This is a genomic window from Klugiella xanthotipulae, assembly GCF_006716695.1.
GTDB lineage: Bacteria > Actinomycetota > Actinomycetes > Actinomycetales > Microbacteriaceae > Klugiella > Klugiella xanthotipulae.
Genome location: NZ_VFPN01000001.1, coordinates 632050 through 687149, shown reverse-complemented (window position 1 = coordinate 687149; position 55100 = coordinate 632050). Strand labels below are relative to the sequence as shown.

The window sequence follows — 55100 nt, the reverse complement described above, 5'->3', positions numbered from 1 at the left end:
GAAGGGGACGGATATCTGTTAACCCGGATTCCCAAATATCAACGCTATCCGGGAGATCCCACAATGAGCCGGGCGCATAGGGTAGTCGCTCGGACCAGTCGATATCGTTGCCGTCTTCGTCCTCCTGGGGGAGGCCCTTAATGCCGCGCTGCTTGAAGGCTTGCATTGCCGTGATGACGAGACGCTGTAGCTTGCCCAGGTTAATGCGGTCAATAACGTCGGTGTCATCCTCGAAGTACCCCTTACCATCGGGGCGTTCCAGGATGACGACCGGGGGGCGCCCAGTGTATACATCCGGCGCGCCAACCGCTTGCCAGCCTCCTGCAATACGGGAAATGAGCTTGCCCGAGTCGTCCGTTGATTCTCGCTCGAATCGCTGGCGCTGCCCGTCGGCCCACACGAGAGCATGGTCCGTGCCGAGATCTAGGTCGCGCCAGGTTTTCAGGAACGCCCGCGCTTTCCACGGGCGAAGGGGGTCAATCGAGGCAATGGCTTGCTCTGGCTTCTCGACGGTGATCGCGGCTTTGCCGTCCTCGTCCGTTCCCGTGACAATGAAGGTTACGCCGCACGTGAGGTAGTCCCGCACGGCGTCACCGACCAGGATCGACCAGCGGTTGTCTCGTAGGATCTTCCGCGCATGGATGGCCTCGGGGCTGTCGATGCTGCCACCGACAGATACCCCGTTAGTCACCATGCGGGAGGCCATACTCTTCACGGCGAGTCCGCCGTAGTTGGTGCATGCCTTTCGCTGGAACGCCACCCAGGACGCGCGTAAGTGGTGGCCCATCTCGGGTAACGGCGGGTTTTTGGTGGTGTAGCTGCGTAGAAGCTGGATGCGGGGGAGTCCCGCATCCAGCTTTTTAGCGAGTACGGGCAGCCACTCGGTGGGGGTTGTAGCCACTCGATCCTCCTAATAAAGCGCACGGGCCATGCGAGATTTCGTTTGTGCTCCGACGCCCTTGCCAATGGCGTCCTCGCCCGCGGCGCGAGCAAACATTGCGCCCCAGACCAGATCCACCTTGGAGAAGTCCTGATCGTCGTCCGGCTTCTTCACGACATAGCCGCCGCGGCGGGGGTCACGACGACCGTTCTTGAAATGCATGAGCATTTCAAGGCCGCCGTCGAACGTGATGTCTTCGCCGATAATGGCGGAGTACAGGTTCGCGAATTCTTCAACGGTGCGTGACACAAGTCGCTGGTTCCATCGGATCGGTTGCTCTTTGGATATCCCGACCTTCAGCCGCTTGCGGTACTTCGTTTCCCATGCCTTCACGTCGCCAGATCATCCGGCAGACGCGTCGGCGTAGAACCCCACCACGTTGTAATCCTTGAATGCTTGGTGCAACGCGGCGTTGACTTCGTTCTTGTCCGGCTTCCAACCGACCCCGGTGGGGCCTTCTGGCTGGGACCAGCATCCAATCTTGAAAAGGTGCTTCTGGGTAACCGAGTACCCCACGAGCACCGTGGCATCGGCGATCCCGCGCTTGCGGCCCTCGGACCCGTCAAACCCCAGCGTGACCGGCTCAGTCTTGGACACGACTTTGTCGGGCTTGCTGATGAGTTCCATTTCCAAGGCTGAGACGAATGCTGTCCGCTCGGGACTGGTCTGGTTAAGGAAGTCTGCCCGCATGGTCATGGGGTCATTCGAGGTGTCCCAGAAGTCGCTGGCGATGCCGCCAATGGGCGACCAGCCTGGCGGGCAGGGCGGGTTATGGATAACGCACCCGTCAGGATGGTTTGACGAGTCACCATAGGCCACTCGGAGGCCAGCGATGAGCGATTCCGCATCGTCAATGTCAGTGTCGGCAGGAGCTTCACGGTCGTCGTACACGAGGGTGGAAACGTCTTCCGACTCCACGCCGCGAACCTTGCCGGCCTTGATGGAGAGATAGAACTTGTGGCTGGCCTCTGCCACGCTGCGCTCACCCTCGGTGTAGGCGTTAGGCGTCTCGATTGTGATGCCGCCCAGCTTCGTGGCGTTGTTGCGAAGCGTCTGGGCGAACCGGACGCCGCCATTGCCGCGCACCCATTCCTCGGTCTGGTCGAGGGATGCGGCGACGGTAGGCGCACCCTTTACTGATTACTGAACGGGCGGCGGATGTGCGAGGTTCGATCCGCCCGCCGCTGGACAGCGCCACGAACGAGTCCATTGGATCGCAGTCGAAGTAATCCGCCGCGCTGCCCCCACGAAGCATTTCGAGTAGAGGGTGCCACGTGTTCGTTGTCTGCTCTTCTGTGGTTGCTGTGACAAGAACAAGGGGCGTGCGTACCGCGGACCACGGCTTGGCGACGGGCTGCCCGTCGGCGTCCCAGCCATCTGGAACTACCTCGAACAGAGCCTCCGAGATCATGACGCCGCCCACAAACGGGCTCTTACCCCACCCTCGCGGCCGCTTCAACACGCCCCGGTGCTTGACCCGTGCGCCCGTGATGGGGTCGAGCTGGTACAGGCGGACAAGAAATTCAAGCTGTTCGCGCGTGGGCATGAAGGGCGTCGGTTCTCCATCGCCCGCGTTTGGGGTCACAAGGAACTCGGTCATCTGGTCGGCCACGTGAAACCCCAGGGTGGGGAACTTGTCGCCGTCGAGGGGCTTCCAGGGCATTTAGGTTGCGCTCATTCCGTACCGGTCCCGAGATGACGGGGGTTTGTCGGACTTCGTTCGGGCCTCGGCTTCTGAGGTTGTTGCTTGCGCGAAACTGATTCGAAGGCGAGCGCGGTCTTCGGGGGTGAAACCGTATTTCGCCATTCGTAGCCTCAGCTCGCCGGCCTGCTTGAGATTCCCTTGCCAGTAGTCGGCATGGAGACGCGCCGTGTCGAGAAGATATTCCCAATCAAGGTTGGTGAAGCTTGGGGCGAGCGGGTGGTCTCCCATGACGTTCCACCACCGACGGGTTGCCTCGGGCCACACGAACTTGGTGCTTTGCAAGTCGCCGTCGATAGTTACCTGCACCTCGAACTCGGGAAGTTCGGGTTGTGGGTCAGGCTCGACGGTCACGACGTGCAGCGGCGCGACATCCTTGTTTCGGCGGGCGCGCTTATTGGGGTCTTTGGGTGGGGGTCCGACGCCGGCCATTTCACTCTCCCGTTTCGGGATCTGCGCTCTTGCCGTTCCGGCGCGATGCTTGGAATTATGAGGCTAAAACCGTTACAATTGGTAAATGAGGACGTGCGAGCAATGCGGGAAATCCATCGTGGCGAAGAACGCGCAGGCGAGGTTTTGTAGCTCGAAGTGCCGCGTGTATCACCACCGGCGGCCACAGCTCCCGGCCGAACTGCGGGAGCGGGCGCGGTGGGTGCGCCGCGACGCACGCAAGCGACCGCTCGATGCGATCACGGGGAAGAGTGCGAGCTCCACGAATCCGAGCACGTGGGCTGAGTACGTCGAGGCGAAGCATGCCACGTTTGGTGTCGGCCTCGGGTTCGTCTTAGGCGACGGGATTGGCTGTATCGACCTCGACCACTGCTTGGACGACGGCGTGCCTACGGCTGAGTGCGCTCGGTACCTGGCCGACTATCCAAGGCATTATGTCGAGGTCTCGCCATCCGGTGATGGGCTGCATATCTGGGGCACACTGCCCGAGGGCAAGGGCACCCGGCAGATTATCCGCGGCCTGTCTGTCGAGCGCTACAGCATTGGTCGGTACATCACGATCACTGGCCGCGTGTATCAGGCCGGACGAATCCTCCCGCTGTAACGCTTATTTGCCGTAGCGGCGTTCTGAGTCGTCGGGGTTCGCTAGTGCGAATCAAGTTACGGCGAGGGTGCTAGGCACTCAGGCGGGCACGTGCGCGAGCAATGCGGGGGTAAAGGCCCAGACCCGTACACAGCGAAACCAACAGCACCTCTCCGCGCTGGAAACGCCCGGGGGGAGGGGGTGCCAGGATGGTTCCTGTGAAGTTTCTGAGGAATGTTCGCATTGGGTTTTTTCCTTTTGCATGTGTGGCCCGTGACGTGCGTCTGCGATGCGTTTGGTTCGTTGTGCGCTACTCGTGGAGTAGTCCAGGGTGACGCTCCTCAGCTCGGAGGTAGGACTGTCGAGGACCACGTGCGGCGGCGGCTTGCGCTTGGGTCTCGCGGTTGTGGTGCCAATGGCACTTGGTTACGACCATCGCTACTGTCGTGGTCTCACCCCACACCCATTGGTCGATGTGGGCGGCTTCAAGGTTGGCGGTCTCGGGGCAGCGGGTGCCGTTGCGCTGGGTAACGGTGCACCGGTGGTTGTCTCGTGCAAGGCAGGCGTCACGGACTGCTGTTGGCACGTGGCTTGGTCGGCTATTCTCCCAGGCCATGGGGTACCTCCGGGTGGGTGGGGTGGTTGTCTGGTGGGGGTGTTCCCGCCTACAGGGGGTGGTTGTCTTCGGAGGGGGTGGTGGGAATTGAATCTGCTGCCGCCTGGATGGCTCCCTCGATCATTTTGATGAGGGCATCACGGTCGAGTTCAAGGGGCCACACGCCGCGTTCCTGCACGGGCTGGCCGTTGAGCGGCACGGGCAGGGTAAGCGGGTCTGAGGCGAGGGTGTTGCCGTCTACCTGAATAAGGATCGTGGCGGCGATGTTGATGACTGTGGGCTTATCGGCCATGGCTATTTGACTCCTTGGGCGAACGATTGAAGGTGGAGGCGATTCGTGTCAGTACACGGCGGAGGTATGCGGAGCTCCAACGCAGACGATAGAGTTGAGTTGGTTTGCTAGTCGGCAGCCGTCAGGAGAAAGAGGTCACATGAAAAAGTTCACGAAAGCCGCTATTGCGTCACTTCTAGGTCTGGGCCTGGTGTTCGGTCCGACTGCTCCAGCAAACGCCGTCACCGCAAGAGTTTTCTTTTCTACAAGCCAGGCGGAGGCGCGGACCGCATGTCTCCTTGGATATCAGGTCGCGCAGGTGATTGCGATCGTGACAGTAATCAGCAAATGCTCATACGAGGGAAAGATGAAAACCGGGCAGCACATGTACGCCTTCTATATCAAGTAGATGGCAAGTTCTTGTGCCCCGGTACGCTCGGCGGGTGGTAGCAGTTCCGCACGGTCTTGACGAGGGGAATTAGTATTCGTTTGCTGCCGGGGGTCGCGGTTCAAACGCGACCCCCGGCAGATGCTCGTTGTCAGCGTCTCCCGGTGAGCTACCGGTCATAACAGGTGAGGAACCAACCCGCGCCTTAAAAGGGAAATGCCCCCCGTTCCTGGAGGGCATAAACCTTGATAAGTAAATCTTAACAGATTAGCTGGGGTTTTGTGTCAAGTCTTTTGTCGGGTCCAGGATTTCTCCTTCGTCTCAGCGTCGGGCGGCTTGTCGAGGATGTCCCGTCTCTCCGACTGGCACTGCTGGGCGCTGCACATCCTCACCGGTCGCCACTCTGGCCGTCCTCTCCGAGTGCCGCAGGAGCCTCGGCTCTCTCTAGGGCGTCCAGATCAGAGCGCAAGGGGCGAACCCACGCTGCGTTTGACAGCACAAACCCGACATACCCAGACAGTGCGGCGAGAGCCGCCAGCAAGGCGAAAAACTTTGCCCTACCCACGGTCGCCACCCCCTGCCATATCCAGCGCTCTACCAGCTCGCGGAAACCGCTGACAGTAGTCCCCCCAGGCATCCAGGGCGTCAGCCAGCCCGCCGCCGCCGTAGTACGGGACCAGCGCGAAAAGCACGTCCGCCAGCCTGGGCAGGCGCTCCTCAGTCTCCTTTGCGCGGCGGATTAGCTCTGACTGGTGCATTGGATTTGTCGGAGTAATCACCGACAGATATGTCATCTCCTTGTAGATAGCCGCGATCAGGTTGTTTTTCGTGATATGCCCACCCACAGTCACCACCCCCCTCTACGCCACCGGTCACCACGCACATCCACATGACTCCACCCGTGACCAGCAGGGCGGATGCACTGGTAGGCATACCCCCCGTGCCCCTGATGCCTATGGGCACACTGAAAAAACGGTTTACTCACGATCCGGGCCGCGCTCTCCATGTCTATCCGCTCACTCACCGCTACTCACCCCCAGACAGGCCAGATGTCCCGTACTTAGTCCAGAGGTGCGCGGCGATCTTGATGCCCTCGGCCTTTGCGAGGTCGTGCAGGTACGTGGACACCAGCTCGTCGTACTCATCATCACTGAACGGCGTCCCGCACTTCTCGCAGACGATGTGCGGGATCTCGTCGGAGGGCTGCGGCGGGTAGATGGCGATTTGACCGCCGCATATCGCGAGCTGGTAATGCGGCATGTCCGAGTACCGTGCTCGCATCTCTCTGGGCCAGGCGGCAGACTTGGCGGCGAGCGCTGTGGTTTCGTCGGTGAGGTAGTCGATGGTGTCTGGGTCGAGGGTGAGGATGGTGTCGAGGTGGATGATGATCCAGGCGGACATGACGCCTGTTTCGTAGTGGGCGGTTTGGGGTGTGGTGTTGGCGGGGAGGCCTTGGATGGTGTTTTGGGTGTTGCGCCAGGCTTTGCGGGCTGGGGTGGGTGGGTGTATGGCGAGTGCGGTGGCGAGTGTGACGGTTTGTTGGACGAGTGATCGGTAGATGTCGTTGGCGTCGTCGAAGGCGTGTTCGTTGAAGGGTGCGGATGATTGGGTGAGTGCGGTGGTTTGGACTTGGATTTCTTTGGGTTGGGCGGTGAGGCGGGGTTCGTTGGTGGAGATGATGTGTTCGACGAGGTCGGGGAGGGTGTGGAGTGCTCGGGTGATGCGTCCGTGGCAGCGGGCGCAGTAGTTGCCGTGGGTGGCGGGGAGTAGGGCGGGTTGGTCGTTGGTTTCGGTTCCTCGGCGGATGCAGCGGCGAGCGCAGGGGGAGTGGGCAGCGGATAGGGCGGTTTCGGGTGTCATTTGCTTTCCTTCTTTGCAGAGGCGCGGCGTTTGGCGTTGCGGTATGCGTTGTATGCGGCGTTGAGCGCGTTTCCGGTTGCGCCGAGATTATCGAGGGCGTCGAGGTGGTCGTCGGTCGCGTCGAGGTATGCGGCGCGGGCTTCGTCGAGGTCGGGCGGTGTGTGTGTCATGAGGTGGCCTTTCGTGTGTTGGTGCGGAGTTCCCGGGCTTCGCGGTTGTAGCAGGGTGTGCAGAGTGTTCGGCGGTCGGGGGTGGGTGCTTGGAGCCACCACCTGTTCGTTGAGGTGAGCATCTTCTGGGGGCAGTCGGAGCACTTCTGTCGGTGTGCGGGTGTGGCGGCCATGGTTACGTGTCCTTCGGCGTGTTGGTCGGTGGGTGCGTGGCGGCATGGGTGACCGCGTGGGTGCGTAGCGATTCGATGTTCTGGTCGTAGGCGGTGGCACCACATCGGGGGCAGGACCACCGGTAGTGGGTGCCGTCAGCGGGTGAGGGGTAGGTGTAGGCGTTTTCGCTGGCGGGTAGACGTGGCGGGCGGGGCTTAGACCGTCCGAGGAACATGAGAACCAGAGCTAGGCCCACGATGAGCGGTATGGCGGCAGTCGCGATCATGTTCCCCCAGTCGTTGGCGGTCATCGGGTGGCCCGCTCGGTGTAGATGTCCGCTGCGGGGCCAAACTCGGTGGCCCGCTGGAACTCGCCCTCCCAGTGCAGCTCGACGACGGGTGTCTCTCCGTGGCGGTTCTTCGCGACATCGAGGGTAATGACCTCCCCGGCCATGGAGTCGCGGCGGGTCAGGAGGATGATGCAGTCCGCGTCTTGCTCGATAGCTCCTGACTCTCGGAGATCTGCGAGCTTTGGCGTGCCATCGAGACGGGACTCGGAATCGCGGTTGAGCTGCGAGAGCGCGATCACGGGAACACCGAGGTCCTTTGCCATGATCTTCAGATCGCGCGAGAACTCCGATACGACCTCTTGCCGACTCCGACGAGCGGTGTTCGCGACACTCATGAGCTGCATGTAATCCACAACCACGCCGGCGAGCTTCCCGTGGCGCTCCACAGTCCGCGCAAACGCCCTGACCGTCGCCGGGGCCACCTTCGCCCGGTCGTCAATGGCGATGGGCAGGTCAACGACTCCCATGTTGTTGGCGATGCGCTCGCGGTCTCGGTCTGTGATGCGGTTCTCTTTGAATCGGCCCACGGGGATGTTGAGGCGCTCGGACACGAGGCGGGCCACGAGCTCGCGGTCGCTCATTTCCAGCGATGAGAACGCGACGGTGCCGCGTGCGGCGAGCGCAATGGCAAGCTGTCCGGCGATGACGGTCTTGCCGACGCCGGGGCGTGCTCCGATGACGTAGAGGCAGCCGGGGCGGAGGCCACCGATGGCGGTGTTGAGCGCTTCCCAGGGTGTCGGGACGAATAGGTCGTTGCTTTCGGCGGGGGCCAGGAGGTCGGGGAGTATGTCACGGATGAATCGCACGCGGGCTTGTTGCTTGCCGAGGGCGTCGTCGATGGTCTTGCGGGCGTATTCGGTCATTTCAGCGGAGGACATGCCGGGGTCGAGGTTCTGTAGGCCGTATCCGACATCGGTGAGGCGCTGGTGGAGGGCGTTTTTGGCGACGATGGACGCGTTGAAGGGTGCGGATGATGTTGCTCGGCCGTGTTCGGTGAGGGCGGTGATGTGGGCGGCGAGGGTGGGGAGGCGGTCGGCGAGGGTGGTGGGCTCGACGGGTTCTCCGGCGGCGCGGAGGGTGAGCATGGTGTCGTAGATGCGGCCGTTGTGGGTACCGGTGAAGTCGCTACCGGTGAGGGTGAGTTCGTCTAGGATTTCGCCTGCGGAGTGGAGGGCCGCTCCGAGGACGGCGAGTTCGGCGTTGGTGACATCGTTCATGATGTCGAGTGCGTTGGTCATCGGATGATCTTTCTTCCTGCGTAGGGGTTGATGGCGGGTTGTGTCTGGGTGGGGAGTGGTTCGTCTTCCCACTGGCCTCCGTTGAGCCAGGTGGCCGGGTAAGGGATGAATTTCATTTCGCTGAGGTTCGGGTCTCGTGCGAAGCGTTCAGCTCCGGAGACGATGGCTTCCAGATTGGTGTTCTTCTTGGCTGCTAGCTGCTCGAACTTTTTCCTCGCTGCACCCTTGGCAACCTTCCTCGGATAGGCCGTCCAGAATGACTCGAAATGAGCGTTAACTACGTCTATACGTTTAAGAGAGGAATGAGAGGCCACTGTGTCCGGTAGTTCGGTCGCTGTTGGCCGGTCAGTGAGGTCACTGTGGCCTGTCTGTGGTGCCAATTTGGCCTCTCGGTCTGTGGCTGGCACATTCCCTGCCTCAGACGCCGCTGGACACATGATCTTGTACTCATTTGCTGACCACTGATCGGCCCGTTTGACAGACAGAAGGCCGAGGGTTTGAAGGTCTTGGATGACCCGTCGGAATGTCCGCACTGAAACCCTGCTTTTTGCCGCTAATGCCTCTTGGGTTGTCGGCTCGTCGTCGGCGAAGTACACGCATCGTCCGCGGTCGTCGGCTACGTCGGCGAGCGCGAGTAGGACGAGCATCTGTGAGGCTGTCAGGGTGGGTGGTGTTTCGTGCCATACCCAGGTGGATACTTTGACGCTCACTTCATCACCGCCCGACCATGTCCGCGTTCCCACGATGTGACCAGGAGGCCCGCAAATAGCCGCTGTGGGGCCGGGGAGAGCTTCATGTACTCCTGTGTCACATTCACGCTGCATCACCGCCCTGGGGGCCGTGTGGCTCGTCTGGGGTGGGGAATTGCAACAGTGCGGTGAAGCGTTGCGCCTCGGACTCGGTGATCGGTCCCGCGGCCTTGGGCTGATGCTCCTTGATGAACTCGTCCCGGTCGCCGTGGTAGCGCGGATAGTAGTCCGTGATGGACTTTCCAAAGTCGATGGTCTCGAAAACGGGCGTGCCATCGTCGTAAGTGCGTGCCGCTTGCAGACCGGCCTCGGTGTACTCGACACGGAACTCGTTCCAGCGCACGCCCTCGACGTGTTCGGCGAGCGCTTCAACAAGAACCTGTTGCATATAGTCGAGCTGTCGAATTGCCCAGTGCTCTTCGTCAACGGCCTCCGTTCCGGTGAGGCCACTGATGGCGAGGCCGATGCCTTCGCGGATGACCCAGAAGGTGTATTTCAGGGTGTCGAGTGGGGTGGACGGGGGAGTGGTGTGGTTAGTCATGGTGACCTCCTACGAGGGATGTGGGAACGGATGGGGTGCTAGCGGTCCAGTCGTCGGGCCACCCAGCACGGCACAGGGGGAAGCGGGCTGGCTCCACGGTGAGGTGCTGGAACCCGAGGGCGGTGGCCTTCTCCAAGAACGCTTGGAACTCCAGATCGGTGCCGAGGACGGTGAACGCTGATCCGTCAGGGTCGATGCACAACAGGGCCGCATGTGACACTGCCGGCAGACCAACGGCGAGCGAAACGGACGGGCTGATCTTGGTGCTACTCTTCACAGTCAGCATCACTCGCCCACCTCGAACAGGGGGGGGATTATGGCAGTGTCGGGCACCTGCACATACCCCGCGTCGGCGAGCATGTCAGAGATCGCGGCAGCCCGGCTACGTGCTTCGCCGTACCACCCTTCGCTCCACCATTCCCAGACGACACGAGCCCCACCCCGGTCGCCCCTCTTCGCCACCTTGTTGATGCGGCCGAGGCGAGTCATGAGGCTCCCGGGACCGAGGGTAATCCCCTCAGTGGTGCGCACGAGTTCTTGAATGTAGAGCTCATCGCCGTCTGAGTTGAGAAGAACCGGAATTGGCTCTGGCTTGGCACCGTTTTGGGGTGCACTGATAGTGTGATTCACGATCAATTCCTTTTGCTAGAAACTTGGTCACTGCCCCCGGACCGGGTCTAAGTCGGTCCGGGGGTGTCTTATAGGTGCGGGGGCTATCCCGCTTTGTGGTCGGTGCGGGTGAACGTGTTCGCGGCCACCCACTCCACAACTGCGGCATCCGTGTATCGGACCAATCGGCCCATCTTCACGAACGCTGGGCCGCCTCCACGTGACCGCCAGTCGGCCAGCGTTGCCACCGGCACATCCAGGTACGCTGCGATGGCGGCTGGGGAGTTCACGGCCGCGAGAGCTCCCTGTGGTTGGCTATCGTGGGACATGCCAGGTCACCGCTCGGAGCTGGCCTGGTTGAGGAAGTCGGTCAGCATCGGACAGATCGACACTGGTCGGCTCCGTGTAAAGCGCCGACAGCTCGGCTTCCAGTTCTTCGATTCGGCGAGCGCGGATAACCTTTCCCGTTTCCCATACGACGGGAAGGGTTCGGAGAATCTTCGCGGTTGCGCCGTAGCTCTCAATCAGGCGAGCCCGGGATCGGGCTCCCGACTTGGAGAGGTAGAGTTTTGTAGTGTCAGGCCAGCTGAATCTGGCGGTGTTGTAGCGGCTGACCCACCTCTCGTACTCTTCGGGGTTTTGGAGCCACCCTGGGGGATACCAACTTGGAATGATTTGCAGATGGTTGTTGCTATAGTCAATCGATCCTTCGGGGTACGACGTAATTCTGACGGAGTAGAGACGGGTCTCCTTCTGCGTTGTCATTAGTTGATGCCCTTCGTGTTGGTGTTGGTCAGTTCAAAGAGTTCGTTGGTTCCGCGGTTGGACTTGAATCCGCGCTTCTCAAACCACTCGACAAGTTCCATCGCTCGATTCACCCGGACCGCGAGCCCGAGGTGGGCAACGCCCGTTTTGTCCAGGGAGCGCGCGAGGGTGAAGAAGTGGCTACCCAGTCCGGCGTAAGGATGGTGATGGTCCTTCGACGGAACCCACTGGCCCGTCCTGGGGTGGCGACCGCGGCCTCGCGGGTTGTTGATAACCAGGCGGGCCGAGTGCAGGGCATTCCACATCCGTGTCTCTGGCTCGTCAGAGAAGTACAAGCGGCGGAACTCGCGGAACGGATATTCGGGGTTGGCCTCGAAGGCTGCAACGGCCTTCTCCGCGGTATCCGCTCGCTCAGTCTCGGCGAGCGCTCGACGTTCAGAATCCATCGCCAGTTCGAGGATCTGCATGCGGGAAAGGTCAATAGTCGGTTGGCTGTCTGCGATCTCCTGCCGCCGTGTCTGTACTGCAAAGTATTGCTGTGCGGCAGCTACCTCAGGCTTTGATCCGTCCGCGTTCTGGAACAGGACATAGCAACCGTGGCGCGAGATGTCCACGTCTTCGATTCCACGCTGCGCTCCTGACCCCAGGGCGACCATCTTGTTGACTCCAACGAAATGGTCTGCGGCATTCAGCCCGCTGGCGTTTACCGAAGCAATGGCCCTGTCGATTGCCTTGGACCAATTCCGCCAGTCCGTATAGCCTGCATAGGGCATCAGGTCTCGTGCCGACCATACCTCACGGTGTTGATCTTCAACAATTTTCAGATGGTCTAGCTGAGCAGTGAACCCAACCTGTACAATGTCGTTAGACATTTGATCTCATTTCTTGTCGTCGCCCCGTGTTCGTGCACGGGGCATTTTTGTTGGGTGGTCATGAAGCGCCCGCTTGTATGCTGGGCGGATGGATAACCAGGCACCGGAGTGGGTTAATGTCGGCATCAACGCGGCCCTGATGGTGATTACGGTTGTCACCGCAATCATCGGCATCCAACAAACGCGTAAGAACCGAATCGCCGCCGGGAAGTCGGAAACAAACGCCTCGACGTATGCCGACCAATCGCTACAGGCAAGTGAACGTCTGGCCGCCGCCACAGAGGCGCAAGCACGCCTCGCAGATGCCCAACGTCCTCCCGTATGGAGCGAAGTGACCAAAGTGAGCAAAGCCACGTACTCAATACGAAACAACTCAACGGACCGGCTGATCCTCGACAGCATCACGCTGAATCCCGAACTGCTCAGTAGATGGGCCGCCATTGAGGTGCCCGCCTGCGTCGAACATGGAGATTTCTTTACCTTCGTAGCGCCGGGAGTCAACGGGAGGCGCTTGCGCTCCATTACGCTTACCTGGCGAACTAGCGAAGGTTCCGAACTGATGAATGTCTCAAGAAATATCCCGTTCATCTGAACAACTCCGCTGATATCTGACTCAGTTCATTGTCTGAAACCTCTCGCAGCTCAACCTTGGTTATCAGCAAGGTCACCGTCACTGACATGGCATGGCCTATCGGGCAAATCTCAAGAACACTGTCGCTCAGCATTGGTAGGAGCTTCCCGCCCAGCTCGATACACGACCCACTAGCGGCCTGATAAATCACGAGAGTTTGATTCATATCTTTGGCAAAGTGGCCGAGAACGCTTCCGATTTCTTCGCGACTATTACTGGATAGCTGATGGCTTCCAGCGGGACGCCGAGAGCCTGCGCTATCTTGCTGATCGTTGCGGGCGACACTTGACGCGCGCCTTGCTCGATGTGGGTTAGCGTGCTCCGTGTGAATCCCACGCGGGCCGCCAGGTCGCTGTTACGAATCCCCAGAGCCTCGCGAATAACACGCACAGCAGCTCCGTTTACGTGTCGTTTCTGTGTTGCTGTCATATAGGAAACTCTACGCAACTACGAAGGTATGCGCAATATTAGGCAACGAATTATTTCCTACATTGCGTACTCACGGGCGAAAATGGTTGCACTAGTTGCCCAGTGTTGCCTATACTGAGTGCATGGTGATTACATGGGAGCAATTGAGGAGCGCTCGCGAGATGGCCGACTTAACTCAGAGCGAGCTTGCGCGCATTCTCGGCGTGTCCACGCGAACTATCGTTAATTGGGAAAGCGAGGGTGCTACTGTTCCACGCAAACGAGAGGATCGAGTAGCTCGTGCGCTCGACCGTGCCTTTGAGTTGATCGATTCCCTCAGGTATGACAATGATGAGGCCACGCCGGGCAATGTTCGTATCATTCCTAAAGAGCGCGACGAGCCAATAATCTCAACCAAGGACGGCTATGTCAGGTATCTTGCAAACCAGGAACGGCTGGCAGGGCGGACCGAACCTCACCCCGAGCGCGTCGCGAGGCGACGCGCTGCGTTGTCCCCTTTCACGGAATCCGATCTGCTAACCGAACTTCTTGACAGAGCGAGTAATAGAGGAGTGCGCTTGTCCGACTGGTCTGACGATGGCGCGGGGGTGAAACCAGCGCCAACCAATGTCACACCCATCGGGCAGACTGAGAACTTCACCGCATTTGATGAGGACTTCGACCCCGAATCCCTTCCACATGCGGCCTACGCGGATACCGAGGAACCCGGTTACCCCGAGGACGGAGAATGAATCATGCACCTGTACGACCCGTGGGAGCACGCCGCTTCCCTTGGCATCACGGTTGTCTACTATCCACTCCGCACCAGTAAGGGCATGTGGGTGCCCGAGCGTAGAATGATCTTCCTTCGCTCACAGCAACGCGCCTTTGTTGAGCGGTGCGTGCTCGCGCATGAACTTGCCCACGCAGAGAACGGTGACCCCACTGGACATCACCCTCGCTACGAGGCCCGCGCCAACCGGATCGCCGCCGAGCGCCTCATTAACCCCCGGGATCTCTCGGAGCTCGTGCGCGTCTACTCCGACGGCGACCAGATCTGTCGGGAGCTCGGCGTTACCCGTGAACTCTTTACTGCCTACTGGGACGAATATGGCGGGTGCAATAATCGCCACATCGCATAACCAACCTTCTGATATGGTCAGCGAGTCCGATCAACACAAGGAGTACCAATGAAACGACGTAGCCCAGCCGCACCCCTTCTTCTGCCCCTCATCACCTTCGGGATCTACACCCTCGTGTGGTTCGTGAAAACCAAGAACGAGATGAACGAAGCCAACGCCTCGAACCCCGAGGTTCGCATCCCGACCGCATGGCTGTTCATCGTTCCGTTCGTGAACATCTGGTGGATGTGGCGCTACGCCGTCGGCGTCGAAGCATTCACCAACCGCCGCATCGGCACCGTGGGGGCCTTCCTGCTTATGTTCCTGCTCGGTGTCATCGGTGACGCCATCGTGCAGAGCAAATTCAACGCGACCATCGACGGCCGCTAACGATAGAGTCCACCCACTCGCATTTGAAATGCGAGTGGGTGGACCTCAACCGTGGCGTTTATCACCACAGTTACCCAGGCTGGACGGCTGTAACAACCGTCCAGACTCCAGAGAGGGTATGCAAAGCTTGCATGCCCTCTCGTAGCGAATGAGAGGACCCCATGGCGAAGGCCTGGATAGTTGACCTGTGGGTAAAAGATGCCACCGAGATCGGTCCGGCGGGCGAACGCATCAAGACACCACCGGCGAGCGCACAGCTTCGCGCGATCACCAAGCTACCCGCACAGTTCCGCACGGCAAAGTATGGCACCGGGAAGCGCTGGAAGGTCACGTGGCACGAGGATACCGACGGCACGCAACGCCAGCGCTCACGACTCTTTGACCTCCGCCGAGACGCCGACGAGTATGCCGCCAGCATGGAAGATGACATCCGCGCAGGCAAGTACCAAGCACCCGAACATGCACAGCAAAAGTTCTCGGCCGTGGCCGACGCGTGGATCTCATCGAAGAAGAAACCGAAGCCGACGACCATCCGCCGCTACATGCGCGAGTTGCGCATGTACGTCAACCCACAGTGGGGCAATCAGCCCATCGGAACGATCACTCGGCAACAGATCGACGCGTGGGTCACCGCGCTACAAGATGGCACCGCGCCGCGTGTGCTCATTCGAAACGTTGCATGGAGGCCGCTCGGACCGTCGAGCATCGAGCACATCGCAGGCGTCGTGTTTGGCGGTGTCCTGCGTTACGCTCACGGTTCAGGGTGGCTATCAGGTAACGCAATGTCCGGCGTGGAGTTACCCCGTGTAATCGACGATGGTGAAGACCTCCTAATACTCAACCACATTGAGGTTCACGCTCTCGCCGAGGCCGCTAAGGCTGTTGATGGCAGCGCGGTGGACGAGACTCTAGTCTGCTTTCTCGCGTACACGGGCCTCCGAATCAATGAGGCGTTGGCGCTCCGTGTCGGCGATCTGGACCTCAGCAAACGACGCGTCCGGGTGCTGCGCACCTGGACCCAAGACATCGACGGCAAACGCATCCTGGGGCCACCCAAGACATGGGAGAAACGCACCGTACCCCTAGCGCCATTCCTGGCGAACCTCCTGCGTCTGCTCGTCACGAACCAGGAGAAAGACGCATGGCTATTCTCAGCCAAACGCGGCGGCTCCATCCACGATCACAACTGGCGCAACCGCGTCTGGTCGAAGGCCGTGCTCGGCGCGGGCCTCGACGGCATTGGGCTCAACATCCACAAGCTACGCCACACCGCCGCCTCATCCGCCATCGCCGCAGGAGCCGACGTAAAAGTTGTCCAGCTCATGCTCGGGCACAAAGACGTCACCGAGACCCTGAACACCTACGGGCATCTGTGGCCTGATCGTCTAGATGAAGTTTCGCTTGCCGTTGACAAGGAACGGAGCGCCGCCCTCCAGCTCGCTAGAGCTCAATCCAGCCAAGAATCCATTCACTAATCAAGTCCAATGTGTAGAGATCCTTAGCAACACCGTCCACGAAGCCCACGACTGTTGTAACTGGAATCTCCATAAAATTAACCTCGTTCAGAGATAGAAACGTGGTGGTTGCAAGCCAGGCCGTCCGCTTATTTCCGTTTAGGAATGCGTGCCCTTTACATAATCCGTGCAGCAGTATCGCCGCTTTTTGAGTGAGGGCGGGATACAGCTGGGCTCCATTCCACGTAGCAGACGGTTGAGCCACGGCAGCAGAGAGTCGCCCGGGATCTCGGACCCCGGGCGACTCCTCTGAATCATGAAGCGCTGTTACTTCAGCAACCGATAAATACGTGATCACTGGACAGCGAGCACGTCCAAAGCCTCACGCCAACGTATCCGCTGGCGACGTCCAACCTCTGCCACGCTGGCAGCATTTGCAGTAACCCCGAGGGACGGGCACAGCGGAGTCTCCTTGTCTACGGTCGCGCGTGTGTAGTAAGTAAGCATGGTCCTACGAGAGATTGGCGATTGACTCTGGGCCGCGCTTGGTAGGCCGCCTCTTGCTTCAACCCATGGGTCTTCTGAATGCGTCAAGCTGCTCAACTCGGCACCACTCTTGTTCGAGTAGAAAGCCACAACGGAGTTGACTATCTTCATCTGGTCATCTGTAAGTGAAGCATCCGTGGGAATCTGGCCGTGGGTCCCTTCGCGGTAGACAGCCCTAACGACAGGTCCATCTTTCCACGCCTCAATGGGGTCGCTAAAGAGGGGGCGGCCCGTCCAAACAAGCGACCAGGCCTGGCAGTAATACACGAGCTTGTTGAGCTGCGTGTTTCCGTTAGTTCCGGCTGTTTTCATAATGTAGCCAGCAACTTCAAGTGCGTTAGTCATCCGATACCCCTCCTTTCGGGTATGCCCCCAGGGTATAGCAGACCGGCTGGTTTTTTGTAAACACACATGACACTTTAGGCAGGCGTCCCGCAACCATCCTCGGTCGAGCGTGTCAGGTTGGGCAATTGCCGGGGACAGGTTCCACGACACGAAGTTCAACGTGTCTTAGCCGTGTCTGAAAAGTCATCGTGTCTGAAACGTGTCTGTGCCCAAATCTGCAACATTAGGTTAAACGAAAAACTCCCCCCGATCCCTTTACTTGAAAGGAATCGAGGGGAGTAATTTGTCGGGGTAGCGGGATTTGAACCCACGACCTCTTCGTCCCGAACGAAGCGCGCTACCAAACTGCGCCACACCCCGATTGGCCGCTAGGGCCTCGTCCAGTGTAGTCCATAAAAGTGGTGGGACGGAAACCGGCTCGTGCACGGGTTCTTCAGGCAGCCTCCGCCCGGAAGTGGAATAATGATCCGAATGATCGCACACTCTTTGCTCGTTGCCTTCGACCTGGATGATACCCTCGCCCCCTCGAAGTCCCCCATCGACCCTACTGTTCTCCAGCTCTTGGAGCGCCTGCTCGACACCCACGAGGTGTGCGTCATTTCCGGCGGAAACTACACGCAGTTCCAGAACCAGCTCATCACCGGGCTGGGCGGCGTGGGCGAGGCCCGCCTGGAGCGTCTGCACCTGATGCCCACATGCGGTACCCAGTATTACCGGCGTGAGGCCGGTGAGTGGACCCAAATCTACGCTGAGCACCTCAGTGGAGAAGAAACCTCCGCGGCGATGACGGCCGTCGAGCAGAGCGCGCGCGACCTGGGTCTCTGGGAGACCGAAACCTGGGGTCCCGTGTTGGAGGATCGCGGCTCCCAGGTCACCTTCTCCGCGCTGGGCCAGCAAGCTCCCGTTGAGCACAAGAAGGTCTGGGACGCTGACGGCAGCAAGAAGGCTGCCCTCCGCGACCGGGTGGCGGCCCTGCTGCCCCACCTGGAGGTCCGCTCGGGCGGCTCCACCTCGATTGACATCACGCGCAAGGGAATCGACAAGGCGTACGGCATCCGGCGCCTGGCGGAGCACACCGGAATTGACCTTGACCGCATGTTCTTTGTGGGTGACCGACTGGATGAGGGGGGCAACGACTACCCTGTGCTCGCCCTCGGCGTCGCCTGTCAGGCGGTTGAGGGCTGGCAGGATACCGCCGCGTTCCTCACCGCCGAGCTGGCTGACCAGCCCGCGGTGTAGACCGGAAAAACGTGCAGGTGGGGTCGCTAACCGGCGACCCCGCTACTCCGAATCGCTATGCTGAAAGAAGCTCTGCCGAGCCTCGTTGAGGTCGCGCAGGGTACGGTCGCTCAGTTTGGGCCGTTCGGTTGCTCGGGTCGTCGTGGGCACCACAACCGAGCTCTGCTCAAACTTCTTGACCTCATCGTGCAGGCGCTCCATCGTGAGGTCAAGTTGGTTGGCGGTATCGGCGGCGGCCCGCAACTCGCCCACCAGGTTAGCGGGAACATCCTTGTTGTACTTGTAGTAGATCTTGTGCTCCAGGCTGGCCCAGAAGTCCATGGCGACCGTGCGGATCTGCACCTCGACCATCACCGGAACAACGCCCGTGGACATAAAAACGGGCACCTCCAGGATGGCGTGCAGGCTTTTGTACCCGTTGGGCTTGGGATTCTTGATATAGTCCTTCACCTCGACCACGCGAATGTCCTGCTGCCCCGTCAGCATGTCGAAGACCCGATAGGTGTCGGAGACGAAGCTACACGTGATACGCACCCCGGCGATATCCATCACGGAGGCGCGAATCGAGTCAAATGAGGGGTTGCACTGCTTACGCTTGACCTTGTGGATGATGCTCTCGGGGGTTTTGAGCCGTGAGGTGAGGTGCTCGATGGGGTTGTAGTCGTGCACCAGGCTGAACTCCTCCTGTAGAATGGAGAGCTTGGTGGTGACCTCGTCGATACCAAATTTGTAGAGCATCATGAACCGGGTGAACTCTTCCCGCAGCTGCTTCATATCGTTCAGCTGGGCCTCGCCCGCGAGATCCAAGTCAAAACCGTGTTCGCGCAGAACCTGTGTGCTGTCCATGCTGTGAACTCTATCGCGCGCTTCACGAAAGAATCCGGTGAAAGCCTGAGCGCGCGGTGACGGAATGCTGATGACCGGTAAACCAGACCGCAACCGACGGGTAACGCGTCGGTGAACTATGCCCTGACGGCGTGACCGTGAGCGACCCGGGCCGTGGCGGGGGTGGAGTATCTCTCCACGAAGAGGCGCAGCACGCGGTGTGAGGCGGTGACATCCGCCCGGCGAACCGTGGAGATGAGCTCGGTGATGCTGTCCGGGCTGAAGTAGCCGTGGTCGCGATAGACCTGGATGCGCGTCACCAGCCCATCGTTGGTGAGGTCCGGGTGAAACTGGGTGGCGTACAGGTTCTGGCCAATCCGGAACGCCTGCACGGGGCAGCGCGGGGAGGTGGCGAGTAGCACAGCGTGCGCCGGCAGCTGGAACACGGCCTCTTTGTGGCCGACAAACGCGTCGAAGACGCTCGGGAGGCGACCGAAGAGCGCGTCCTCCTGGCCGTGGTCGGTGAGAGCGATGGTGGTGCTTGACGTGTTCTCGCCGTAGGTCCGGTTGATGACAGCCCCCTGGTGGCGGCCGAGCGTGCCCACGCCGTAGCAGGCGCCGAAGAAGGGAAAATCGCGGGCAACGATGTCGTCGAGTAGGTCGTCCAGTTGGCTCTCGGCGCGGCGCTGGGTGGCCGACTTGACGTCCTCCGGGTCGGTGGCGTTGTAGGGGCTACCGGCGAGGATCACGCCCGAGTAGTCGTTCAGATCGACCCGGCCGAGTGGTGTGCGCTCCAGGCGGTGCCAGATGAGGTGCTGGGGGGCGAGGCCGGTCAGCGCGAGGTAGTCGCGGTGTTCCTCGTGGGCAGCGTTGTCCTCGGATCGTGTCGTGATCAGGAGGAACGGCTTCATAGGATTCAGACTAACTGCCTTCCCCGGTGTCCGCCAAGGTGTGTGACGGGGGATGACGGGGTTGCCCCTACTCCCGCGCATAGCGTTGCACGAACGCCGTCAGGATCGCCTGGGGCTCCGTGACCGTGGCGTCAGAAATATCCGCGATCATCGCGTCGAGCTCGGCCGGGGCAAAGTAGCCAAACGTCTGGTAGGTGCGGATTCGCGTGATGATACCGGCCAGCGTCAACTCCGGATGAAACTGCGTGGCATAGACGTTGTTGCCCACCCGGAACATCTGCACCGGGCAGGTGGGTGAGGACGCGAGCAGCACCGCGTGATCCGGCAGGCTACTGGCGGCCTCTTTGTGGCCCACAAACGCGTCGAAACTGTCGGGCAGGGTGGTGAGCAGGGCATCCGCCCGGCCCGCCGCGGTGAGGGTGACCCGCACGCTGCTGATGGGCTCGGTGAACCGGCGGTCGATCACCGCCCCCTGATGCGCCCCCAGCGCGCCGATGCCGTAGCAGGCTCCGAGGAACGGGAAATCGCGGGCCACTACCTCGTCGAGGAGGGCCGCGAGTTCTGCCTCCACTCGTTTCTGCGTGGGGCTCTTGCTCTCCTCGGGGTCGCTCGAATTGTAGGGGCTACCGCCAACAAACACTCCCGAGTAGTCGTCAAGCCGGATGGCGGGCAGCGGCCCGGCCTCCATCCGCACCCGGTGGAGCTGGTCGGGAGAGAGCCCGGCGAGCCGCCAAAAGAGCTCATACTCTTCGTCTGCGGCGAGATCTTCGGCGCGGGTGGCCAGCAGAAGGAAAGGCTTCATCCGGGGTTACCGCTCACTCTCGGGGGTGGCCTTCGCGGGGACGGTCTCGGCCAGGAACGCGCTGATATCGCCCAGCTCTTCCCGCGAGATTGAGTGCTGGATGCCGGGGTACAGCCGGGTGGTCAGGGTCGAGTGCGTGGGCAACCACTCCGCGGTGCGCCGGATGGCCTCCCCCGTGACGATCGGGTCACCCACATCGCGCCCCCAGAAAACGGGTGGCTGGCGGCGGGCGAGTTCGACATCCCCGGGCTTGTCACCGGACAGGATGAAACCCGAGCAGTTGACGCCCGCGAGGAAGCGGGCAGGCAGCGTGCGCAACAGGTGCGTGACCATTGCGCCGCCCTGCGAAAAGCCCATCAGGGCCACCCGGGGCAGGCCGCCGGGGATGTGCGCGGCGAGAGCGTCCAGCCAGGCGAGCACCGCGGCCACCGAGGCATCGCCCTCGGCGAGGGAGGGATTGCCGGGATCACCGATCTGAAACCACGCGTATCCGTTCTCCACCGGGGCGGGGGCCACGAGCGGGGCCCGTGGCGAGGCGCACACAAAATAGTCGGGGAGGAGCGGGGCCAGCTCAATCAGGTCGCCCTCGAATGAGCCATAGCCGTGCATCAGGAGTAGCAGCGGCCGGGTGGCGAGGGCATCCGCAACCCGATCGACGGGAACGGACCAGCGGACAAGTGAATCGTCAATCAGCACGTCAGTCATCATCTCAGCTTAGGGCTAGCCGGGGAGGCCGGGCACCGGGCAATCGCACAGCAAGAAACGGGAATACGCGCGGGAAAACGCTCGTTACTTTTCTGCGGAGCCACCGGCCCCCGCACACGCCTATACAGAGGAGCACGACCACACCATGACCACCACCACGCCACAGGACACCGTTGTTTCCCCGCTGATCACGGAGCTCTCCACCCGCTGGAGCCCCCGCAGCTTCGACCCCGAGTACCTGCTCGCCGCCGAGGAAACTGCCGCCCTGCTGGAAGCTGCCCGCTGGGCACCCTCTGCCTCCAACACGCAGCCCTGGCGATTCATCATCACCCACCGCGGCACCGCGGCCTTCGACTCGGTGGTGGAGGGCCTGATGGGCTTCAACAAGGAGTGGGCCGTCAACGCCTCCCTGCTGGTCGTATCGGTCGCCGCCACTCAGGATGATGAGGGCAAGCCCTACCGCTGGGCGGAGTACGACCTGGGCCAGTCGGTCGCCCACCTGAGCATTCAGGCGCAGGCCCTCGGTTTGCACACCCACCAGATGGGCGGCTTCGTGCCCGAAACCATCCGTTCTGAGTTCAGCCTTGATGAGGCACTTGTGCCGGTCTCTGTCGTGGCCGTCGGCCGCCTCGGTGACCCCGCGGCGCTCAACGACGTTCTGCGCGAGCGTGAGCTGGCTCCCCGCGCTCGCCGCGATCTGGGCACCATCATCCTGCGCAGCGAGTAACCGCGGAGGTCGCACACGCAACAGGCTATTCCGGTGAGACTCACCCGTCTCGTCCGGAATAGCCTGCGTGTAGTGCAGAATGAGACCTATGGACCTGCGCACCCCCGATCCCAATCCCGGCTGGCTGAGCGATGATGAGCTGTCGCAGGTACGCCGACGAATGCCGATCCTTTGTGTGGAGGCGATCCCCGTGCGGGTCGATGGCCTCGGCAAGATTAGTGAGGTCGGCCTGCTGCTACGGGCCAGCCCGGAGGGTGCGATGAGTCGGATGCTCGTCACCGGCCGCGTGATGTATGGCGAGACGGTACGCGAGGCACTTTTTCGCCACCTTGAAAAAGACCTCGGCCCGATGGCTTTCCCCCTGCTGCCAACGACCCCACTCCCGGCTCAGGTGGCCGAGTACTTCCCGCTGCCCGGCATGAGCCCGTTCACCGATGAGCGACAACACGCCGTATCCCTGGTGTTTATTGTGCCCGTGACCGGGAGTTGCGACCCCCGGCAGGATGCCCTTGAGATCACCTGGCTCACCCCTGAGGATGCGGTCAGCGACGCAAATATGGCCGAGATGGAGGGCGGCCGCGGCACGCTCTTGCGCTCGGCGCTCTACGGGACCGGCGCGTTGTAGCTGCCGGCCCCGCTCGGTGGCTACACCTTCGTGAGCACCTCGGCAAACGGCGCGCGCTCGTATTGTCTGGGCGCATAGCTGAGCGTCTCACCCAGCTGGGCTGCGGCGCGTAACGGAAAGTGTGGGTCGCGCAGAAGTTCGCGACCCATCAGGATCACATCCGCTTCACCATCGGCCAGGATGCGCTCCGCCTGCTCGGCCTCGGTGATGAGCCCCACCGCCGAGGTGGGCAGTCTGGTCTCTCTCCGTAGCTGCTCGGCAAACGTCACCTGATAGCCGGGGGAGAGAGGAATCTGTGCGCCGGAGGTGAGCCCTCCCGTAGATACGTCAATCAGATCAGCCCCGGCCGCGCCAGCCCAGCGGGCGAAGGTTGAGACCTCCTCAGGGGTGAGCCCGCCCTCGGCCCAGTCGGTTGCCGAGAAGCGGACAAAGAGGGGAAGGCAGTCCGCCTCCGCACGCATGGCTCGGACGATTTCTAGTAGCAGGCGGGCCCGGTTCTCGGCGCTGCCACCGTACTCGTCCGTGCGTTGATTGCTCAGGGGCGAGAGAAACTCGTGCACCAGGTAGCCGTGGGCGGCGTGCACCTCGACCGCATCGAACCCCGCGGCAACCGCTCGGCGCGTGGCGAGGCGGAAAGCCTCCACCACCTCCCGGATGCCGTCTACGGTGAGCGCCTGTGGTTCGGCCATCTCGCCAAACGCGATCGCGCTGGGTGCGACGGTTGGCCAGCCACCCTCGGCGGCGGGCACGGTGTTGCGCTTGCTAGACCAGGGCTTGTACGTCGATGCTTTGCGCCCGGCGTGGGCGAGCTGGATGGCCGCCCCGGCCCCGTGGGAGTGGATCACTCGAACGATGCGGGCGAGGGCGTCGCGCTGGGTATCGTTCCAGAGGCCCAGATCTTCCGGCGAGATCCGTCCCTCGGGCACCACCGCCGTGGCCTCGGTGATGACAACTCCGGCCCCACCACGGGCGAGCGCGCCCAGGTGCACGAGGTGCCAATCGGTGGGCACGCCATCGCGTTTGTCGGCCGAGTACTGGCACATGGGTGAGACCCAGAGCCGGTTTCGGAACATGGTGTCGCGGAGGGTGATGGGGGAGAAGAGGTGTGTTGAGGCCATACGAAGAATCAACCGGGAACGGTGGCTGGCTATTCCGGTGCCACGCAGGTGAAAAAGCCGACGGCCGCCCGACTCCCGAAGGAGCCGAACGGCCGAGGGTGACGCGCACGGGTGAACCCGAGTTGCGCGAGTACTAGCGCTGGTGTGAACGCGACTGTGCCGGGCGGGCACCGCCGGAGCGACCTGCCCCAGCCGAGCGTCCGCCACCGGCAGAGCCGCCGGGACGACCCTGGCCGCCGCTGCGCGATCCGCCCCCGGCGAAACCGCCGGTGCCGCGCGAAGCGCGCTTGCGCTGGGCATTGGCACCCGTCGAGCGTCCGCCACCCTGCGGCTGCGGGGCGCGGGGTGCGGGCTTCACGTAGGCCGCTGTCGGGCCAACGAGTGCGTTGACCTCGTCGGAGTCGGCGGTCACCGGGATGGGCGTCACCGCGATGGCGGCCTTGCGCAGGATTGCACCGAGGTCACGGCGCTGCTCGGGCAGGCAGATCGTGACGACCTGGCCCTCCGTACCGGCACGGGCCGTGCGGCCTGAGCGGTGCAGATACGCCTTGTGCTCCATCGGCGGGTCAACGTGTACTACCAGCTCAACGTTGTCTACGTGCACACCGCGAGCGGCGACATCGGTGGCTACGAGAACCTTGGTGCTGCCCGAGCCAAACGCGGCCAGGTTGCGGTCGCGCTGGTTCTGCGAGAGGTTTCCGTGCAGGTCCACGGCGGGTACTCCGGCATCGGTCAACTGCTTGGCAAGCTTTTTTGCGGCGTGCTTGGTGCGGGTGAAGAGGATACGACGACCGGTGCCCGAGGCGAGCTTCTTGATGAGGTCGCGCTTGGCGTCTGCCGAGGCCACCTCAAAGACGTTGTGGGTCATAGCGGCGACGGGGGAGTTGGCCTCGTCTACCGAGTGCATCACGGCATCCGTGAGGAACTTGCGCACAAGCTTGTCTACGCCGTTGTCGAGCGTTGCCGAGAACAGCAGCCGCTGTCCGTCGGAGGGTGTGGCCTCCATGATCCGGGTGACGCCGGGCAGGAAGCCCAGGTCGGCCATGTGATCGGCCTCGTCGAGGATGGTGATCTCGATCGCGTCAAGTTTGACGTGGCCCTGCTTCATCAGGTCTTCCAGGCGCCCCGGGCAGGCCACCACAATATCGACGCCACTGCGAAGGGCGTCTACCTGGCGGTTCTGGCTGACACCGCCGAAGATGGTGGTGGTGGTGAGGTTGTAGGCCTCCGCCAGGGGTGTAATGGTTGCGGCAATCTGGGTGGCCAGTTCGCGGGTGGGTGCGAGCACCAGGCCCAGCGGCCGGCCGGGGCGACGCTTGCCACCGGCGAGGGTGCCGCCGAGGCGGGAGACGAGAGGGAGGGCAAACGCAATGGTCTTACCGGAGCCGGTCTTCCCACGGCCCAGCACGTCGCGTCCCGTGAGGGTGTCCGGCAGGGTGTCCTGCTGGATGGGGAAGGCCTCGGTCTTGCCGTCTTTTTCCAGAACGGCCACGAGGGGCGCGGGAACGCCGAGGGCTGCAAAAGTTGATGTCATGTGTTGTGTATCCATTTTCTGTGCCGCCGCGTAGGCAGCACCAGTAACTCACGGGCGGGTTCGCGTCCCACGCCGAATGGCGTGGGACGCGGTGATGCGGTGCCGGGCGCACCAAAAGAGTGGTACGACAGGCGGTGGAGTGCTCGTGAGGTGTGGCAAAAGCGCGGGTTCGCGCATCCGTTCGCCGTAAGAAAGAGTCTGAACCGGTTTCCCGATAAAAGTATGCGTTCTACGACGCGGGCAACCTCATAGCGGTTGCTCAGTCAGTCACTGTACCCCATGTTTCTGAAAATTGGGTACTGTCCAGCACTTTTAGTGCGCAAAGGGTTGTTATTCGGATGCGGCCCGCCGCACCAGCCGTCGCTCCAGCGGGTCAATGGTCCGCTTTTCCCACGTGATCGCGTTGCCCGCGTGGAAGCCCCGCGCACACAGGCCACAGGAGAGCGGACGCGTCGGTGCACGGTAGCGGTAGTGCTCGTGGCCGACCGGGCAGACGCCGATGTAGGGGGCCAGCTCGTGCGCAGTCTCGCCGTCGTGGAGGCGGCGGCCCTCATAGCCGATCTCGACACATACGCGTTTCCATGCGGGACCGTGAGCCGCGGCGTGGCCGGCGATGGCGTGGGCAACCTCGTGCAGCAGGATCTGGTGGATCTCGTCATCCGTGTATTTCGCGGCCAGGTAGCGGGAGACTGTAATGCGTTTGGTGGTGTAGTTACACACGCCTGCCCGTCGTTTGGCGTTGTCGAAACCGAAGCTCCACTCAGACGGGTCGAGGTGCAGCGCAATCAGGGCATCGGCCCACACCCGTACACGGTTGAGTTCACTCATGGCGTGCTCCCCCTTTTCTGTTACACCTGGAAGATATTGCGCCCGGGCGGGGGTGAGGGGATGGCGGTGGCATCCGTGACGATCGGCGCGGAAGCCGCAAAGGCGGCGAGTTCGTTACCCGTGAGGATCTTGGCAGGGTGGGGTCCGCCGGCCAGCAGCCGGGGCATCCACTCGACCCCTGGGTCAACCACTGAGGCCATGAGTACCACGTTGCCAAAGCGGCGGCCCTTGAGGATTTGTGCCTCGGCCAGTGCGCTCACCTGGGGGAAGAGAGAGCGCAGGGTAGCGACCTGTGAACGGGCGAAGGCGAGGCCGGGGCCGTCGGCCACATTGACCACGATGATACCGCGCGGTGACAGAAAAGGGAGTAGAAGTTGGTAGAACTCGCGGCTCGTCACGTGTGCGGGTGTCCGGGCTCCCGAGAAGATATCGACCACGATCAGGTCTACGTTGTTCCTGAGACCGGCTGGCAGCTTGCCCACAACTGTGCGGGCGTCACCGTGACGCACCCGGATGGCCGCACGCTGGGGGAGGGGCAGCTCTCGGCGGACAAGCTCCACGAGGTCGCTTTCCAATTCGATGACCTGTTGGCGTGAGCCGGGCCGGGTCGCCTCGACATAGCGGGGGAGCGTGAACGCGCCGCCGCCCAGGTGCAGGGCGGTGAGGGGTTCGCCGGGAAGCCCGATCAGGTCAATCACGTGACCCATCCGCTGAACATACTCAAAAAAAAGCTGGCTCGGGTCGTCCAGGTTGACGTGAGACTGGGGGGTGCCATCCACCACCAGCTGATATGAACCGGGCACAAAGCGGTCCTTCTCGATGTGGGCGAGGTAGCCGCTCACGCTCAATCGTTGCTCCGGGTTCGCATTCACCCCTCGACTCTACGTGAGGCTGCGGGATGCTCGCACAGCGAGAACAGTTCCGTCCCCCATATATTTCTGCGCTTGCCTTGATCACTCGCATATTAAGTTCTATCCTCGAACTGTTCTGATCGTTCTGACCTTCGGGCCACTATCGACCGGGACCGGCGGTGTGGAGAGTAGGGGCTCAACACCGCCGTACACCTCTGTGGAGGAGAGTTCTACAAGGCCCTCGGGATCATCGCCCGGGAGGCACCGCCCGCGTCAATACCGGAGAATCCCTGAGAGGTCAATATCAGGGGTGGACACCGCTGTTTTGAGCACCTATAGTTGATAGTTGCGCTCCCGGACACCCTGCCTTCATATTGCGGTCGGCTTTTCGTTCTCGTTCCACTAAGCGAGATGACCATATTGTCTGACGAGTCTTCCCAAAAATTACACCAGTGAAACGGCCCGACGGGGCCCACGGAGGTTATTTCCTTGGCTGCTGCGCGCAACGCATCCACCAGTATCACGCCCAAGAACGGCCGCTTGCACCAGCGGCTCTCGTTCGCCAAGATTAGCGACACGCTGACCGCTCCAGATCTGCTTGCACTGCAGACAGAGAGCTTCGATTGGCTCGTCGGAAGCGAGGCGTGGAAGACACGCGTCGCCGAGGCTAAGAAAGCGGGGCGCGACGACCTCGCCACCCGCAACGGCCTTGAGGAGATCTTTGAGGAGATCTCCCCGATCGAAGACAACGGCGGCACGATGCAGCTCTCGTTCAAGGACCCATTCCTTGACGAGCAGAAGTACTCGATTGACGAGTGTAAGGAGCGCGGTAAGACATACTCTGCCCCGCTCTATGTGGAGGCCGAGTTCTTCCACAAAGAGACCCAGGTTTTCAAGAACCAGACCGTCTACATGGGCGATTTCCCGCTCATGACTGAGCGCGGCACCTTCATCATCAACGGCACCGAGCGTGTTGTGGTGTCGCAGCTGGTGCGAAGCCCCGGTGTCTACTTCGAGCGGGTTCAGGAGAAGACGAGCGATAAGGATGTCTTCACCGCACGTATTATCCCCAGCCGTGGAGCCTGGCTGGAGTTCGAGATCGACAAGCGCGACCACGTTGGTGTGCGTATCGACCGTAAGCGTAAGCAGTCCGTCACCGTGTTCCTGAAGGCGCTGGGTATGACCAGCGAAGAGATCCTTGAAGAGTACAAGGGCTACGAGTCCATCGAGATCACCCTGGAGAAGGACAACGTCCTCACCCAGGAGGAAGCTCTCAAGGACATCTATCGCAAGCAGCGTCCCGGTGAGCAGGTTGCCATTGAGGCCGCGCGCTCGCTGCTCGACAACTCCTACTTCAACGAGAAGCGTTACGATCTCGCCAAGGTGGGTCGCTACAAGATCAACCGCAAGCTCGGTCTTGAGGCTCCTCTCTCCGACTCGGTGCTCTCGCTGGAGGACATCGTCGCCACGATCAAGTACCTGGTTGCTCTGCACAACGGAGATGCCACTTTTGCTGGCACCCGCGAGGGCAAAGCCGTTGACATCCGCCTCGACACCGACGACATCGACCACTTTGGTAACCGTCGTATCCGTGCCGTTGGCGAGTTGATCCAGAACCAGGTCCGCACCGGTCTGAGCCGGATGGAGCGCGTGGTGCGCGAACGGATGACCACGCAGGACATCGAGGCGATCACGCCCAACACCCTGATCAACACACGCCCCGTGCTGGCCGCGATCAAGGAGTTCTTCGGGACGAGCCAGCTGTCGCAGTTCATGGACCAGAACAACCCGCTCGCGGGTCTGACCCACAAGCGTCGCCTCTCAGCCCTCGGGCCCGGTGGTCTATCGCGTGAGCGTGCCGGCGTCGAGGTTCGAGACGTGCACCCCAGCCACTACGGCCGCATGTGCCCCATCGAGACCCCGGAAGGCCCGAACATTGGTCTGATCGGCTCGCTGGCCACTTTCGCCCGCATTAACTCTTTTGGTTTCATTGAGACCCCGTATCGTCGTGTTGTGGACGGTGTGGTCACCGATCACATCGACTACCTCACCGCTCACGAGGAGGACGAGTTCCTGGTTGCCCAGGCCAATGCTCCTCTCACGGCAGAGGGTCGCTTCGCCGAAGACTTGGTTCTTGCTCGTCCCCAGGGTTCTGAGGTTGTGCTGGTTGACGCGAACCGCGTTGATTACATGGACGTTTCGCCCCGTCAGATGGTGTCCGTCGCGACCTCGCTCATCCCCTTCCTGGAGCATGACGATGCGAACCGTGCCCTTATGGGTGCCAATATGCAGCGTCAGGCTGTGCCGCTCGTGCGCAGCGAAAGCCCCGTCGTCGGAACCGGTATGGAGGGCTTCGCGGCCATCGATGCCGGTGACGTCATCACCGCCGAAAAGGCCGGTGTTGTCTCGGAGGTTTCGGCCGACGTCGTTACCGTGCAGCTCGACGAGGGCGGCTCGAAGAGCTACTACCTGCGCAAGTTTGACCGCTCTAACCAGGGCACGTCGTACAACCACCGCGTCATCGTCAAGGCTGGCGAGCGTGTCGAGGTCGGCGAGGTGATTGCTGACGGTCCCGCGACCGAGAACGGCGAGCTGGCCCTCGGTAAGAACCTGCTTGTTGCCTTCATGTCGTGGGAGGGTCACAACTTCGAGGACGCTATCATCCTCAGCCAGAACCTGGTTAAGGACGACACGCTCTCCTCGATTCACATCGAGGAATACGATGTGGATGCCCGCGATACCAAGCTCGGTAAGGAAGAGATCACGCGCGATCTGCCCAACGCATCCGTGGAGGCCCTGAAGGATCTCGACGAGCGCGGCATCATCCGCATCGGTGCCGAGGTTCGCCCCGGCGATATCCTCGTTGGCAAGGTCACACCCAAGGGTGAAACCGAGCTGAGCGCCGAGGAGCGCCTGCTGCGCGCCATCTTCAACGAGAAGAGCCGCGAGGTTCGTGACACGAGCCTCAAGGTTCCGCACGGTGTTGCGGGTACCGTCATCGCCGTCAAGGTGTTCGACACCGAGCAGGATGACGAGCTCGGCTCGGGAGTCAACCAGCGTGTTGTCGTGTACATCGCCCAGAAGCGTAAGATCACCGAGGGTGACAAACTTGCTGGACGCCACGGAAACAAGGGTGTCATCTCCAAGATTCTGCCGGTTGAGGACATGCCGTTCCTTGCGGACGGAACCCCGGTTGACGTCATCCTGAACCCGCTCGGTATCCCCGGCCGAATGAACTTCGGACAGGTTCTGGAGATTCACCTCGGCTGGATTGCCAAGCAGGGCTGGAACGTGGAGGGTCTGCCCGAGTGGGCTGCCAACCTGCCGAAGGAAGCCTTCAGCGCCGAGCCCAACACGAAGGTTGCGACCCCGGTGTTTGACGGTGCCACTGAGGAAGAGATCGCGGGTCTGCTTGACTCGACGAACGTCACCCGCGATGGCGAGCGTTTGATCGGTTCCTCCGGTAAGACCCAACTCTTTGATGGTCGCTCCGGCGAGCCGTACCCGATGCCCGTTTCGGTCGGTTACATGTACATCCTCAAGCTGCACCACCTGGTAGACGATAAGATTCACGCCCGGTCAACCGGACCGTACTCCATGATTACCCAGCAGCCGCTGGGTGGTAAGGCACAGTTCGGTGGGCAGCGCTTTGGTGAGATGGAGGTGTGGGCACTTGAGGCATACGGTGCCGCCTACGCCCTCCAGGAGCTTCTTACGGTCAAGTCGGATGACATCCTCGGCCGTGTGAAGGTCTATGAGGCCATCGTGAAGGGTGAGAACATTCCGGAGCCTGGCGTTCCGGAGTCGTTCCGAGTGTTGATGAAGGAAATGCAGTCACTCTGCTTGAACGTTGAGGTTCTGGGTGCCGATGGTACCGCCGTGAACCTGCGTGATACGGATGATGAGGCCCACCGCACCGCGGAGGAGCTCGGCATTAACCTGTCCAGCCGCTTTGAGTCGTCCACGATCGACGAAATCTAAGCCGCAACCAGACACTAGAAGATTTCTTTTCAAGGAGAAAAATTGCTCGACGCAACAACTTTTGACGAGCTTCAGATCCGTCTGGCCACGGCCGAGGATATTCGCCGTTGGTCATACGGTGAAGTAAAGAAGCCCGAAACGATTAACTACCGCACCCTGAAGCCCGAGAAGGACGGCCTGTTCGGCGAACAGATCTTCGGACCGAGCCGCGACTGGGAGTGCTCGTGTGGCAAGTACAAGCGCGTTCGCTTTAAGGGCATCGTGTGTGAGCGCTGTGGCGTGGAGGTCACCAAGTCCTCCGTTCGTCGTGAGCGCATGGGCCACATTGAGCTCGCCGCACCCGTGACCCACATCTGGTACTTCAAGGGCGTTCCCTCGCGTTTGGGTTACCTGCTTGATATGGCCCCGAAAGACCTGGAGAAGGTCATATACTTCGCGGCCTACATGGTCATCGACATTGATGAAGAGGGCCGTCACGAGGATATGCCCGGCCTGGAGAACGAGCTCCGTCTGGAGTTGAAGACGCTGGGTGATCAGCGTGATTCCTCCATCGGCGAGCGTCAGCAGCAGGCCGAGCGCGACCTCGCTGCGCTTGAGACTGAGGGGGCAAAGGCCGACCAGAAGCGTCGTGCCCGCGACTCTGCCGACAAGGAAATGGCTCAGATCCGCAAGAGCTACGACGAGGATATTGCTCGCCTGGAGCGCGTGTGGGAAGAGTTCCGCACCCTCAAGGTGGGAGACCTCAAGCCCGAGGATTCGGTTTTCAATGAACTCGTTGACCGCTTCGGCAGCTACTTCGAGGCCTACATGGGCGCCGAGTCGATCAAGAAGCGTCTCGAGGCGTTTGACCTGCAGGCTGAGGCCGACACGCTGCACGTGCAGATTGCTGAGGGCAAGGGTCAGAAGAAGATCCGTGCCATCAAGCGACTGAAGGTCGTGAACTCCTTCCTGCAGACCGGTGGCAGCCCCGCGTCGATGGTGCTGGATGTTGTGCCGGTCATCCCGCCGGAGCTGCGCCCCATGGTCCAGCTGGACGGTGGCCGTTTTGCGACCTCCGACCTTAACGACCTGTACCGCCGCGTGATTAACCGCAACAACCGTCTGCGTCGTCTGCTCGATCTCGGTGCCCCCGAGATCATTGTGAATAACGAGAAGCGGATGCTGCAGGAGGCCGTTGACGCCCTGTTCGACAACGGTCGTCGTGGCCGCCCCGTCACGGGCACCGGCAACCGTGCCCTGAAATCCCTCAGCGACATGCTGAAGGGTAAGCAGGGTCGCTTCCGTCAGAACCTGCTGGGTAAGCGGGTTGACTACTCGGGCCGTTCGGTGATTATCGTCGGTCCCCAGCTCAAGCTGCACCAGTGTGGTCTGCCCAAGCAGATGGCTCTGGAGCTGTTCAAGCCGTTCGTGATTAAGCGCCTGATTGACCTGAGCCACGCTCAGAACATCAAAGCTGCTAAGCGCATGGTAGAGCGCAGTCGCCCCCAGGTGTGGGATGTTCTCGAAGAGATCATCCGGGAGCGCCCGGTACTGCTGAACCGTGCCCCCACGCTGCACCGTCTGGGTATCCAGGCGTTTGAGCCCCAGCTGGTAGAGGGCAAGGCTATCCAGCTGCACCCGCTCGTGTGTGCGGCGTTTAACGCCGACTTCGATGGTGACCAGATGGCGGTACACCTGCCCCTCTCGGTGGAGGCCCAGGCCGAGGCGCGCATCCTGATGCTCGCGTCGAACAACATCCTCAAGCCCTCGGACGGTCGCCCCGTAACCCTACCCACGCAGGACATGATTATCGGGCTGCATCACCTCACCACCCTCAAGGATGGCGTGGTTGGTGAGGGCCGTGCGTTCTCCTCCGTTGCCGAGGCCATCCTGGCCAAGGATCAGGGTTCGCTTGACCTCAACGCCCAGGTGCGTATTCGTCTCTCCGATGTGGTCTTCACCGAGGAAAACGCCCCCAAGAACTACGTTCCCGGCAAGCCCGTGATCGTGGACACCACCCTGGGTCGCGCGCTCTTCAATGAGGCTCTGCCCGCCGACTACCCGTACTTCGAAGAAGTCGCCGACAAGGGCGCGCTCTCGCAGCTGGTCAATGACCTGGCCGAGCGCTACCCCAAGGTGGAGGTTGCCGCCACGCTGGACCGCATCAAGGATGCCGGTTTCTACTGGGCGACCCGCTCCGGTGTGACGGTTGCTCTTTCCGATGTGCTCACGCCCTCCAATAAAAAGGAGATCGTTGCGGGTTACGAGAAGCAGGCTGCTAAGGTTCAGGCGCAGTTTGATAAGGGTCTGACGACCGATGTCGAGCGTCGCCGCGAGCTCGTTGATATCTGGACCAAAGCCACAGACGAGGTTGCCGCAGCGATGCGGGCCGCGTTCCCCACCGACAACACCATCAACCGTATGGTGTCTTCCGGTGCCCGTGGTAACTGGCTGCAGATCCGTAACATCGCGGGTATGCGTGGTCTCGTGAACAACCCGAAGGGTGAGATCATCCCTCGTCCGATTATCTCGTCGTACCGTGAGGGTCTTTCGGTTGCCGAGTACTTCATCGCGACGCACGGTGCGCGTAAGGGTCTGGCTGACACCGCCCTTCGTACCGCCGACTCGGGATACCTCACGCGTCGTCTGGTAGACGTTTCGCAGGATGTCATCATCCGTGAGGAAGACTGTGGCACGCGCCGCGGCCTGGAGCTGCCGATTGCGGCCGTGGTTGACGGTGTGCTGACGCGCGACTCCAACGTCGAAAACTCGGTGTACGCCCGTACGCTCGCATCCGACACCGAGGATGCCTCGGGCAACGTTGTTGCCACGGCTGGTGCCGATGTGGGCGACGTGCTGATCGACGAGCTCGTCGCGAAGGGTGTTGAGCTGATCAAGGTTCGCTCGGTGCTCACGTGTGAGTCTGCCGTGGGTGTGTGTGCGGCCTGCTACGGTCGCTCGCTCGCAACGGGTAAGCGCGTTGATATCGGTGAGGCTGTCGGTATTATTGCGGCCCAGTCGATTGGTGAGCCCGGAACCCAGCTGACGATGCGTACCTTCCACACGGGTGGTTCGGCATCGGCGGACGACATCACCCAGGGTCTGCCCCGCGTCCAGGAGCTCTTCGAGGCCCGTACCCCCAAGGGTGCGTCGCCCATCGCGGAGGCCGCTGGTCGTGTGGTGATTGAGGACACCGATAAGAGCCGTAAGATCATCCTCACCCCGGACGATGGAACCGAAGAGAAGGCCTACCCGGTTCTCAAGCGTGCCACCCTCATCATTGAGGATGGCGACCACGTTGAGCTGGGCCAGCCCTTCATCTCGGGAACCCTCGACCCCAAGGACGTCCTTCAGGTGGGTACGACTGAGAACGGCAAGCACATCCCCGGTGAGCGTGCCGTTCAGAAGTACCTCGTTGAGGGCGTGCAGGGCGTTTACCGCTCGCAGGGTGTGCCGATCCACGATAAGCACATTGAGGTTATTGTTCGCCAGATGCTGCGCAAGGTGACCGTGGTTGACCACGGTGAGACCGACCTGCTGCCCGGTGAGCTGGTTGACCGGTCGCGTTACGCCCAGTTGAACCGTGAGGCTCTACTGGACGGTAAGCGTGCCGCGACGGCTCGCCCCGAGGTCATGGGTATCACCAAGGCGTCGCTCGCGACCGAGTCGTGGCTGTCTGCAGCCTCCTTCCAGGAGACGACTCGCGTGCTCACCCAGGCCGCGATGGAGGGTCGTCGTGACCCGCTCATCGGCCTCAAGGAGAACGTCATCATCGGAAAGCTGATCCCGGCCGGTACCGGCCTGGAGCGCTACCGTAACGTTACGGTCGAGGCAACGGAAGAGGCCAAGGCCGAGCGTTACCCGAACCGCATCTTTGTGGATGACGCCAGCTTCGATGAGACGGACCTCTCGTTTGTTGATTTCGAGAGCTTCACCTCGGACGAATTCAACCCGGGTACCTACAACTAACTGGTAGGCCCACGCAGGCTCCCCGCCCGTCACACGAGTGATCGGCGGGGAGCCTGCGTCGTTAACGAAAATTCTTTTGGAAAAATGCCCAATCGAGATGCGCTCGGGGCCAGAACCTGTTACTTTATAGATATGTGGGCTGGTCGGGGGGTCAGCCCACATTCCTGTTAAGGCGTTTTCTCGCTCACCGCGGGGTTTTTGCCCGTGGTCACTCCGCCAGACTCAACGCGATTCCGTCGAGAATATCGTGCTCGCTCGTCATCACGGTGTTCAATTCCCCGCCCTGTGCGGCCACGCGGGCGCGTACCCGCTCAATCACGTCGGCCCAGATGAGCGCACCCGTTCCGATGATGTCGATCCGTCCTGGATGCACGTAAGGGAGCGCCGCGAGCGAGCCCCGGTCGAGCGTCTCCAGATCGTGACACGCCGCCAGGGTGGCGTCCACGTCGATGACACAGCCGTCAAGTGCCTTCGAGTCGTAGGCGGGCAGCCGGAGGGCGTGTGCGGCCACCGTGGTGACCGTGCCAGCCACACCGATGAGGGTCCGGGCCTGGCCGAGGTGCACGAGGGCTTCGGCCCGGTCGATGGCCGCCTCGATGTCGGCGCGGATGCTCGTGCGCCGTAGCGCCGTATCCGTGATCCCCAGGTGGCGTTCGGTGAGGCGCACGCTACCGATGTCCATGGAGTGCGCTGCGGTCACACGGTCGGTGCCGAGTACCAGTTCGGTGGAGCCGCCGCCCAGGTCGGCGACGAGGTAGGGTCCCGGCTGGTCCCGCGCCGCGCCGCTGATGGCACCCACAAACGACAGCTGAGCCTCCTGCTCGCCGCTGATAACTTCGGGTTCGACACCGAGGGCCGCAACCACGCCCGCGATAAATGTCTCGCGGTTGCGCGCATCCCGGGTGGCTGAGGTGGCGACAAATCGTACCCGTTGGCAGTCGTGTGCGGCGATCAGTCGCGCATAGTCCTCGGTGGCCTCCACCGTGCGGGCCAGTGCATCGGGGTGGAATTCGCCGGTGCGATCCACGCCGTAGCCGAGCCGTACCACGCGCGATTCCCGCACAATATCGGTGAGTTGTGGGAGCCCATCTGATGCGCTGGCCGGTGTGACGGTCGAGATAAGCAGTCGGATGGAGTTAGTTCCGCAATCAATGGCGGCCACAGTTGTCATACAACAATGATGCCATCCGGATGCGGTGGGGGCCGACGCTGCGGGTTGTTGTTATTCGTCTTCCGGGTTTTCCCAGGGCCAGCGCGGACGGGTCCGGTCGGTGAACGCGTGGCGGGCCAGAATAGCCCAGTAGGTTACGGCTCCGAGGAACCCGAGGGGAATGAACCAGAGCAGATAGAGACTCGCAAACGTTTCCTCCGGAGGCAGGGTGAAGATTATCCCGATCATGGCTGCCAGTAGGTAGGCACCCACCCCGGTAAAGAGGGCGAGTAGCCAGGGAAATGTGTGCGTTCCGGCGCGGATTCCGCTGCCGACCACGGTGAGGCAGAGTGCCATCACGGCAAGGGCGGACACGATCATCAGCGGCCCGGCTGCGGCGGAAATGTCGTCGGAGGAGATCGGGTCGGAGTCGGAGAGCAGTGCGGTGAATCCCCAGGCGGGGATGATCACGGCCCCGAGGAGTATCGTGACCATCCCCACCAGGACGGTAGCGTAGCGGCGCAGCTCGGTGTCCCGGGATTCGGCCATCAGCTAATCGACGATCACGACGGATTGTCGGAGCGGGGATGCCGCAAGCCGCTCCTCGTAGTCGGCGAGTTCTTCCGCGTTGGCGCGCTTGATTTTGCGCCCGCGGGCAGCAATCCAGGCCCCGAACCATGCGCTCATCTCGCGGGCGGCGACGCCGGCCAGGATCGTGAAGGGGGAGAGAAAGAGCACCTCAGGGTGGTCGAGGGCTGCGCGCGGGCCCATATGGATGAGCCCCTCCGAGAAGAGGAGCCCGCCGGTGGCCGCCCCGTAAACGAGGATGCCTACGATGAGGCCGCCGAGTACATAGGCCCACCAGCCCGCCCGGTTTGCGATCAGAACGAGCAGCAGCAGCCCAATAAAGAATGCGGCAACGGGGGCAATGTAGGCGGGGGTGACGAGGTAGTCGGTGATTCGGGTGAGGAAGCTTGCCGCGGTGGTCACCGGCGCGTAGAGCGCGGCGACGATTCCGGCGTAGAGGAGGGCAAAGCCGAGCGTGGCGAGGAGGGTGATCCAGGCCCCGGCACCCCGGTTGCCGCGGAGCTCGGGGGCGCTCGGGGCCTGCACGTACAGCGGTGCGATGGGGCTGTCCGCGGGGATGGTGAGTGCGTCTGCGGGGATTTCGGCGACCACAATGGGTTCTGCGGCTCCTGCCGGTGCGGCGAGGGGCTCCGCGCTCGGTGCGGCTGAGGGCAGACCGGCGAGCGGGTCGGTCCCGATCAGGGGTGAGCCGCTGGTGGCCTCGGACGCGGGGTGTGCTGCCGGTGCGAGCCCCGGGGAAGTCATCGGCCCAGAGTCGGCCGTGGCCGCGGGTACATCGGTGGGTGCGAGCAGATCGTCCAGACTCACCTCGTCGCGAGCCTCGTGCTCCCCTTCGTCCGAGGGGCCAGGATGTGCCGCCGGCCCGGGGGAGTTTTTCTTCTCGGTGGGGTCAGCGGAGAGGCCGAGCCCGCTGGGTAGCCCAATCGCACCGGTTGCTGACACGGGCTCGTAGTTAGTCTGGCTCTCGGAGCGGGGTCGGGGGTCCACCTGTGCGGCTGCACTCGAGGGGGTGAGGTCGTCGCGACGTACACGCTTGAGGGCTTCCGCGAGACGGTCATCCGATACATAGCCGTCGTCTTCTGGTGATGGTGAGTCCGGCGTGGGATTCTTATCGTCACTCATATTGCTTACCCCTTTAACTCGCATGGTGCGGTTTCCTGAGCGTCACTTTAGCAATATTCGCTGATATTACGCGGATATTTTCCGGCATGTGTGTTCCCCGTCCGTCCGGATCGGAGCGGGGAGACGCCGTGTGCCCCTCGCTTCGGATGGGGCACACGGCGGCGGCCGGGTGCGAGCCTACTTCTTAGTGAGCGTTGCCGCGTAGTCGGGCACGTAGCGTTGGGAGTGCAGCGGTGGTCGCTCGTAGCCGCCGGGTGCGGGTCGTGGTGGAATTTCCACCGCGGGCAGGGGCACGTGACTGTACGGGATCTGCGACAGGATGTGCGCCATCACATTGATGCGGGAGGAGCGTTTGTCGTCACTCTCCACGGTCCACCAGGGTGAAGCCTCGGTGCTCGTACGGTCAAACATCACGTCTTTGGCTTTGGAGTAGTCTTCCCACCGGGAAATGGACTGGACATCCATATCCGAGAGCTTCCACTGGCGCATGGGGTCGTCGCGGCGCGAGCGGAAGCGGCGTTCCTGCTCCATATCCGAGACGGAGAACCAATACTTCAGCAGAATAATGCCGTCATCGAGCAGCATTTGCTCAAAAGTGGGGGTCTGGTCCATGAATCGTTCGTACTGTTCGTCGGTGCAGAACCCCATCACGCGCTCGACTCCGGCGCGGTTGTACCAGGAGCGGTCCATCAGTACGATCTCACCGGCCGAGGGCAGATGGGCTACGTAGCGCTGGTAGTACCAGCGACTCTGGTCGCGCTGGCTGGGGGCGGGTAGGGCCACGATGCGGGCGTACCGGGGGTTGAGATACTCTGAGACACGCTTGATAGCGGATCCCTTGCCTGCGGCATCTCGGCCCTCAAAGATGATCACCACACGCGAGTGTGTGGCGCGCACCCACTGCTGGAGCGCGACAAGTTCGGTTTGTAGTCGTCGGAGCTCCGTTTCGTAGCGTTTCTTGGGCATCCGTTTAACCTGGGTCATTGTCCGTGCTTTCTTTGGGTGGTGCCTCTCCACGGTTAAAACCTACCGGCAAACGCCCTCCTTCCGAGACGTTAGGGTCACGGAGTTATCCACAATCATCGGTGTTGGCTTGGCCGCGGGGGATGCTGTCGGTACCGTTGATGTATGGCCGAAGACAGCACCGAAGCGCGCGTTTCTGCGGCCGTCGATGCGTGGCTGCGCTGGCTCCCGCGGTGGGAGCCGTCCTCATTTCGCTCGCGTGGGCGGCTGTGTCGCCGATGCTACAACTCGCCGATGGTGCGCGCCGCCGGCATGGATGTCGATGTGCCGCACCAGGTTCAGCATGCGCTCGTCAGTCGGCTACAGCGCATTATTGACAAGATGGTGAACGAATATACCGAGGCGCATCTGCCCCTGTTGCAGCAGGAACTGGCTGAGGCGGAGGCGATTCGCACGCCGGCCGGATACCACCCCACGGAGGGGCTTGATCCGGAGTACGAGGGGATCGAGCTCGACCCTGAGCCTGATCCGGGGCAGCCCTTCCTGTTCACTCTCGCCAGCATGGCAGAGGAGGTGCCGCCACCGCCGGATCCGCGCCCACCTCTCACGGAGGAGCAAAAAGTTGCCCTCCGGGCCGACATGGTGCGCGCAGATCGGTGTGCTCAGGGGGCGGGGCAGGAGGTCTGTCGGGCGGTTGCCACGCATTCAGGGCGTATCCGCCACGCCATCGCCACCTGTGTCGAGCCGCAGATTCAAGCAATGCTCGACGAACTCACCAACTCGTTGGAGTTTCCCCCGGCGCACTAGGTTGGTGTGATTGATCGTTAGCGACTCAGAGCTTTCTGAGATTCTGGGTAGACTGCGAAAAGTATGTATTCAGATTTTAAGGGGCATCATCTATGAGCGACCAGCCGAACAACGGTGAGCAGCAGCCTGTCAACCCGGAGGACTTCTCCGGCCAGGAAAGTGTGTCCGGCCCGGCATCCGCTGCTGCTTTTCCCGGGTTGCCCGAGGGCGTCGCCCCCGATCAGGCCGTCCCGGCCCAGCCCGTCTTCGGGGAACCACCGATGTATCAACAGCCGGTTTTTGAGACGCAGCAGCAGTGGTCTGATCCGGCCGCTCATTCCCCTCAGAGTGGTGGTTACCCACAACAGGGTGGTTACCCACAACAGGGTGGATATCCGCAGCAGGAAGGTTTCCCACCCGCCGGTGCGCCACAGGGTTATCCGGCTGGGCAACAGTCAGCCCCCAACGGGTACCCCGCCGCGGGTGGCATCCCCCCGGGGCAGCAGCCCCCATTTGGTGGTGTGGGTCAGTTTGCCGGTGAGCCCAATCAGCCCCAAAAGTCCAAGAAGGGGCTTTTCCTTGGTCTGGGCATTGCCGGAGCGGCCATCGTTTTGCTCGGCGGCGGTGTCGGGGTCTTCTTCGCCGTGCAGAGCGCCAACCACTCTCCGGAGCATGCCGTTGAGTCTTTTCTCGGTGACCTCACCAACGGCAGCGTTCGAGATGCGCTTGCCCAGGCCAATGTCACGACAACGGATGACGATATTCTGCTCACCGATAAAGCCTACGCCGCGGCCACGGATCGCATCACGGGCTACACTGTCGAGTCATCCCAGACAAAGGGCGGCACCGCCCAGGTAAAGGTTTCCCTGAAGCAGGGTAAAAACTCCGGCACACAGACGTTCCAGCTCAAGAGCACCGGGAAAGAGATGCTTTTCTTCGACGTCTGGGAGATTGACAAACTTCCCCTGGAGACCATCGACATCACATCGATCGAGGTTCCGGAGGGGGGCGAGGGCACGATTGCGGGGGTTTCGTTGGCCGATGCGATCGAGCGTGGTGAAAACCTGCGCGCGCTTCCGGGCACCTACACCGTCGAGATCGCCGAGAACGAGTGGTTTACGGGTGACCCGGCCAGCGTGTCCGTCACCGGTTTTCAGACTGACACGGTCAATAGTCCCGCTAATGAGCTCTCTTTCACTCTCACCGATCAGGGCACGCAAGCGATAAACGATGCGATTGACAGCTACCTGAATGACTGCGTGAAGTCCACGGAGCTTCAGCCCCTGCTGTGCCCGTTCGGGGCTAAGAAGGAGAACGAGGGGTACGTCTACACCAATATTGTCTGGACGTTGAACCCGCGGCCTGTCACCGCCATCGAGGCATCGGGCTCGGGCGGCTGGAGTATCAGTACCACAAAAAAGGGCGCGGCGAGTGCCACCTCGGACGTGAGCGATCCGGCCACAGGCCGCAGCGGAACATCGAGTACGAACTCGATCAGCGTCGCAATTATGGGTTCAGTTCGTGGGTTCGTGGATGGCAAGGCTGATATCACCCTCTTGCCCTCGCTGTTCTAATCTTGCGCTGTGTGTCGCGCACGAGATAGTATTGCTCCCTGGTGCTCTTTGCCACCAATCTTGTCGCGCCTTTAAAGGATGCGTTGCGGTTGGTGGCGTCGAAATCCTCGGGCCGCGTCTTGAAAGAGCGCGACCCCCACGGCATACCCGCCACATAGGAGGGCGCAACTCTGCGCTTTCGGTGGGTCCAAATGAACTCGTGCGCATCCTCAGGGTCGCGCACGAATGCACACCGCTTAATGCACAAGCTGTCACCGTGCAGCACATATAAGGAGAAGAAGTGCCAACTATTCAGCAGTTGGTCCGGAAGGGTCGCACGCCCAAGGTCACGAAGACCAAGGCGCCCGCCCTGAAGGCAAACCCGCAGCAGCGTGGAGTATGCACCCGTGTGTACACCACCACCCCCAAGAAGCCCAACTCGGCGATGCGTAAGGTCGCCCGTGTGAAGCTGTCCAACGGTACCGAGGTCACCGCGTACATCCCCGGTGAGGGACACAACCTTCAGGAGCACTCGATGGTGCTCGTTCGTGGTGGTCGTGTGAAAGACCTCCCCGGTGTTCGCTACAAGATCGTTCGTGGTGCCCTTGACACCCAGGCCGTCAAGGGTCGCCAGCAGGCTCGTAGCCGCTACGGCGCTAAGAAGGAGAAGAAGTAATGCCTCGTAAGGGACCAGCTCCTAAGCGCCCCGTAGTTGCCGATCCGGTCTACGGTGCCCCCATTGTTAGCCAGCTCGTGAACAAGATCCTCAAGGATGGCAAGAAGGGCCTCGCCGAGCGCATCGTTTACGACGCACTCGCCGGTGTTTCCGCCAAGACCGGTGCGGATGCCGTTGTGACCCTCAAGAAGGCGCTCGACAATGTGCGCCCCACGCTTGAGGTTCGCTCGCGTCGTGTTGGTGGATCAACGTATCAGGTGCCCGTTGAGGTCAAGCCTCACCGGGCCAACACTCTGGCACTGCGTTGGTTGACCAGCTACGCCAAGGCTCGTCGTGAGAACACGATGACTGAGCGTCTGACCAACGAGATTCTTGATGCCTCCAACGGTCTTGGTGCCGCTGTAAAGCGTCGTGAAGACACTCACAAGATGGCCGAGTCGAACAAGGCCTTCGCGCACTACCGCTGGTAGTGCGAATCGGCTCCGGCTTTCGACAGGATCGCGTGCGATACTGTCGAAAGCCGGAGCCGCCCAGCGGTGGTCTTTCAGACCCCGGGCCGGCACATAACCTCAGACAACCCAGATAACTTTCGGAGGAACCCCGTGGCACTTGACGTGCTCACCGACCTGAACAAGGTCCGCAACATCGGCATCATGGCCCACATTGATGCTGGAAAGACCACCACCACCGAGCGCATCCTGTTTTACACGGGCGTGAACCACAAGATCGGTGAGACGCATGACGGTGCCTCGACGATGGACTGGATGGAACAGGAGCAGGAGCGCGGTATTACGATTACGTCGGCCGCGACGACCTGTTACTGGAAGAACAACCAGATCAACATCATCGACACCCCCGGTCACGTTGACTTCACCGTTGAGGTGGAGCGTTCGCTCCGTGTGCTCGACGGTGCCGTCGCCGTTTTTGATGGCAAGGAGGGCGTTGAGCCCCAGTCCGAGACGGTGTGGCGTCAGGCCGATAAGTACAACGTGCCCCGCATTTGCTTCGTCAACAAGATGGACAAACTGGGTGCCGATTTCTACTTTACGGTCGATACAATCGTGAACCGCCTGGGTGCGAAGCCTCTCGTGATTCAGCTGCCGATTGGCGCTGAGAGCAACTTCGAGGGTGTTGTAGACCTGGTTGAGATGGTCGCAAAGACCTGGCGCGGCGACTCCAAGGGTGATGTCACCATGGGTGCGAGCTACGAAATCGAAGAGATCCCCGCCGACCTGAAGGAAAAGGCTGCGGAGTACCGCACGCTGCTTCTGGAGACCGTTGCCGAGACCGACGACGAGTTGATGGAGAAGTACTTCGGTGGTGAGGAGCTCACGATCGAGGAGATCAAGAAGGGTATCCGTTACCTCACGGTGAACAGCTTGATTTACCCGGTTCTCTGTGGTTCGGCCTTCAAGAACCGTGGCGTGCAGCCGATGCTTGACGCCGTCATCGACTACCTGCCTAACCCGCTTGACGTGGGTGCTATCGAGGCGCACGACCCCCGTGATGAAAGCATCATTATCGAGCGTCACGCTGACTTCGATGAGCCCTTCGCGGGCCTGGCCTTCAAGGTTGCTGTTCACCCGTTCTTCGGTCGGCTGACCTACGTTCGTGTCTACTCGGGCCACGTGGCCTCGGGTGGTCAGGTGTACAACTCCACCAAGGGTAAGAAGGAGCGCATCGGTAAGATCTTCCAGATGCACTCCAATAAGGAGAACCCTGTTGACAGCATTGCTGCCGGCCACATCTACGCCGTTATTGGTCTGAAGGACACCACCACCGGTGACACCCTCTGTGACCCTAACAACCAGGTTGTCCTGGAGTCGATGACGTTCCCCGACCCCGTGATCGAGGTTGCGATTGAGCCGAAGACCAAGGCAGACCAGGAGAAGCTGGGAACGGCTATCCAGAAGCTTGCCGAAGAGGACCCCACGTTCCGCGTGAGCCTCAACCAGGAAACGGGCCAGACGGTGATCGCCGGTATGGGCGAGTTGCACCTCGACATCCTTGTTGATCGGATGCGTCGCGAGTTCAAGGTTGAAGCCAACGTGGGTAAGCCGCAGGTTGCGTACCGAGAGACGATTCGTCGCGAGGTTGCAAAGCACGACTACACCCACAAGAAGCAGACCGGTGGTTCGGGTCAGTTCGCAAAGATTCAGATCGCCATCGCGCCGCTTGAGGCTGACAGCGAGAAGACCTACGAGTTCGAGAACAAGGTCACCGGTGGCCGCGTTCCCCGTGAATACATTCCCTCGGTTGACCAGGGGATCCAGGACGCCCTCAATGTGGGTGTGCTCGCTGGCTTCCCCATGGTCGGAGTGAAGGCTACCCTTCTTGACGGCCAGTACCACGATGTTGACTCGTCGGAGATGGCGTTTAAGATTGCCGGATCAATGGCTTTCAAAGAGGCCGTTCGTTTGGCAAACCCGGTTCTGCTCGAGCCGATGATGGCTGTCGAAGTTCGCACCCCCGAGGAGTACATGGGTGACGTTATCGGTGACCTGAACTCGCGTCGTGGTCAGATCCAGTCCATGGAAGACGCCAGTGGCGTCAAGGTCGTTCGCGCCCTTGTCCCGCTGTCTGAGATGTTCGGTTACATTGGTGATCTGCGGTCGAAGACCTCAGGTCGCGCGGTGTTCTCGATGACGTTCGATTCTTATGCTGAGGTCCCGAAGGCCGTGGCTGACGAGATCGTACAGAAAACCAAGGGCGAATAGTTTCGTCCCCGGTTGGTCGAAAGATTTCGACTAAGCAAGTAACATAAATACACAACCCCCGTAGACATCCCTGTCGGCAGTCGCCGTTTAGGGGTAACTACATGAAAGTCCTGAGGAGGACCACAGTGGCGAAGGCCAAGTTCGAGCGGACTAAGCCGCACGTAAACATCGGAACGATCGGTCACGTTGACCACGGTAAGACCACTCTTACCGCCGCAATCTCCAAGGTGCTTGCTGACAAGTACCCGTCGGAGACCAACGTGCAGCGTGACTTCGCTACCATCGACTCCGCTCCCGAGGAGCGTCAGCGTGGTATCACGATCAACATCTCGCACGTCGAGTACGAGACCCCCAAGCGTCACTACGCACACGTAGACGCTCCGGGTCACGCCGACTACATCAAGAACATGATCACCGGTGCTGCTCAGATGGATGGCGCAATCCTTGTGGTTGCGGCTACTGACGGTCCGATGGCTCAGACCCGTGAGCACGTTCTGCTCGCCAAGCAGGTTGGTGTTCCCTACCTGCTCGTCGCGCTGAACAAGTCCGACATGGTTGAGGACGAGGAGATCCTGGAGCTCGTTGAGCTTGAGGTTCGCGAGCTTCTCTCCAGCCAGGGCTTCGACGGAGACAACGTCCCCGTTGTGCAGGTCTCGGGCCTGAAGGCTCTTGAGGGCGACGAGAAGTGGGTTAACTCCGTTCTTGAACTCATGGAAGCCGTTGACAACAGCGTTCCGGACCCCGTACGCGACAAGGACAAGCCGTTCCTGATGCCCGTTGAGGATGTCTTCACGATCACCGGTCGTGGAACCGTTGTCACGGGTCGCGCCGAGCGTGGAACCCTGCAGATCAACTCTGAGGTTGAGATCGTGGGAATCCGTCCCACCGTCAAGACGACTGTGACCGGAATCGAAATGTTCCACAAGCAGCTCGACGAGGCGTGGGCTGGTGAGAACTGTGGTCTGCTCCTTCGTGGAACGAAGCGTGAGGATGTTGAGCGCGGTCAGGTTATCGTGAAGCCTGGTTCGGTTACGCCGCACACCGAGTTCGAGGGCACCGCCTACATCCTGTCTAAGGAAGAGGGCGGCCGTCACAACCCGTTCTTCACCAACTACCGCCCCCAGTTCTACTTCCGTACCACGGACGTAACCGGTGTTATCACCCTTCCTGAGGGCACCGACATGGTTATGCCTGGCGACACCACCGACATGTCGGTTGTGCTCATCCAGCCCATCGCTATGGAAGAGGGCCTCGGCTACGCCATCCGTGAGGGTGGCCGTACCGTAGGTGCTGGTACCGTGACGAAGATCAACAAGTAAGTACTTACTACTTACTAAAAGCCGACCCCGTAGCATACGCTACGGGGTCGGCTTTTTTATTGGCCCTGGTGCTGTCTCCGTCTGCCGTGGGTGAAGATGATGCGATGCCCCAGCTACCCGCGTAGCGGCCTCCTTGTCACTCCTCACCCTTGTGGATGTTCTCGCGCGGTGGCACACTGGTTGGTACTTCCCGGCACTGACCGGGCATTGGTGAGGAGGCTAGGTGACAGAAGCTATACGTGTGCAAATGAACCGAACCGAGTGGCCAGCGGCACCCTGTGGGCGTGACACCCACTAGTGTGAGCAGGCAGGAGCCTTAGCGATAGGCGCTGAAGACTACCCGGATTCGATGAAGATGACGATGGATGTTCGCTGTGCCGATAGAGCAACCTCGTCACCGTCATACCAGCGAAGAGTCGGCACCGACGTCGAAACAACAAGACGTTAATCGCGCGGAGACGCGCACCGGTTGCTGGTTCCCATGTGTTAAAGAAAGAAGGGGCCGGGCCGCACGGGCGGCTCGGCCCCTTCCGCATGGGGTCAGGGGCGGCCGAGCCCGATATAGGTCCAACCGGCGGCCCGCCAACGGTCGGCATCCAGGCAGTTGCGTGCGTCAATGATGGTCGGGGTGGTGACGAGCTCGCGGACGATGACCGGGTCAAGCTCGCGGAAGTGGACCCACTCTGTGGCCACAATAACGAGGTCAGCGCCGCGGAGGGCATCGTCAATCGACGCCGTGTAGGTCAGCTGCGGTTGGACACGTTGCGCGTTGCGCAGAGCCTCGGGGTCTGTGGCAGTCACCGAGGTTCCTTCGGCGGCTAACCGGGTGGCGATCTCCAGGGCGGGGGAGTCGCGTACGTCATCCGAATTGGGTTTGAACGCCAGGCCAAGAGCAGCGACTTTCTTGCGCGGGAACTCGGCACCGAGCTCGCGCAGGGCAAGGGCTACGACTCGATCGCGCCGCCGCAGATTGATGGCGTCCATCTCTTTCAGGAAGCCGAGAGAGTGTCCCACGCCCAACTCATCGGCCCGCGCGCTGAAGGCTCGGATGTCTTTGGGTAGGCAACCGCCGCCGAAGCCCACACCCGCGTTAAGGAAGCGGCGGCCGATGCGGACATCGTGACCAATCGCATCTGCCAACTGCGTGACGTCTGCACCTGTCACCTCGGCGATCTCAGCCATAGCGTTAATGAAGGAAATTTTGGTGGCGAGGAACGCGTTGGCGGAAACCTTAACGAGTTCTGCCGTGGCGTAGTCGGTGGGAACGAGGGGGGTTCCCGCTGCCAGCGCGGCCGCGTAGACCTCGTCCATGAGGGCGCGTGCCGTCTCACCGTCGATGCCCGCAGGAAGTCCGTACACCAAACGGTCCGGGCTGATTGTGTCCTGGATGGCAAACCCCTCGCGAAGGAACTCGGGATTCCACGCCAGCAGTGCGCCGGTGCCCGCATCGCGAAGCGTTGCGCTGAGGCGCTGAGCCGTGCCCACTGGAACGGTGGACTTCCCCACGACCAGATCACCGGGTGAGAGGGCGGGGATGAGCGCGTTGATGGCCGAGTCAACGTAGGTCATATCGGCTGCCGAGCTTCCCGACTTCTGGGGTGTGCCGACGGCAATGAAGTGTACGCGAGCTCCACGCGCATCCGCAGGGTCGCTGCTAAATCGCAAACGACCGGAGTCGAGTGCCGAGCGGAGAACCTCAGGAAGTCCGGGCTCATAGAATGGCGCAACGCCCTCGGATAGCGAACGGACTTTACTCTCGTCGAGATCAATTCCGACAACCTCATGACCAAGTTCTGCCATGCATGCCGCGTGGACAGCACCCAGGTACCCGCATCCGATGACTGATAAACGCATCCTTGTGTGTCTCCCTTGTGGTCTCTGAGTGAATTCTCTGCGTGCCGGATATACAACGGAACGAGCCATTGTCAGGCTCGCGTGCGGGCCAAACCCATACCATCATACTGAGTGCGCTCACGCTGCCCGGCCAGAGCAGGAGTGCGGAGCCGAGGGGTGCTGGCGGCACCTAGGGGGTCGTGCCCTGCCAAACGGCGTCGAAGGGAGCGTGTGAACTTACCCGGTTCTCGATGCTTCGATAGACAAACTCTTTGGCGTTGTGGGCTGCCTCGCGCGGGCTGAAACCGGTTGCGATTTCGGCGGCGATGGCGGCAGCGAGAGAGCAGCCGGCCCCGCTCACGGCAACCTCGCCGACCTTGGGGGCCGAGAGAACATCAAGAGTGCTGCCGTCGTAGAAGACGTCAATGGCATTCGGTCCAGCGATCCGCACGCCGCCCTTGGCAAGCACGGCCGCGCCGCTTATATCGAAGATGCGTTTTGCTGCGTCGCTCAGGTCGGCGATGTTCGTGATTTCCGTCATCCCGGAGAGTTGGAGGGCTTCAAAATGGTTGGGGGTGACAACGGTGGCCAGCGGAAGGATGCTCGCCGTGAGGGCCTGGTCGGTGTCGAGCGCATGCCCGGGCTCCTGCCCCTTACAGATCAGTACCGGGTCGAATACCACATTCGTGAAAGGCCGTGCATGAAGGGCTTGTGCGACCACGTCAATCGTGGCGGGTGAGCCGAGCATCCCGATCTTGACGGTGTTGAGTTGGTCGGGTCCGTAGCAGCCGGTGATGGCCTCCAGCTGATCCGCGATGACGTCCGGGTTAACGGGGACAAAGCGGTGGTTCCAACTGTTCGTGGGGTCGAAGGAAACGATGCAGGTGAGCGCGGCAATACCGAAGACGTTTCGGGCCTGAAACGTCTTAAGATCGGCTTGAGCTCCGGCACCTCCGGTCGCTTCAGAACCGGCAATAGTGAGTACAAGATGGGGCATAGGAATATTCTGTCCTATCTTCCCGGTGGGCACGAGCCGAGAGGTGCGACACGCCCGGGTTGCAAAGTGCCCTAAAACTGTGGCACACTTGCTTAGTTCAGTATTTCGCCATGCTCTTGCGTGCGCGAATCACTACCAGGCTGTGCATAGCGGATTCCGGGTTTCCCGAGAAGTGTCGTTAGGCCGCGGGTAGCAGAACACGCCCACCACTCAATCTCATACGCTGCACGCGCTTCGCGTTGCTGTGTGGAGAAACCGAGGTCAGGTATCCGCGGGTGTCGAGGTTTCCTCGATGGGCCGTGATACGGGGTTTGATAGAAGAACAGCGGTGTGACATGAGAGTGTTCCACGTTTAGTCCGCAAGACGTCCAATGTGGTGAAAACCATACGACGCAACGAGAAAGAGAGAGTCACACATGGCGGGACAGAAGATCCGCATTCGACTTAAGTCGTATGACCACGCCGGTCTCGACACCTCGGCACGCAAGATTGTTGACACGGTAACCCGCGCGGGTGCCACGGTCATCGGTCCGGTGCCGCTACCCACCGAGAAGAACGTGATCGCAGTGATCCGTTCACCTCACAAGTACAAGGACAGCCGCGAGCACTTCGAAAAGCGCACGCACAAGCGCCTGATCGACATCGTAGACCCGACGCCCAAGGCTGTCGATTCGCTTATGCGTCTTGACCTACCCGCCGATGTCAACATCGAGATCAAGCTCTAGGGGAATCATGTCTACTGCTGCTAAGACCGCACGTGGTCTGCTGGGCACGAAGCTTGGCATGACCCAGGTATGGGATGAGAACAACAAGCTCGTACCCGTTACCGTTATTGAAATCAGCCCGAACGTGGTAACCCAGGTTCGCACACCCGAGGTAGATGGCTACAGCGCGGTTCAGATCGCCGCTGGCCAGATTGACCCTCGCAAGGTCAACAAGCCTGCTGCTGGTCACTTCGCGAAGGCCGGAGTAACACCCCGTCGCCACATCACGGAAATTCGCACCGCCGACGCCTCCGAGTACTCGGCAGGCCAGGAGCTCAGCCCCGAGACAGTCTTTGAGGCTGGCCAGCTTGTCGATGTTGTCGGCACGAGCAAGGGTAAGGGCTTTGCCGGTGTGATGAAGCGTCACAACTTCAAGGGCGTTAGCGCATCGCACGGTGCCCACCGTAACCACCGTAAGCCTGGTTCTATCGGTGCCTCTGCCACGCCTAGTCGTGTGTTCAAGGGTATGCGCATGGCCGGCCGTATGGGTGGCGAGCGTGTCACGGTACAGAACCTCAAGGTTCACGCTGTGGATGCCGAAAAGGGCCTCATCCTGGTCAAGGGTGCCGTTCCCGGTGCCCGTGGCCGTCTCGTATTCGTTCGCAACGCAGTGAAGGGGGCGTAGTTCATGGCTACCGCAACCACGCTCGATGTTCTTGACGCTCAGGGTAAGAAGGCCGGTTCGGTCGAGCTGCCCGCGAGCATCTTTGACGTTGAGACCAACATCCCGCTTATCCACCAGGTCGTGACGGCCCAGCTTGCCGCCGCACGTCAGGGAACCCACAAGACGAAGAATCGTGGCGAGGTTTCCGGTGCGGGTCGCAAGCCGTTCAAGCAGAAGGGAACCGGTCGCGCTCGTCAGGGCTCGATCCGTGCACCCCACATGACCGGCGGTGGCATTGTCCACGGACCGACACCCCGTAACTACGCACAGCGTACGCCCAAAAAGATGATTGCTGCCGCCCTGCGCGGTTCGCTCTCGGACCGGGCCCGTGGCGAGCGCGTTCACATTGTTGAGTCGATTGGTGTCCTGGAGGCTCCCTCAACTCAGACCGCTGTTGAGTTCCTGACGATCGTTGCCCCCGGACGCCGCGCACTCGTTGTGCTTGACCGTACCGACGACGTCACCCTGAAGAGTGTTCGTAACATCGAAGACCTGCACGTAATCAACTGGGACCAGCTGAATGCGTACGACGTCCTCGTCAGCGACGACATCGTCTTCACCAAGGTAGCTTTCGACGAGTTCGTTGCTGCCAAGAAGGAGGTTTCGGCATGAGCCTGAACAAGAACCCGCACGATGTCATCATCGCCCCCGTGGTCTCTGAGAAGAGCTACTCGCTGATTGACAACAACGGTCAGTACACCTTCGAGGTGCACCCCGAGTCCAACAAGACCGAGATCAAGCTCGCCATTGAGAAGATCTTCGATGTCAAGGTGGCGTCTATCAACACGTTGAACCGCAAGGGCAAGACGCGTCGTACCAAGTTCGGTCTGGGCAAGCGCAAGGACACCAAGCGTGCCATTGTCACGCTCAAGTCCGGCTCCATCGACATCTTCACGGTCGTAAGTTAGACCAGGAAGTCAAGAGGAATACACACATGGCTATTCGTAAATACAAGCCCACGACGCCTGGTCGTCGCGGTTCGAGTGTTGCTGACTTCGCTGAGATCACGCGCTCGACTCCGGAGAAGTCACTTCTTCGTCCCCTGCCCAAGACCGGTGGTCGTAACAACGCCGGACGCATCACGACCCGTCACATTGGTGGTGGCCACAAGCGCCAGTACCGCGTTATCGATTTCCGTCGTAACGACAAGGACGGCGTGAACGCCAAGGTTGCTCACATCGAGTACGACCCCAACCGCACCGCCCGTATCGCGCTGCTTCACTACGTGGACGGCACCAAGCGCTACATTCTTGCTCCCAGCAAGCTCTCGCAGGGTGACATTGTGGAGTCGGGTCCCGGCGCTGACATCAAGCCCGGCAACAACCTGCCCCTGCGCAACATCCCGACCGGTACGGTGGTTCACGCCATCGAGTTGCGTCCCGGTGGTGGAGCAAAGATGGCTCGTAGCGCCGGCGCCTCGGTGCGTCTCGTTGCTAAGGATGGTCCCTACGCGCAGCTTCGTCTGCCGTCGGGTGAAATCCGCAACGTTGACGCACGCTGCCGCGCGACCGTTGGAGAGGTCGGCAACGCCGAGCAGTCCAACATCAACTGGGGCAAGGCCGGGCGTATGCGCTGGAAGGGCGTTCGTCCGACTGTTCGTGGTGTTGCCATGAACCCCGTTGACCACCCGCACGGTGGTGGTGAGGGTAAGACCTCCGGTGGTCGTCACCCGGTCAGCCCCTGGGGCCAGAAGGAAGGCCGCACCCGTCGCCAGAACAAGCAAAGCGACCAGCTCATCGTTCGCCGCCGCAACGCCGGCAAGAAGCGCTAGTAGGAGTTTTAGAAGATGCCACGCAGTCTTAAGAAGGGCCCCTTCGTTGACAACCACCTGCTGAGCAAGGTTGTTACGCAGAACGAGGCCAACACCAAGAACGTGATCAAGACCTGGTCACGTCGTTCAATGATTATCCCCGCCATGTTGGGTCACACCATCGCGGTTCACGATGGTCGCAAGCACATTCCGGTGTTCGTCACCGAAACCATGGTTGGGCACAAGCTCGGTGAGTTTGCTCCCACCCGCACCTTCCGTGGACACGTGAAGGACGACAAGAAGGGCCGTCGCCGCTAGACGCGGTGACGATAAGGAGGAAAAGAAATGGTTGAGTCGATCGCACGCGTTCGTCACATCCGCGTTACCCCCATGAAGGCTCGCCGCGTCGTTAACCTGATCCGCGGTAAGCAGGCAGAGGAGGCACTAGCCATTCTCAAGTTCGCGCCGCAGAGCGCGAGTGAGCCGGTGTTCAAGCTGGTTGCTTCGGCAATGGCTAACGCCCGGGTGAAGGCAGACGCGACAAACAGCTATCTGGATGAGCAGGATCTCTATGTGTCGAAGGCATACGTTGACGAGGGTGCAACCCTCAAGCGTTTCCGCCCCCGTGCACAGGGTCGTGCGTTCCGTATCAATAAGCGCACCAGCCACATCACGGTAGTCCTCGCGACTCCTGATGAGGTCGAGGCCGGGAAGAAGGGAGCCAAGTAATGGGCCAGAAAGTAAACCCCTATGGCTTCCGTCTGGGAATCACCACCGACCACGTGTCGCGCTGGTTCTCCGACAGCACCAAGCCGGGTCAGCGTTATGCCGACTACGTTGCAGAAGACATCAAGATCCGTCGTCTACTCGCAACCACCCTTGACCGCGCGGGCGTTGCTCGTATCGAGATTGAGCGTACCCGTGATCGTGTACGTGTGGACATCCACACGGCACGCCCCGGAATCGTTATCGGTCGTCGTGGAGCCGAGGCCGAGCGCATTCGCGCCGACCTGGAAAAGCTCACGGGCAAGCAGATTCAGCTGAACATCCTTGAGGTCAAGAACCCCGAGGCTGAGGCTCAGCTGGTTGCACAGGGTATTGCCGAGCAACTCTCCGCTCGTGTGGCTTTCCGCCGCGCGATGCGTAAGGGGCTGCAGGGTGCCCAGCGCACCTCCACCGTCAAGGGTGTACGTATTCAGGTGTCCGGCCGTCTTGGCGGCGCTGAGATGAGCCGTTCGGAGTTCTACCGTGAGGGTCGCGTGCCACTGCACACACTTCGCGCGAACATCGACTACGGCTTCTACGAGGCAAAGACCACCTTCGGCCGCATCGGCGTGAAGGTGTGGATCTACAAGGGTGACATCACCAACAAGGAACTCGCTCGCGAGCAGGCGGCTCAAAAGTCGTCGCGCCCCGAGCGCGGTGACCGCCGTCGTGCGCCGCGTAACAGCAACGCGCAGGTTGAGGCACCGGCTGTAGCAGGAGCGGAGAAGTAAATATGCTTATTCCACGTCGAGTCAAGTACCGCAAGCAGCACCACCCCGGCCGTAGTGGCCAGGCAAAGGGTGGCACCACTGTGAGCTTTGGTGAATACGGCATCCAGGCCCTCACCCCCGCGTATGTGACCAACCGTCAGATCGAGTCCGCTCGTATCGCGATGACCCGTCACATCAAGCGTGGTGGAAAGGTATGGATCAACATCTATCCCGACCGTCCTCTGACCAAGAAGCCTGCGGAAACCCGCATGGGTTCGGGTAAGGGTTCACCGGAGTGGTGGGTGGCAAATGTCAAGCCGGGTCGCGTCCTCTTCGAGGTCGCCGGAGTTAACGAGGAGCTTGCACGCGAGGCGCTGACCCGCGCCATCCACAAGCTTCCGCTCAAAGCCCGAATTATCAAGCGTGAGGAGGGTGACGCGTAATGGCGATCGGATCTAAAGAGCTCAACCCCGCAGAGCTCGACACTTTCGAGGACGAGCGCCTCGTAGAGGAGCTTCGTAAGGCAAAGGGTGAACTGTTCAACCTGCGCTTCCAGTCGGCTACCGGCCAGCTGGAAAGCCACGGTCGAGTTCGCCAGGTGAAGCGCGATATTGCGCGCATCTACACCGTCATTCGTGAGCGCGAGTTGGGGATTCGGGCCACGCCTGCCCCTCTCGCTGCCCCCGTGGCGGAGAAGAAAACCAAGAAGGCTAAGGCTGCTGAGGCAACCGAGGCTGCAGAGACGAAGGAGGCCTAATCATGGCACAGGTCGAAGACAAGACCGACGGCCACGAGTCGGCCGCGCGCGACGTGCGTGATGATGCAGCGCGCGGGTACCGCAAGTCCCGCCGTGGCTATGTCACGAGCGACAAGATGGACAAGACGATTGTTGTTGAGGTTGAGGACCGCGTCAAGCACCCCCTCTATGGCAAGGTCATCCGTCGTACATCCAAGGTGAAGGCGCACGACGAGAACAACACCGCCGGCATTGGCGACCTCGTGCTCATCAACGAGACCCGTCCCACCAGCGCTACCAAGCGCTGGCGCCTGGTCGAGATCCTCGAGAAGGCTAAGTAAGCCCCGGCTTACTTACAGAAGGAGTAAGAAGTGATTCAACAGGAATCCAGAGTCAAGGTTGCCGATAACACCGGTGCCAAGGAGCTGCTTACCATCCGCGTTCTCGGCGGCTCGGGTCGTCGTTACGCAGGATTGGGTGACACCATCGTGGCAACCGTCAAGGATGCTATCCCCGGTGGAAACGTGAAGAAGGGTGACATCGTCAAGGCCGTCATCGTTCGCACGAAGAAGGAAACACGTCGTCCCGACGGTTCCTACATCAAGTTCGACGAGAACGCCGCCGTCATCCTGAAGACCGACGGAGACCCCCGTGGTACCCGTATCTTCGGACCGGTTGGTCGCGAGCTTCGTGACAAGAAGTTCATGAAGATCGTCTCGCTGGCACCGGAGGTTATCTAATCATGGCAAACATCAAAAAGGG

Annotated in this window: 65 protein-coding genes and 1 tRNA gene (2 of these 66 only partly in view); 31 read left to right on the top strand and 35 right to left on the bottom strand. The window is 61.2% G+C overall.

Going from position 1 to position 55100, the window contains the following annotated elements; translation table 11 throughout:
- The 5 genes in view from FB466_RS03125 to FB466_RS03105 are tightly spaced (at most 9 nt apart) and all read right to left on the bottom strand, a layout consistent with a single transcriptional unit that may run on beyond the window.
- A protein-coding gene (locus FB466_RS03125) for a phage portal protein (protein ID WP_141915769.1) crosses the window boundary here: on the bottom strand, positions 1-901 show its 5' portion. It extends 632 nt beyond the left edge of the window; only the first 901 of its 1533 coding nucleotides appear in the window; it begins with the start codon at positions 899-901; its stop codon lies beyond the left edge, outside the window.
- Positions 902-910: 9 nt separating this feature from the next.
- Positions 911-1273, bottom strand: a complete 363-nt coding sequence (locus FB466_RS03120; RefSeq protein ID WP_141915767.1) for a hypothetical protein — start codon at positions 1271-1273, stop codon at positions 911-913.
- Positions 1274-1282: 9 nt separating this feature from the next.
- Positions 1283-2026 (bottom strand): hypothetical protein, encoded by a 744-nt coding sequence (locus FB466_RS03115; protein WP_141915765.1) that lies wholly within the window; start codon positions 2024-2026, stop codon positions 1283-1285.
- Positions 1941-2603 (bottom strand): hypothetical protein, encoded by a 663-nt coding sequence (locus FB466_RS03110; RefSeq protein ID WP_141915764.1) that lies wholly within the window; start codon positions 2601-2603, stop codon positions 1941-1943. The genes FB466_RS03115 and FB466_RS03110 overlap by 86 nt, the downstream gene beginning before the upstream one ends.
- On the bottom strand, positions 2604-3074 hold the full coding sequence (locus FB466_RS03105) for a phage terminase small subunit (RefSeq protein ID WP_141915762.1): 471 nt from the start codon (positions 3072-3074) through the stop codon (positions 2604-2606). It lies immediately after the preceding gene.
- 163 nt (positions 3075-3237) lie between these two features.
- Here FB466_RS03105 and FB466_RS03100 point away from each other — a divergent pair, with 163 nt between their 5' ends.
- Positions 3238-3696 (top strand): hypothetical protein, encoded by a 459-nt coding sequence (locus FB466_RS03100; protein ID WP_211344745.1) that lies wholly within the window; start codon positions 3238-3240, stop codon positions 3694-3696.
- Positions 3697-4340: 644 nt separating this feature from the next.
- Here FB466_RS03100 and FB466_RS03095 read toward each other — a convergent pair.
- Positions 4341-4583, bottom strand: coding sequence for a hypothetical protein (locus FB466_RS03095; RefSeq protein WP_141915759.1), 243 nt, complete (start codon positions 4581-4583; stop codon positions 4341-4343).
- A 139-nt stretch (positions 4584-4722) separates the two neighbouring features.
- Here FB466_RS03095 and FB466_RS03090 point away from each other — a divergent pair, with 139 nt between their 5' ends.
- On the top strand, positions 4723-4971 hold the full coding sequence (locus FB466_RS03090) for a hypothetical protein (RefSeq protein WP_141915758.1): 249 nt from the start codon (positions 4723-4725) through the stop codon (positions 4969-4971).
- Between the two features lie 1005 nt (positions 4972-5976).
- Here FB466_RS03090 and FB466_RS03085 read toward each other — a convergent pair.
- From FB466_RS03085 to FB466_RS13365, 11 genes are all read right to left on the bottom strand, one after another.
- A complete protein-coding gene (locus FB466_RS03085) occupies positions 5977-6810 on the bottom strand; it encodes a hypothetical protein (protein ID WP_141915756.1) in 834 nt (277 codons plus the stop codon).
- A complete protein-coding gene (locus tag FB466_RS13375) occupies positions 6807-6980 on the bottom strand; it encodes a hypothetical protein (RefSeq protein WP_170205994.1) in 174 nt (57 codons plus the stop codon). The genes FB466_RS03085 and FB466_RS13375 overlap by 4 nt, the downstream gene beginning before the upstream one ends.
- A 175-nt stretch (positions 6981-7155) precedes the next feature.
- Entirely contained in the window at positions 7156-7443 is a 288-nt protein-coding gene (locus FB466_RS03080; RefSeq protein ID WP_141915754.1) for a hypothetical protein, read from the bottom strand.
- Positions 7440-8720: a replicative DNA helicase gene (locus FB466_RS03075; protein ID WP_141915753.1), complete on the bottom strand. Its 1281-nt coding sequence runs from the start codon at positions 8718-8720 to the stop codon at positions 7440-7442. Before FB466_RS03075 ends, FB466_RS03080 begins: the two co-directional genes overlap by 4 nt.
- Complete coding sequence (locus tag FB466_RS03070; RefSeq protein WP_170205993.1) at positions 8717-9430, bottom strand: helix-turn-helix domain-containing protein; 714 nt, start codon at positions 9428-9430, stop codon at positions 8717-8719. The genes FB466_RS03075 and FB466_RS03070 overlap by 4 nt, the downstream gene beginning before the upstream one ends.
- A gap of 103 nt (positions 9431-9533) precedes the next feature.
- Complete coding sequence (locus FB466_RS13370; protein ID WP_170205992.1) at positions 9534-10010, bottom strand: hypothetical protein; 477 nt, start codon at positions 10008-10010, stop codon at positions 9534-9536.
- A complete protein-coding gene (locus FB466_RS03065) occupies positions 10003-10296 on the bottom strand; it encodes a hypothetical protein (RefSeq protein ID WP_141915749.1) in 294 nt (97 codons plus the stop codon). The genes FB466_RS13370 and FB466_RS03065 overlap by 8 nt, the downstream gene beginning before the upstream one ends.
- Complete coding sequence (locus FB466_RS03060) at positions 10296-10640, bottom strand: hypothetical protein (RefSeq protein WP_141915747.1); 345 nt, start codon at positions 10638-10640, stop codon at positions 10296-10298. Before FB466_RS03060 ends, FB466_RS03065 begins: the two co-directional genes overlap by 1 nt.
- Positions 10641-10723: 83 nt before the next feature.
- Positions 10724-10909: a helix-turn-helix transcriptional regulator gene (locus tag FB466_RS03055; protein WP_246054505.1), complete on the bottom strand. Its 186-nt coding sequence runs from the start codon at positions 10907-10909 to the stop codon at positions 10724-10726.
- 25 nt (positions 10910-10934) lie between these two features.
- A complete protein-coding gene (locus tag FB466_RS03050; protein ID WP_141915743.1) occupies positions 10935-11384 on the bottom strand; it encodes a hypothetical protein in 450 nt (149 codons plus the stop codon).
- Positions 11384-12256: a BRO family protein gene (locus tag FB466_RS13365; RefSeq protein ID WP_170205991.1), complete on the bottom strand. Its 873-nt coding sequence runs from the start codon at positions 12254-12256 to the stop codon at positions 11384-11386. Before FB466_RS13365 ends, FB466_RS03050 begins: the two co-directional genes overlap by 1 nt.
- An 88-nt stretch (positions 12257-12344) precedes the next feature.
- Between FB466_RS13365 and FB466_RS03040 the strand changes: the two genes are divergently transcribed.
- Positions 12345-12848, top strand: a complete 504-nt coding sequence (locus tag FB466_RS03040) for a hypothetical protein (protein ID WP_141915741.1) — start codon at positions 12345-12347, stop codon at positions 12846-12848.
- Between the two features lie 201 nt (positions 12849-13049).
- On the opposite strand, the gene FB466_RS03035 is transcribed toward FB466_RS03040, so the two are convergent.
- Positions 13050-13316 (bottom strand): helix-turn-helix domain-containing protein, encoded by a 267-nt coding sequence (locus FB466_RS03035; RefSeq protein WP_141915739.1) that lies wholly within the window; start codon positions 13314-13316, stop codon positions 13050-13052.
- Between the two features lie 122 nt (positions 13317-13438).
- On the opposite strand from FB466_RS03035, the gene FB466_RS03030 reads away from it, so the two are divergent.
- The 4 genes from FB466_RS03030 to FB466_RS03015 all read left to right on the top strand — a co-directional run bounded on the left by FB466_RS03030 (position 13439) and on the right by FB466_RS03015 (position 16281).
- Positions 13439-14047: a helix-turn-helix transcriptional regulator gene (locus tag FB466_RS03030; RefSeq protein ID WP_141915737.1), complete on the top strand. Its 609-nt coding sequence runs from the start codon at positions 13439-13441 to the stop codon at positions 14045-14047.
- Positions 14048-14050: 3 nt separating this feature from the next.
- Positions 14051-14437 (top strand): ImmA/IrrE family metallo-endopeptidase, encoded by a 387-nt coding sequence (locus FB466_RS03025; RefSeq protein WP_141915735.1) that lies wholly within the window; start codon positions 14051-14053, stop codon positions 14435-14437.
- Between the two features lie 48 nt (positions 14438-14485).
- Positions 14486-14806 carry a DUF4234 domain-containing protein gene (locus FB466_RS03020; RefSeq protein ID WP_141915733.1) on the top strand — a complete coding sequence of 107 codons (321 nt, stop codon included), beginning with the start codon at positions 14486-14488 and terminating at the stop codon, positions 14804-14806.
- A 161-nt stretch (positions 14807-14967) separates the two neighbouring features.
- Positions 14968-16281: a tyrosine-type recombinase/integrase gene (locus FB466_RS03015; RefSeq protein ID WP_141915731.1), complete on the top strand. Its 1314-nt coding sequence runs from the start codon at positions 14968-14970 to the stop codon at positions 16279-16281.
- On the opposite strand, the gene FB466_RS13980 is transcribed toward FB466_RS03015, so the two are convergent.
- The 3 genes from FB466_RS13980 to FB466_RS03000 form a co-directional block, all read right to left on the bottom strand.
- On the bottom strand, positions 16247-16618 hold the full coding sequence (locus FB466_RS13980; protein WP_141915729.1) for a type II toxin-antitoxin system death-on-curing family toxin: 372 nt from the start codon (positions 16616-16618) through the stop codon (positions 16247-16249). The two genes, FB466_RS03015 and FB466_RS13980, sit on opposite strands and share 35 nt — an antisense overlap.
- Complete coding sequence (locus FB466_RS03005; protein WP_141915727.1) at positions 16615-17151, bottom strand: Panacea domain-containing protein; 537 nt, start codon at positions 17149-17151, stop codon at positions 16615-16617. The genes FB466_RS13980 and FB466_RS03005 overlap by 4 nt, the downstream gene beginning before the upstream one ends.
- A 286-nt stretch (positions 17152-17437) precedes the next feature.
- Positions 17438-17511, bottom strand: a tRNA-Pro gene (locus FB466_RS03000).
- A gap of 111 nt (positions 17512-17622) precedes the next feature.
- Here FB466_RS03000 and FB466_RS02995 point away from each other — a divergent pair.
- Positions 17623-18390: an HAD-IIB family hydrolase gene (locus tag FB466_RS02995; protein WP_141915726.1), complete on the top strand. Its 768-nt coding sequence runs from the start codon at positions 17623-17625 to the stop codon at positions 18388-18390.
- A gap of 42 nt (positions 18391-18432) precedes the next feature.
- Here FB466_RS02995 and FB466_RS02990 read toward each other — a convergent pair whose 3' ends face one another.
- The 4 genes from FB466_RS02990 to FB466_RS02975 form a co-directional block, all read right to left on the bottom strand.
- A complete protein-coding gene (locus tag FB466_RS02990; protein ID WP_246054544.1) occupies positions 18433-19164 on the bottom strand; it encodes a GTP pyrophosphokinase in 732 nt (243 codons plus the stop codon).
- A 188-nt stretch (positions 19165-19352) separates the two neighbouring features.
- Positions 19353-20126, bottom strand: a complete 774-nt coding sequence (locus FB466_RS02985; protein ID WP_141915721.1) for a glutamine amidotransferase — start codon at positions 20124-20126, stop codon at positions 19353-19355.
- Positions 20127-20193: 67 nt separating this feature from the next.
- Complete coding sequence (locus FB466_RS02980) at positions 20194-20928, bottom strand: glutamine amidotransferase (protein WP_141915719.1); 735 nt, start codon at positions 20926-20928, stop codon at positions 20194-20196.
- A 6-nt stretch (positions 20929-20934) separates the two neighbouring features.
- Complete coding sequence (locus FB466_RS02975; RefSeq protein WP_246054504.1) at positions 20935-21633, bottom strand: alpha/beta hydrolase; 699 nt, start codon at positions 21631-21633, stop codon at positions 20935-20937.
- 145 nt (positions 21634-21778) lie between these two features.
- On the opposite strand from FB466_RS02975, the gene FB466_RS02970 reads away from it, so the two are divergent.
- Complete coding sequence (locus FB466_RS02970) at positions 21779-22360, top strand: nitroreductase family protein (RefSeq protein WP_141915715.1); 582 nt, start codon at positions 21779-21781, stop codon at positions 22358-22360.
- An 88-nt stretch (positions 22361-22448) separates the two neighbouring features.
- Positions 22449-22985: an NUDIX hydrolase family protein gene (locus FB466_RS02965; protein WP_425460887.1), complete on the top strand. Its 537-nt coding sequence runs from the start codon at positions 22449-22451 to the stop codon at positions 22983-22985.
- 20 nt (positions 22986-23005) lie between these two features.
- Here the strand turns inward: FB466_RS02965 and FB466_RS02960 are convergent, their stop codons facing one another.
- The 4 genes from FB466_RS02960 to FB466_RS02945 all read right to left on the bottom strand — a co-directional run bounded on the left by FB466_RS02960 (position 23006) and on the right by FB466_RS02945 (position 27337).
- A complete protein-coding gene (locus FB466_RS02960) occupies positions 23006-24103 on the bottom strand; it encodes an NADH:flavin oxidoreductase/NADH oxidase (protein WP_141915712.1) in 1098 nt (365 codons plus the stop codon).
- Between the two features lie 133 nt (positions 24104-24236).
- The gene (locus FB466_RS02955) at positions 24237-25637 is read right to left on the bottom strand and encodes a DEAD/DEAH box helicase (protein WP_141915710.1); all 1401 of its coding nucleotides are present in this window, start codon (positions 25635-25637) and stop codon (positions 24237-24239) included.
- Between the two features lie 330 nt (positions 25638-25967).
- A complete protein-coding gene (locus tag FB466_RS02950) occupies positions 25968-26465 on the bottom strand; it encodes a SprT-like domain-containing protein (protein ID WP_141915708.1) in 498 nt (165 codons plus the stop codon).
- 20 nt (positions 26466-26485) lie between these two features.
- Positions 26486-27337, bottom strand: coding sequence for a spermidine synthase (locus FB466_RS02945; protein ID WP_141915706.1), 852 nt, complete (start codon positions 27335-27337; stop codon positions 26486-26488).
- 468 nt (positions 27338-27805) lie between these two features.
- Here FB466_RS02945 and rpoB point away from each other — a divergent pair, with 468 nt between their 5' ends.
- Together rpoB and FB466_RS02935 are read left to right on the top strand one after the other, a co-directional pair.
- Complete coding sequence (gene rpoB / locus FB466_RS02940) at positions 27806-31297, top strand: DNA-directed RNA polymerase subunit beta (RefSeq protein WP_141915705.1); 3492 nt, start codon at positions 27806-27808, stop codon at positions 31295-31297.
- A gap of 42 nt (positions 31298-31339) precedes the next feature.
- Complete coding sequence (locus tag FB466_RS02935) at positions 31340-35245, top strand: DNA-directed RNA polymerase subunit beta' (RefSeq protein WP_141915703.1); 3906 nt, start codon at positions 31340-31342, stop codon at positions 35243-35245.
- A gap of 208 nt (positions 35246-35453) precedes the next feature.
- Here the strand turns inward: FB466_RS02935 and FB466_RS02930 are convergent, their stop codons facing one another.
- From FB466_RS02930 to ppk2, 4 genes are all read right to left on the bottom strand, one after another.
- Entirely contained in the window at positions 35454-36416 is a 963-nt protein-coding gene (locus FB466_RS02930) for a Ppx/GppA phosphatase family protein (RefSeq protein ID WP_141915701.1), read from the bottom strand.
- 51 nt (positions 36417-36467) lie between these two features.
- Positions 36468-36944, bottom strand: a complete 477-nt coding sequence (locus FB466_RS02925; RefSeq protein WP_141915699.1) for a hypothetical protein — start codon at positions 36942-36944, stop codon at positions 36468-36470.
- Positions 36945-36947: 3 nt separating this feature from the next.
- Complete coding sequence (locus tag FB466_RS02920) at positions 36948-38105, bottom strand: hypothetical protein (RefSeq protein ID WP_141915698.1); 1158 nt, start codon at positions 38103-38105, stop codon at positions 36948-36950.
- Between the two features lie 177 nt (positions 38106-38282).
- Positions 38283-39089, bottom strand: coding sequence for a polyphosphate kinase 2 (ppk2, locus tag FB466_RS02915; RefSeq protein WP_246054503.1), 807 nt, complete (start codon positions 39087-39089; stop codon positions 38283-38285).
- Between the two features lie 144 nt (positions 39090-39233).
- On the opposite strand from ppk2, the gene FB466_RS02910 reads away from it, so the two are divergent.
- The 6 genes from FB466_RS02910 to tuf all read left to right on the top strand — a co-directional run bounded on the left by FB466_RS02910 (position 39234) and on the right by tuf (position 46119).
- Positions 39234-39875, top strand: a complete 642-nt coding sequence (locus tag FB466_RS02910; protein ID WP_141915696.1) for a spermidine/putrescine ABC transporter substrate-binding protein — start codon at positions 39234-39236, stop codon at positions 39873-39875.
- Positions 39876-39967: 92 nt separating this feature from the next.
- On the top strand, positions 39968-41428 hold the full coding sequence (locus FB466_RS02905; RefSeq protein ID WP_141915694.1) for a hypothetical protein: 1461 nt from the start codon (positions 39968-39970) through the stop codon (positions 41426-41428).
- A 280-nt stretch (positions 41429-41708) separates the two neighbouring features.
- Positions 41709-42083 (top strand): 30S ribosomal protein S12, encoded by a 375-nt coding sequence (rpsL, locus tag FB466_RS02900; RefSeq protein ID WP_141915692.1) that lies wholly within the window; start codon positions 41709-41711, stop codon positions 42081-42083.
- Positions 42083-42553 (top strand): 30S ribosomal protein S7, encoded by a 471-nt coding sequence (gene rpsG / locus FB466_RS02895; protein WP_141915691.1) that lies wholly within the window; start codon positions 42083-42085, stop codon positions 42551-42553. Before rpsL ends, rpsG begins: the two co-directional genes overlap by 1 nt.
- A 132-nt stretch (positions 42554-42685) precedes the next feature.
- Positions 42686-44800, top strand: a complete 2115-nt coding sequence (gene fusA, locus FB466_RS02890; RefSeq protein WP_141915689.1) for an elongation factor G — start codon at positions 42686-42688, stop codon at positions 44798-44800.
- Between the two features lie 125 nt (positions 44801-44925).
- Entirely contained in the window at positions 44926-46119 is a 1194-nt protein-coding gene (tuf, locus tag FB466_RS02885; protein ID WP_141915687.1) for an elongation factor Tu, read from the top strand.
- Between the two features lie 540 nt (positions 46120-46659).
- On the opposite strand, the gene FB466_RS02880 is transcribed toward tuf, so the two are convergent.
- Both FB466_RS02880 and FB466_RS02875 read right to left on the bottom strand, forming a co-directional pair.
- Positions 46660-47973: a UDP-glucose dehydrogenase family protein gene (locus FB466_RS02880; protein WP_141915685.1), complete on the bottom strand. Its 1314-nt coding sequence runs from the start codon at positions 47971-47973 to the stop codon at positions 46660-46662.
- A gap of 169 nt (positions 47974-48142) precedes the next feature.
- A complete protein-coding gene (locus FB466_RS02875) occupies positions 48143-48949 on the bottom strand; it encodes a PfkB family carbohydrate kinase (protein ID WP_141915683.1) in 807 nt (268 codons plus the stop codon).
- Positions 48950-49365: 416 nt separating this feature from the next.
- On the opposite strand from FB466_RS02875, the gene rpsJ reads away from it, so the two are divergent.
- The 13 genes in view from rpsJ to rplX are tightly spaced (at most 30 nt apart) and all read left to right on the top strand, a layout consistent with a single transcriptional unit that may run on beyond the window.
- Positions 49366-49674, top strand: coding sequence for a 30S ribosomal protein S10 (rpsJ, locus tag FB466_RS02870; RefSeq protein WP_141915681.1), 309 nt, complete (start codon positions 49366-49368; stop codon positions 49672-49674).
- A 7-nt stretch (positions 49675-49681) separates the two neighbouring features.
- On the top strand, positions 49682-50338 hold the full coding sequence (gene rplC, locus FB466_RS02865; RefSeq protein ID WP_141915679.1) for a 50S ribosomal protein L3: 657 nt from the start codon (positions 49682-49684) through the stop codon (positions 50336-50338).
- Positions 50339-50341: 3 nt separating this feature from the next.
- The gene (gene rplD, locus FB466_RS02860; protein ID WP_141915677.1) at positions 50342-50989 is read left to right on the top strand and encodes a 50S ribosomal protein L4; all 648 of its coding nucleotides are present in this window, start codon (positions 50342-50344) and stop codon (positions 50987-50989) included.
- The gene (rplW, locus tag FB466_RS02855) at positions 50986-51285 is read left to right on the top strand and encodes a 50S ribosomal protein L23 (RefSeq protein WP_141915676.1); all 300 of its coding nucleotides are present in this window, start codon (positions 50986-50988) and stop codon (positions 51283-51285) included. The genes rplD and rplW overlap by 4 nt, the downstream gene beginning before the upstream one ends.
- Before the next feature lie 26 nt (positions 51286-51311).
- Positions 51312-52148 (top strand): 50S ribosomal protein L2, encoded by an 837-nt coding sequence (rplB, locus tag FB466_RS02850; protein ID WP_141915675.1) that lies wholly within the window; start codon positions 51312-51314, stop codon positions 52146-52148.
- 15 nt (positions 52149-52163) lie between these two features.
- Complete coding sequence (rpsS, locus tag FB466_RS02845) at positions 52164-52445, top strand: 30S ribosomal protein S19 (RefSeq protein ID WP_141915673.1); 282 nt, start codon at positions 52164-52166, stop codon at positions 52443-52445.
- A gap of 27 nt (positions 52446-52472) precedes the next feature.
- Positions 52473-52856 carry a 50S ribosomal protein L22 gene (gene rplV, locus FB466_RS02840; protein ID WP_141915672.1) on the top strand — a complete coding sequence of 128 codons (384 nt, stop codon included), beginning with the start codon at positions 52473-52475 and terminating at the stop codon, positions 52854-52856.
- Positions 52856-53623: a 30S ribosomal protein S3 gene (rpsC, locus tag FB466_RS02835; RefSeq protein WP_141915670.1), complete on the top strand. Its 768-nt coding sequence runs from the start codon at positions 52856-52858 to the stop codon at positions 53621-53623. Before rplV ends, rpsC begins: the two co-directional genes overlap by 1 nt.
- 2 nt (positions 53624-53625) lie before the next feature.
- Positions 53626-54045, top strand: a complete 420-nt coding sequence (rplP, locus tag FB466_RS02830) for a 50S ribosomal protein L16 (RefSeq protein ID WP_141915669.1) — start codon at positions 53626-53628, stop codon at positions 54043-54045.
- Positions 54045-54359 (top strand): 50S ribosomal protein L29, encoded by a 315-nt coding sequence (gene rpmC / locus FB466_RS02825; protein WP_141915667.1) that lies wholly within the window; start codon positions 54045-54047, stop codon positions 54357-54359. Before rplP ends, rpmC begins: the two co-directional genes overlap by 1 nt.
- Before the next feature lie 2 nt (positions 54360-54361).
- Positions 54362-54679, top strand: a complete 318-nt coding sequence (gene rpsQ, locus FB466_RS02820) for a 30S ribosomal protein S17 (protein WP_141915666.1) — start codon at positions 54362-54364, stop codon at positions 54677-54679.
- Positions 54680-54709: 30 nt separating this feature from the next.
- The gene (gene rplN, locus FB466_RS02815; protein WP_141915664.1) at positions 54710-55078 is read left to right on the top strand and encodes a 50S ribosomal protein L14; all 369 of its coding nucleotides are present in this window, start codon (positions 54710-54712) and stop codon (positions 55076-55078) included.
- Between the two features lie 2 nt (positions 55079-55080).
- Positions 55081-55100, top strand: the start of a protein-coding gene (gene rplX, locus FB466_RS02810; RefSeq protein ID WP_141915663.1) for a 50S ribosomal protein L24. Its footprint extends 340 nt past the window's final position; the window shows 20 of its 360 coding nt (coding positions 1-20); its start codon is at positions 55081-55083; its stop codon lies off the right edge, out of view.

Coding starts and splice junctions, on each gene's coding strand:
- rplV (WP_141915672.1), top strand. CDS start 52,473: ATGGTTGAGTCGATCGCACGCGTTCGTCACATCCGCGTTACCCCCATG.
- rpsC (WP_141915670.1), top strand. CDS start 52,856: ATGGGCCAGAAAGTAAACCCCTATGGCTTCCGTCTGGGAATCACCACC.
- FB466_RS03035 (WP_141915739.1), bottom strand. CDS start 13,316: ATGACAGCAACACAGAAACGACACGTAAACGGAGCTGCTGTGCGTGTT.
- FB466_RS02950 (WP_141915708.1), bottom strand. CDS start 26,465: ATGAGTGAACTCAACCGTGTACGGGTGTGGGCCGATGCCCTGATTGCG.
- FB466_RS03085 (WP_141915756.1), bottom strand. CDS start 6,810: ATGACACCCGAAACCGCCCTATCCGCTGCCCACTCCCCCTGCGCTCGC.
- FB466_RS02920 (WP_141915698.1), bottom strand. CDS start 38,105: ATGAGTGACGATAAGAATCCCACGCCGGACTCACCATCACCAGAAGAC.
- rplD (WP_141915677.1), top strand. CDS start 50,342: ATGGCTACCGCAACCACGCTCGATGTTCTTGACGCTCAGGGTAAGAAG.
- rpsJ (WP_141915681.1), top strand. CDS start 49,366: ATGGCGGGACAGAAGATCCGCATTCGACTTAAGTCGTATGACCACGCC.
- FB466_RS03030 (WP_141915737.1), top strand. CDS start 13,439: ATGGTGATTACATGGGAGCAATTGAGGAGCGCTCGCGAGATGGCCGAC.
- rpsQ (WP_141915666.1), top strand. CDS start 54,362: ATGGCACAGGTCGAAGACAAGACCGACGGCCACGAGTCGGCCGCGCGC.
- FB466_RS03095 (WP_141915759.1), bottom strand. CDS start 4,583: ATGGCCGATAAGCCCACAGTCATCAACATCGCCGCCACGATCCTTATT.
- rplP (WP_141915669.1), top strand. CDS start 53,626: ATGCTTATTCCACGTCGAGTCAAGTACCGCAAGCAGCACCACCCCGGC.
- FB466_RS03090 (WP_141915758.1), top strand. CDS start 4,723: ATGAAAAAGTTCACGAAAGCCGCTATTGCGTCACTTCTAGGTCTGGGC.
- FB466_RS03075 (WP_141915753.1), bottom strand. CDS start 8,720: ATGACCAACGCACTCGACATCATGAACGATGTCACCAACGCCGAACTC.
- FB466_RS02970 (WP_141915715.1), top strand. CDS start 21,779: ATGACCACCACCACGCCACAGGACACCGTTGTTTCCCCGCTGATCACG.
- FB466_RS03105 (WP_141915762.1), bottom strand. CDS start 3,074: ATGGCCGGCGTCGGACCCCCACCCAAAGACCCCAATAAGCGCGCCCGC.
- FB466_RS03050 (WP_141915743.1), bottom strand. CDS start 11,384: ATGACAACGCAGAAGGAGACCCGTCTCTACTCCGTCAGAATTACGTCG.
- FB466_RS13365 (WP_170205991.1), bottom strand. CDS start 12,256: ATGTCTAACGACATTGTACAGGTTGGGTTCACTGCTCAGCTAGACCAT.
- ppk2 (WP_246054503.1), bottom strand. CDS start 39,089: ATGACCCAGGTTAAACGGATGCCCAAGAAACGCTACGAAACGGAGCTC.
- FB466_RS02955 (WP_141915710.1), bottom strand. CDS start 25,637: ATGACATCAACTTTTGCAGCCCTCGGCGTTCCCGCGCCCCTCGTGGCC.
- FB466_RS02965 (WP_425460887.1), top strand. CDS start 22,449: ATGGACCTGCGCACCCCCGATCCCAATCCCGGCTGGCTGAGCGATGAT.
- FB466_RS02880 (WP_141915685.1), bottom strand. CDS start 47,973: ATGCGTTTATCAGTCATCGGATGCGGGTACCTGGGTGCTGTCCACGCG.
- FB466_RS03065 (WP_141915749.1), bottom strand. CDS start 10,296: ATGCTGACTGTGAAGAGTAGCACCAAGATCAGCCCGTCCGTTTCGCTC.
- FB466_RS02990 (WP_246054544.1), bottom strand. CDS start 19,164: ATGAAGCAGCTGCGGGAAGAGTTCACCCGGTTCATGATGCTCTACAAA.
- FB466_RS03005 (WP_141915727.1), bottom strand. CDS start 17,151: ATGACTAACGCACTTGAAGTTGCTGGCTACATTATGAAAACAGCCGGA.
- FB466_RS02985 (WP_141915721.1), bottom strand. CDS start 20,126: ATGAAGCCGTTCCTCCTGATCACGACACGATCCGAGGACAACGCTGCC.
- FB466_RS02925 (WP_141915699.1), bottom strand. CDS start 36,944: ATGGCCGAATCCCGGGACACCGAGCTGCGCCGCTACGCTACCGTCCTG.
- FB466_RS02980 (WP_141915719.1), bottom strand. CDS start 20,928: ATGAAGCCTTTCCTTCTGCTGGCCACCCGCGCCGAAGATCTCGCCGCA.
- FB466_RS02995 (WP_141915726.1), top strand. CDS start 17,623: ATGATCGCACACTCTTTGCTCGTTGCCTTCGACCTGGATGATACCCTC.
- FB466_RS02960 (WP_141915712.1), bottom strand. CDS start 24,103: ATGGCCTCAACACACCTCTTCTCCCCCATCACCCTCCGCGACACCATG.
- FB466_RS13375 (WP_170205994.1), bottom strand. CDS start 6,980: ATGACACACACACCGCCCGACCTCGACGAAGCCCGCGCCGCATACCTC.
- rplB (WP_141915675.1), top strand. CDS start 51,312: ATGGCTATTCGTAAATACAAGCCCACGACGCCTGGTCGTCGCGGTTCG.
- FB466_RS13370 (WP_170205992.1), bottom strand. CDS start 10,010: ATGACTAACCACACCACTCCCCCGTCCACCCCACTCGACACCCTGAAA.
- rplW (WP_141915676.1), top strand. CDS start 50,986: ATGAGCCTGAACAAGAACCCGCACGATGTCATCATCGCCCCCGTGGTC.
- FB466_RS02905 (WP_141915694.1), top strand. CDS start 39,968: ATGAGCGACCAGCCGAACAACGGTGAGCAGCAGCCTGTCAACCCGGAG.
- FB466_RS02910 (WP_141915696.1), top strand. CDS start 39,234: ATGGCCGAAGACAGCACCGAAGCGCGCGTTTCTGCGGCCGTCGATGCG.
- FB466_RS03020 (WP_141915733.1), top strand. CDS start 14,486: ATGAAACGACGTAGCCCAGCCGCACCCCTTCTTCTGCCCCTCATCACC.
- FB466_RS02930 (WP_141915701.1), bottom strand. CDS start 36,416: ATGACAACTGTGGCCGCCATTGATTGCGGAACTAACTCCATCCGACTG.
- FB466_RS02875 (WP_141915683.1), bottom strand. CDS start 48,949: ATGCCCCATCTTGTACTCACTATTGCCGGTTCTGAAGCGACCGGAGGT.
- rpsS (WP_141915673.1), top strand. CDS start 52,164: ATGCCACGCAGTCTTAAGAAGGGCCCCTTCGTTGACAACCACCTGCTG.
- FB466_RS03080 (WP_141915754.1), bottom strand. CDS start 7,443: ATGACCGCCAACGACTGGGGGAACATGATCGCGACTGCCGCCATACCG.
- FB466_RS03025 (WP_141915735.1), top strand. CDS start 14,051: ATGCACCTGTACGACCCGTGGGAGCACGCCGCTTCCCTTGGCATCACG.
- rpmC (WP_141915667.1), top strand. CDS start 54,045: ATGGCGATCGGATCTAAAGAGCTCAACCCCGCAGAGCTCGACACTTTC.
- FB466_RS03015 (WP_141915731.1), top strand. CDS start 14,968: ATGGCGAAGGCCTGGATAGTTGACCTGTGGGTAAAAGATGCCACCGAG.
- FB466_RS03110 (WP_141915764.1), bottom strand. CDS start 2,603: ATGCCCTGGAAGCCCCTCGACGGCGACAAGTTCCCCACCCTGGGGTTT.
- FB466_RS03040 (WP_141915741.1), top strand. CDS start 12,345: ATGGATAACCAGGCACCGGAGTGGGTTAATGTCGGCATCAACGCGGCC.
- FB466_RS02975 (WP_246054504.1), bottom strand. CDS start 21,633: ATGACTGACGTGCTGATTGACGATTCACTTGTCCGCTGGTCCGTTCCC.
- rplC (WP_141915679.1), top strand. CDS start 49,682: ATGTCTACTGCTGCTAAGACCGCACGTGGTCTGCTGGGCACGAAGCTT.
- rpsG (WP_141915691.1), top strand. CDS start 42,083: ATGCCTCGTAAGGGACCAGCTCCTAAGCGCCCCGTAGTTGCCGATCCG.